We start from the raw sequence: 57,671 nt of genomic DNA, 5'->3' as shown, positions 1-57,671 counted from the left end.
TGTTTACAGTGAAGAAGATATCCGCAATGCAGATCCATACGGTTACATGAGCCGTGACTCAACTTTGTTTGTTGATGATGACGGTACTGCATATTTTGCAAGTTCATATAACGAAAATGCTTACATCCATATCTATCGTCTTACAGATGATTACCTTCACATTGATGAAACTTACTGGCCTACAGACAATGTTCTTAATACATCAAGCCGTGAAGCACCATGTATTTTTAAAGAAGGCGATGTTTATTACTGCGTAACTTCAGGAACTGCAGGATGGACTTCTACAGTTACAACAATTCAGTATGCCTATGACCTTAGGGGACCATGGTCAAGCACCCTTACAATTGGTGATACAGAAAGTGCCGGTCAGCTTACTGAATCAGACCGTTCACAGCCAGCTTTTGTATTCAAGCTGGAAGCAACTGATGGTTCAGGTGATCATGACTGGCTTTATATGGGTGACCGCTGGGGTCCTGCTTTTGGCGGAAGCTCTCCTTATGACAGCCAGTATGTATGGTGCGATATCTATCTTAACTTAGGTTCAAGTCACATGTACTTCTCAGAAGCCCTGATGATTGATATTGAACACGGAAAAATTTCAAGTCCTGCTTACTATCAGCTTAACGATCTGGGTGGTGGATATATTGTAAATCCTTCTACTTCATTCTCAGGACAGAATCCTGAAAGAAGTACTTCTGTAAGCAATTCGGATTATTATAAATCACAGTGGAGATTCTATCCTGTAGGTGATGCCTATATGATTATCAACCGCTGGAGTGGAATGGCTTTGTCATCTGCAGATGATGCCCTTAATTCACTTCTTACAGTTTCTACCCGTAATTCATCTGATACTAAACAGCTCTGGTACATTGATGACTATATGAGTCCTTACTACAAAATCAGGAACAAGTGTTCCGGATATTACATTACTGACAGTCATCCACTTTCCGGATCTGTTGCTCAGACTTCATGGGCATACCGCAATCCTTACTGGACTGCAGATTCAATCATTACGGCTGCTGATTATCAGACCCGTATTAATTACATGGCATTTAAAATCGCACCGTAAGGAGTAGAAAAGTGAAAATTAATAAAAAAACTTTTGCCGTTCTTTCCTTAACAGCGGTATTTGCAGCATCATCTCTTTTTACTTCCTGTAACGATCTTGCTGATGATGTTAAGGTTGAACCTTCAGACTGGAGTGAAGGCAAGATGACAACTTCTGCCTATCTTATGAGTTCAATCGGTCCAAACAAATATATAGAAAGTGATGCCCTTCATCTTTCTTATTCAGAAGATGGTCTTACATGGACAACATTAAATTCCAATGAACCTGTTTTTACATCTACAATTGGAAGCTGTCACTTCAGGGATCCATGTATCTTCCGTCTTAACGATGGATCATTTGTACTTCTTGCTGCTGACTTTACTCAGAGCGGAAAGTACTGGGATCTTGGAAGCCGTTCAGATGTAAACAATTACTGGAATCATCCAAGTAACTGTATTATCGTTGCCTTTTCAGATGACCTTGTTAACTGGAAAAACGAACACAAGCTTCAGATTACAAATGCCACAGGTACAGACGGAGCAACCCGCCATGTATGGACTCCACGTGCAATGTACAACAAACAGTACAAGTGTTACGACATCTACTGGGTTGGAGATAACAATGACGGAACAAACATGGTTTATGTTTCCCAGACTTATGACTTTTACAGTGTAAAGTCTCTTTCTCCTGAATTGATTTATTCACCTGGATATTCAGTTACTGCAGCTTATATTGTTAAGGACAGTGACTATTATCTTTTTGCCCGTGATGCTGACAAAAATTATGCAACTTTCAAGGGTGGTGACATTCAGGTAGCAAGTACTGATTCATGGGGTAATCATTTTAACCGTATTTCAGACCGTTACATTAATCGTGTTTCTGATCAGCTTTCAGTTGAATATGTTGAATATCCATGTGTTTTCAAACTTGAAGATGATGCAACATGGGTAATGATTGTAAATCAGGAAAACAGTCCTACTACCTGGTCAACTTACGCAACAACAGATATTTCTGATAATTCAAGCTGGGTAGAAGCAAGTAGCCTGGGGCTTAGTTTTACATTACCTGACAGCAATATTGATGCATCGGTATGTAGAATTACAGAAGATGAACTTAACACCCTCATTGCGGCATTCTAGGAGTAAACTGATGAAGAAAAATATTATTTTACTTTCCTGTCTTGCAGCAGCCTTGACTTTTGTTTCCTGTAAAAGTGAATCTGATATTTCAACTGGTGTAATTGCTTCTTCTGCAGCAGATACAGTTGATAAGGTAAATAAAAGTGTATGGCAGGATACTTCCGGAGAAGACATTCAGACTCATGACGGAATTATTTACTGGCAGGGAAAATATTACTGGTACGGACTTGATTATTCACAAAATCTTATTAACGGAGGTTCCGGTGGATTTAAAGCTGTAAAATGCTATGAATCAGAAGACCTTGTTAACTGGACTTTTAAGAATAACGTTCTTACTGCAAACTCAAGCGTCGCTCTTAACGAAGCTGACGTAAATAACGTCCGTGTTATTTACAATAAAAACACAAATAAGTTTGTAATGTGGATGGGCTACAACACAACTTACATGTACGGAACTTCTTTAAGTTACTGGACATTAAGAAGCTCTCACAACAAGCTTTATCTTAATGCAAACCTTTGTGCTACAGCAGATACACCATACGAAGCTTTTGAAGTTGCAAACTCATACTTTACTGTAAATGGTGGTGCTGCAATTACAAGTCTCTTTGTTGATGATGATGGCTCAGCTTATTGTCTTGACTGGGCTAACTATAACAACTCATGGAGACTTTACATCAACAAGCTTACAGATGATTATCTGGGAGTAAGTTCAAATGTAGCAATGCTTTTCCCTGAGACCTATGTAGGCCGTTCAGCAATCGTAAAGCACAATGGTTATTACTATCTCATTGGTGCAACTTTCTATGGTGATCTTGATAACGGTGCCAACAGTATGTCTTCTGCAGACGGCTGGCTTGATTATCACTTTACTTATTATGATTTCTATAGAGGAACAAGTGTCAGCACGCCTAAGGCTTATACCGGTGTAATGTACTGTTCAGCCCAGAGCCTTGACGGACCATGGAGCGGACTTTCTACATTCGGGCCTGATTATGAAGATTATGAATTCTCTGACTGCTTTAAAATTCAGGGCAGTGAAGGTATAAGTTACATGCTTACTTTTAACCAGTGGGATTCATCTGATCTAAGTCAGAGTGCTTACGTATGGCAGCCACTTTTCTTTAACAAGGTTACCCAAACATTTGATGAACCGTATTTTGATGATTATGACACAATTACAATTGATGCCGCTAAGGGCACAGTAAGTGCAGAGTAGGAGGATATGATGAAAAAATTATTAAAGTCAGCATCACTTTTACTTGCAGCTGCATTTGTCTTTGCTTCCTGTGATGTTTCAGAAACAGAATTAACCGTTCAGTCTGACAGGGGTCTTGTAATACAGGCTCTGGAACTAAGTCAGGATAATATTTATCTTTACGGCAATAAGGGTGTAGATACAGTAGACATTACTGCTACATATTATCCGGAAGCCGCACAGGATACTTACATTAAATGGACATCTTCTGATGAAGACATTGTTACTGTTTCAGAAGATACAACTTCGACATGTACAATTACACTTCAGGGTGAAGGTAGTGCTGTAGTTACAGCTACAACATACAGCGGAAAAGTTTCTGCCAGCTGTACTGTTACAACAAGTCTTTCTTCTACTGTTCCTTTTGCTCCCACTGCAATCAGCCTTACTCCATATTCAAACAATATTGAAGTTGAATGGACAAATGCTAGCGTAAATGCTGATGCTCTTGAAGGTATTCTTGTTTATGTGTATGAAGGAAGCGACAACACCGGAACAAAGGTTCTTGAAGATATTCTTGAAGGTAGTGGTTCCGGTGCAAGCTGCAGCGGAAGAATCAACCAGCTTTCTTCTTCTACTGAATATTATGTAGAAGCCTATGCTAAAACTGTAAACGGTTATATTTCTGATGATTGTATAACAGCCACAACAACAACTGCTGCTGCTGATATTACTGCACCGGATGCCGTAACAGATCTTGCTGTTGTTTCGATTACATCTTCTACAGCTACCATTTCATGGACAGCTTCTGCAAGCAGTGACCTTCAGTATTACCTTATTTATGCTTATGACTCAGATGGTAATAAACTTTCATCTGTAACAGCTGATGCTTCTGCTACTACAGCAGTTCTATCAGATGTTGCTGCAGAGGACATTGTCTTTACCGTAAAAGTTTATTCTGTTGATGATAACTATAACATTTCTGCTCCGGCAAGTATTGAATATGAAAATGGAGAACATGTAAGTGATCTTACTGTAAGCCACAGTACTTCTTATTCAGGTATCCTCAATATGACATGGACTGACCCTGAAAGTGACTTTGACCATATTAAAGTTACTGTAGTTGCAGATGGTGAAGATCCTGTCAGCGTAGATAATATTGCTGCCGGAACTGAATCCTGCTCTATAAGCGGACTTACTCCTGATGCCCTTTATACTGTATGCGTTGCCCTTGTGGATTCAGAAGGTCAAAATATTGGTATTTCTTCTACTGAGGCTCATGCTTCTAAAATTGAAATCAGGTTCTATAGTTCAAACTCTTCAGGCTTTATGGTTGTAACAAGTGCTTATGCATTAAAGACACAGAGCGGCTCAACTGCAGCTTATAAATATAAGTGGCTCAAGATGCCTGCCCTTGATGGAAGTACAACTTATGATTTCTCAGGAACTTATGATGAAACAGGTTCAACCTATTCCATTATGGCACAGACTGTAAATGAAGAAGCTTCTGGTCTTTATCTTTATATGACTGAAGCAGATTCTTCAAATGGAAGTGGAGCTGAAGCCCCTGTAACAATTGCAGATGAATCAACAATTACTTCTGCTGATAAGATTTCTTTTGCTACTTTCTTTAATGCTAAATCTAATGCAAGTGGAACTTATGCCCTTCGCTTTGTAGAAGATTATTATCAGCTTGGATCAGCTTCTTCGGTAATCCGGTATCGTTATTCAAGCGGAAGTCCTGGATATGCTGAATGGCAGTGGACTGTCACAGAAGAAGATTCAACAACTGAGGACTAAGGAGGAGTAAACAGATGAAAAAACAGAATTTATTTTCAAGAATATTTTTGACCTTATCTGCAGCAGCTCTTCTTGCTTCCTGTACAGAAATTGCAAGCCCTGATTCCAGTGCATCAATTGCCTTTAACAAATCAAGCCTTGCAATTACAGATGCACTTTCCAATGTTACCTCTGCTCAGCTTTCTGTAAGCCTTACAGGTAACTCCAGTGACATATGCTTTAAAAGTTATGACACTGATGTTGTTACTGTAGAAAAACTTTCTTCAAATACAGTTTCTGTAATTGCAGCCGGTGATGGAAGTACTAAAATCAGCGCTTATACAGAAGATAATGCCCTTATTGCTTACTGTACTGTAACAGTAACTTTGGGAACCATTGCCTGTGGAAACCTTTCTGATTTTGCCGTTACATCAACAACTGTAGAAAGTGCCAGCCTTACATGGACTGCTCCTTCAAGTGCAGGTTCAGTAGAGGTTACTGCTACTTCAACAGCAGATGATACAGATACTGTAAGTCAGTATTTTACAGCTTCTGATAATGCCGGAGTTCTGGAAGGTCTTTCACCTTCTACAGAATACAGTTTTACAGCAAGGGCAGTTAACAATCCTGGAAGTACAAAAGAATATGCTTCTGACTATACGGATGCAGTAACAGCAACAACTCAGGCAGATATTACAGCTCCGGCTTCTGTTACAGTTACAAGTACAGTTACAGATCATACAATCAAACTTACCTGGACAGAACCTTCAGATTCTGATTATGCAGGAGTAAACATTACACCTGCTGACGGAAGTCAGACTTATGATGGTACAGCCCTTGAAGCAGTTGAATATGAAAAAGGCCAGAAGACAATTACCTATTCAAAGGTTATGGCTTCTACTGAATATGTCTTTACTTTTGCAACAAAAGATAAGTATGGAAATATTCAGGGAGATTCTAATAATGCTGATGCTTCTCTGACAGTTACTGTTACGACGGCTGATGATGAAACTTCACCTGATGCTGTTACTGATGTTTACATAACTGTTAATGATCTGAATGCAGAAATTACATATGCAGTTCCTGATAATGAAGATGCCAGAACGGTCGTTGTTGAATGCAACAGTATAAAAGTTGTTGAAAATTCAATTGACCTTACATCAGGTTCCTTTACTCTCAGTTCAGGTGATAATGAAGTTTCAGTTTATGTACTTGATTATGACAGCAATAAATCTCAGGTTGTAACGGCAGTTTTCCAAACTTCAGGAGGAGAATCTCCTTATGTAAGTACACCTGTGCTGGATGCAATGACAGGTCAGTATTCATTTACTGTTAACAGTTGTTCTGATGGAGTTTCTTATCAGCTTATTGCAACAAACACTTCAGATGCTTCAGATAAGGTTTACTCTGATACGTTCGTTGGTATGGTCGATTCCATTAAACTTACAGAATTAAAATCTGATGCTTCTTATTCTGTAGAAATTGCAGGAAGCAGTGTCATTAACGGCGTAACCATTCTGTATAAATCTACATCACTGGATATTGTTGAGGTTACCACTCCTAAAACTGAATTGTGGGCAATTATTCAGCCGTGGAGCAAGCAGCGGGTCGTTCCTTTTAAGACGTCAGAGGTTGAATACGCAAATGTAATAATTAATGCTTCTCCGGATAATTTTGTTTATCCTTACTGGATAATGCATCCGGCTTCTTCTGATGACAGTTCTAAATTCTATCTTGAAGCCGCAGACAGTGAAGGTAATGGTTCTGGACTATACCTGTATTTTGCCACGACATTAATCGGTACTGCTAATTATAACAGCGGTAATAATTCATGGGGTTATACAGACAGTGCACATACATATAAGAGTATGTATGTGTCTGCAGATATAATTGGTGATAATACAAACTTTGCCATGTTCCAGCTTGGTACTAAGACTATGGATATATCCGGTTCTTATGCTCAGCCTTCTGCAACTGCCGGTTATGAAGATTATTGTGACTGGACAAACATGAACCTTGTTGGAGCTCCAGATTATAATCTGTATTCCAATAACTACAATGTAAGTATGGATTCAGATATTGGTACGACAAATGGTGATTGGGCCGTTTCTTATAAAGTTATTGAATAAAAAAGAGAGGAGATATAAAATGAAAAAGATTATAAAAACAGCGGCAGCTTTAACATGTGCTTCCCTTTTAACAGGTGCAGCATTTGCTCAGGATGCAGAAACTGCAGCAGCTTCAGAAGAAAGAAGACCTGCAGTAACTTCATCATCTTCATCAGCTAAAAAACTTTCAATGAATGTTTCTACAAAAGAAGTTTCCCTTAATCAGTCTGACTGGGATAATTCAATTCCTGAACTTTCTGTTCCGGGATACAACAGCCGTGACCTTAAGTGGTCATCAAGTGACATGAAAGTTGTAAAGGTAGACCAGAGGGGACGTCTTTTCCCTAAGGGACTTGGTAAGGCAACAATTACTGCAAAAGCTGCAGATGGTTCTACAGCAGAATGTGAAGTAGAAATCACAAAGTATGGACCAAAACCAGCAAGTGCAGGACTTAATCTTTCTACAGGTCTTACTGGTGATGCAAGTGTTACCTGGGGATTTGACCTTGATACAGGTAAGTCAGGATTTACTACAGACCAGAATGTAAAACTTAAGCTTGATGTTCTTAACCTCGGTGAAGTATGGGCTGGAGAAAACAAAGATGGTATCCCTATCTGGGGAGAAATCCGTATTTATACAAAAGGTGATCCTCTCCGCTACATGGTAGACTCAGACAGTGATACAGACCTTTATACAAATGATGGAGATTTTGCAATTCTTGTAGACCGCGCAAAGATTCACGTTGGAAATGCTTACCTTACTTTGTTTGATAAGGAATACTCCGACATGGGTTACATCAACTACACAACAGGAAGTGATGTAGCATTCAGCTTTATGGCTGCAGATCCTGATTACCGCTATGGTCATCTTACAAAGCGCAACCTTCATACCTATCTTTCTTCTTTTGATGAAGATGCAACAGTATTTGGTCTTAGTGCAGGATACGAAATGCCTGGAATCTTTAAGGTAGAAGGAGATATTGCTTCTACAAGTGAATGGTCTGCAGGTAATTCAGATACAACTCTTGATTCAGCAGATCTTTCTCAGAATGCAACTGATTATCTTTATAAGCTGTCAGGTGAATTCAATATGATCGACAATCTCAGCATTCAGGCTGGTTTCTCTAATGGTTTCCTTGGAAAGGATTCTCAGGTTAAGGAAGACCTTCGTCTTGGTGCTCAGGCTGATTATCAGTGGGATTTCTATGACATCTATTACCTTAAGCCTTCAGCAGGATTCACAATGATTCAGAAAGAATCTATGGGAGATTTCTATCCACTTGTTTCTGCCGGTGTAATGCTGGGCTGGGAAGACAAGCAGAGTGCATTTGATTACTGGGGATGCAAATACTCTAAAGATGATTATGGTCCATATCCTGGTCTTGCATTTGCAGTTCAGTATGCAGATGAAAAACTTGCAGAAAACTCAACAATCTTTACAGGTACAAACACTCTTGATACTTTCAATGATGATATGCTTATCCTTCACGCTTCTTTCAACACAGGAAACAATCTTTTTGTAAAGAATCTTGAAGCTGTTGGTGCCCTTGATCTTGTTAACCTTCTTTCTGACCGTTGCGTTATGGGTTGTACTCTTGGAGCAGCTTACTGGCTTCCACTTGGAGATCACGGATTCGGACTTAAGCCTAAGGCTCTTCTTACCCGCTACCACGATACTTACAATGACGAAAATGACTACTGCTACCTTAAGGGCGGTATCGAAGTATGCTATGAAAGAATTACCCTTAAGTTTGAATATGAATCAAACGACCTTCTTACTGGATTTAACAACGGTGAAGAATATACAAAACTTGGAAAATTCGAAACAACTGTAAAAGTTAGTTTCTAATTGTGACATTTTTTATTGGAGAGCAAATTGAAAATTTTCAGTATGAAAAAGATTGTATCTTCTGTCCTTGCAGCGGCTGCATTTTCTCTTCTTGTAATGTCATGTGAAACAGACCAGGCTTATGAGGGAAATTACGCCACCATAACTTTTACTCAGGGAACAGATGATACTGTGTATGAATTTACACTGCCATACGAAGAAGATGACATCTATGCTGATACTACAACAGCAGCAGACAATGCTTCTTTAACGGCATATAAGATTCAGGCAAAGAACGGTTATAACGATCCTTTTCAGTCAATAGAAGTGCTTTTTGTTCCTGCACAAAGTGGTAACGAAAGCCCATATCTGACTGTAGTATTCTATGACCGCCTTGAGCAGAACGGAAATACTTCTGATATTTATCAGCAGCGTACCTTTACTCTTGATTCTTCTGCAGGACTTACAACAGGTAACTACAAAAAATCAATTATAAAGGGAGGAAAACTTTTCCTCAGCTGGCAGGTTGGAGACGAGAACTCTGTAGAATGTGATTCAGCATATACAAGTTCAACTGTCAATCATTACAACATCAAGGGACTTTCTTTCCTTGCAACAATCAGATAGGAGAACGGAATGAAAAAATTACTTTCAATTATTACCGCAGCAGCTTCCGTTATCCTTTCTGCATCCTTCCTTGCTTCCTGCAGTGAAGATGTTGAAAACTACAAGGTATACACTGGTCCTCTTGTACAGAGACGTTCAGAACCAGGAGTATACCTGCATTCTGACGGAAACTATTACTGTGCCCTTGCCTACGAATACGGAACCTGGGCCAGTATAGAGTTAAGGAGAACAGACTGCATCAATAATTTTAGAATTACTGATGACCAGGCAGCTGTAATTTCTGCTTCTACAACATCAGAGGGAGATGCAAACTATGCATACTTCTTTGGACCGGAGATCCGCTTTATTGATGGAAGCTGGTACATGTTCTATTCAGCAAGTACATCATCGACTTCATCATGGACACAGAGACCCTTTGTTGCCAGGTGTGATGAAGAAGACCCTGTTTCTACTTCTGCCTGGACAGTTTTAGGAAAGGTAGAAGCCGTAACGGATTCAGAGTTTAATACTTATGATGACATTATTGATTCCTATTCCCTTGGAACAACTGTCTTTGAATATGATGATCAGTGGTACATGATGTGGAGCCAGAGAATTGCCAATGGTTCTGACTGGGATCTTGACGATGATGACACAACCCTTACCCTGGAAATCGATGGTGAAAACAAAACCTATGAGGATCTTGCTCATTCAACTTTGACTTCTTATAACGAAACAAACCCAAATACCGACACAAATATTTACTGGGATTGTATCTTTATAGGTAAGACTTCTCCTGATGACTTTACCCAGGTAACAGATGCAAAGATTATTTCTGTTCCGGAATATGACTGGGAATGCGGAATCTATTCAGAACATTCAGACACAAGTTTTGGAAACACCAATAACGCACCACAGGCCCTTATTCACGGAAATGACCTCTTTGTAGTATTCTCTGCCAGTGATATGGATGAAAGCTACTGTATGGGAATCATGAAGTGTAATAATACTTCTGACCTAACCAGCATGGCTAACTGGACAAAATCTTCTTCCCCTGTATTTGAATCTGACACTTCCTACCAGACTTATGGACCTGGTCACTGCAGCTTTACCACTGATGACGGATATGACGTTATGTTCTACAGTGCCCGCCTTCAGTACGGCTTAAGCCTTACAAGTACAGGTTCTACAGGTACAGATTCCTACAGTGATAAAAACAGGGCCCTTTATGCCAAGTCCTTTACCTGGAAATCCAATGGATATCCTGATTTTGGCCGGGCAGGGGGCAGGGATTAATCTTTTTAAGGTTATTAACTACCCTTTGAACTGAAGGAATAAAAGAGATTTTATGACGGCGGATATTTATGGAAAGTTTTCTTCTATATAATATCCGCCGTTTTTTGTTATTGAATAAATGCGGTATGGATATTATGATACTACAAAAAAAAACATAATTTTTTTTCTTTTTCTTGAAAACGTTTTCAAAAATGTTATACTTTTAATATAACAATAAAAAGGATATGTATATGGTAGAAATTAACGAAAAAGTAAGCATCGACGGAAAAGAAACTGGCATTATCTCTGGTTCCATACATTATTTCCGTGTAGTACCAGAATACTGGCAGGATCGCCTGGAAAAGCTTAAGAATATGGGCTGTAATACTGTAGAAACCTATATTCCATGGAATTTCCATGAAGAAAAAAAAGGACAGTTTAACTGGAAGGGTGGTCATGATGTATTTAAGTTTATAGAACTTGCTTCTAAACTTGGTCTTTACGTTATTATCAGACCATCACCATATATTTGTGCAGAATGGGAATTTGGCGGTCTTCCTTACTGGCTCCTTAAAGAAAGGGGAATGAGACTCCGCTGTTCATATAAACCTTATCTTGATGCAATAAAATCTTATTACGAAGAACTTATTCCAAGACTTGTACCTTATCAGCATGATAAGGGTGGTAATATAATCCTTTTCCAGATAGAAAATGAATACGGCTACTATGGAACAGACCATGCATACATGAATTTCCTTGCAGATACTATGCGTTCCCTTGGTGTAACCCAGCCTTTTGTAACTTCAGATGGTCCATGGGTAGAAGCATCCTTTAAAAACGGAAGGGTAGAAGGCGCCTGGTCTACAGGAAACTTTGGTTCACAGGTAGAAACTCAGTTTAAGGCTATGGAAAACTATGTAGGTGGCAATAAGGCCAAAATGTGCATGGAATTCTGGTGCGGATGGTTTGATGCCTGGGGTGAACCTCACCATACTTCAGATCTTGAACAGAATAAAAAGGACCTTGCTGATGTAATTAAGACAGGTCATGTTAATTTCTATATGTTTGAAGGCGGTACAAACTTTGGTTTTACAGCCGGACGTAACTTTGGTGTAAAAAATGCCGACATTACTTCTTATGATTACGATGCAATCCTTACAGAAGACGGTCAGATTACACCAAAATATGAAGCCTTTAAAAAGATTATTTCAGAAAGCCGTAAGATAGAAGAAGTTCCTCTTTCTACAAAAATCAGCCGTAAGGCCTACGGACAGCTTAAATGCACTGCTAAAACAGACCTTTTTGCCGTTCTTGATGACATCAGTAAAAAAACATCATCTCCATATCCTCTTACAATGGAAGATCTGGACCAGAGCGGTGGTTTTATCCTTTACAGAACCCGTCTCCCTGAATACGAAAAGGCCCTGAGCATTAAATTTGACCGTGCTGGTGACAGGGTGAATGTATACGAAAACCAGAAACAGCTTTTTGCAACTGCTATAGAAGACATGAAGGAAGCCTTTAAGCGTGAAGATGCTCCTGCAGGTTCAGTAATCGACATGCTTTTTGAAAACTATGGCCGCGTAAACTTCGGTCCTGCCTTAGAGACTCAGCGTAAGGGTATTGAAGGTTACATGATTTTAAATGACCACCTTCAGCATGGTTATGATATTTACAACCTTCCTCTTGATGAAGAACAGCTTGCTAAAATTGACTTTACAAAGGGCTATACTCAGGGTCGTCCTGCTTTCTATAAGTATGAATTTGACGCTGATGAACTTTGCGACACCTTCCTTGAGACAAAGGGCTTTGAAAAGGGCGTAGCATTCGTTAACGGCTTTAATCTTGGCCGCTACTGGAATATCGGACCTCAGAAGCGTCTTTATATTCCGGCACCTGTCCTTAAAAAAGGTAAAAATACTGTAATTATCTTTGATACAGAGGGAAAAGAAGGCAGCCTTTCTCTTGAAGACTCCCTTGTCTGGTAAATAAGTTTTAATAAAAGCCGGTAAATAAAAAAGGACTGGCTTCCTTTTACTTAAGGAATCAGTCCCTTTGCTTAAGGCGGCCCTTTAACCGGGGCTGCTTTTTTTATACCTCAATAGCTATTCTTGTTCCTGCAGAAGCAGAGTTTCTTGCATAAACAGAAGCTGCATTTCTGTATGGATTTTTAAAGCTGTCAATCTGCTGCCTTATCTGGCTTAAATGGCTTTTAAGCAGGTTTCTGTTTCTTTCATTCTGGGCAATAACCTTCTGCTGCAGGGAATCAAGTTCCTTTTGAATTGTTTCTACCGGTACGGCATCTTCAGGACTGTAGAAACTTCTTTCTTTTTCATACATGGTCCTGATAGGAATGATTACTTTCTGAAGGGAAGAAATACTGGAAACAATCTGACCTTCCAGTTCTGTGTGATTCATCAGGGACTGGGTGTCTTCCTGACTGATTTTAGCTTCCTGGCATTCAAGTACATTAAGATATTCAGCAAATTTAGCCCTCTGCTGTTCAAGAAGGGTCCTGAAGCGCCTTAAAACTGCAATTCTTTCGTTAAGTTCTTCCTGACTAAGATTTTCCATGGTTTTTCTCCCCAGGGGACTTTTTTAGCCCTGTATGTTAAGTGATGAGTGCTGGGGTCCTGCATTCTGAGTGTTTGCAGTAGAAGCAGCAGCACTTTCCCATGATGAGTGAAGATCAGAAAGCATTTTTCTAACTGAACTGAGTTTTTCCTTGTTATGAGAAATGCTGGCATCAAGTATTTCCTTGTTAAAGTAAATGTAAAGTGCCATAAGGTTTTTAGCAATTTCTCCGCCTTTTTCCATATCAAGGCTGACTTCCAGTTCCGTAATAATATCCATTACCTTCTGAAGATGGTTTCCGAAGTTTTCTATCTGCTTTGCCTGAATTTTATCTCCGGATTCAATAAGGGCAATGGCTTTATCCAGGTGCGAAACAGCGCCTTCGTAGAGCATTACAACAAGTTTGCCCTGACTGGCAGTTCTTACGCCTACTGATTTATATGCATTGTACCCGCTGTATGGATTGTTATAAGCCATGATTCACCTCTGTTTTATTCAGTTTTTAAGATTATCGGAATTAAATTATTACAGTTTAGCTTTTTTAGCTGAATTCTTGTATAAAATTAATCCCCACACAAGACAAAAAAATGCTTATATTGTATATTGATGATACTTTGTTAATGTAGGTGTGTATGAGCGAAAACAACAAAAAAAACAATGACAACCGCAATGAAAACGATCCATATGATTTTTTTAAGCTGGATCCTGGTACTGGCGGCAATAATAATGATAAAAAGACTCCTGACGGCAAAAAAAAGATGCCTTTCTGGGGCCTTCTCCTCATTATTTTAGGTATTCTTGTTGCAGTTAACCTTCTTTTTACAGACAAAGATGAAGGAAAAGAGATTCCTTTTTCTGAATTCCGCAGTAAGATTCTTTCCAATGAAATTGTAGAAATTGAACTTGGAGAAAACGTATTTACCGGATATACAGCAGATGGTGTTTCTTCCAGATCTTCCGGGGGACTTTTTTCTTCTGCCTCAAACAGAGGTGTATATAGAACAAGGGGTTATTTGAGGGAATCCTTCCTTGATCAGCTTGATCAGCTGGGAGTTAAATATTCCTTTATAAAGCCTCAGAACAATTACTTCCTTCAGCTCCTTCTTAATCTTGCAGTTCCTGTAGCCTTCCTTCTTCTTATGTATTTCTTTATTTTCAGAAAAATGGGCGGCGGCGGAGTAGGCGGAATGTCTATTTTCGGTAATGGCAGTAAAACAAAGGCTGTAGATGAAGGTAAGGTAAAGACCCGTTTTGCAGATGTAGCCGGTGTTGACGAAGCTAAGGAAGAACTTATTGAAGTTGTAGATTTCCTTAAGGAACCAAAAAAATATACAGACATTGGTGGTAAAATTCCTAAGGGTGTTCTTCTTGTAGGACCTCCTGGAACAGGTAAAACCCTTCTTGCCCGTGCAGTTGCAGGAGAAGCAGGGGTTCCTTTCTTCAGAATCAGTGGTTCTGACTTTGTAGAAATGTTTGTAGGTGTGGGTGCTTCCAGAGTACGTGATCTTTTCCGTGCTGCAAGGGAAAAGGCTCCATGTATTATTTTTATAGACGAACTTGATGCTATTGGTAAGAGCCGTGTAAATAATCTTGGCGGTAATGATGAACGTGAACAGACATTAAACCAGCTTCTGGTAGAAATGGATGGTTTTGATAACGAAAAGGGACTTATTCTTCTTGCAGCTACAAACCGTGCAGATGTTCTTGATCCTGCCCTTTTAAGGCCTGGCCGTTTTGACAGACAGGTTCCTGTTGAACGTCCTGACGTAAAGGGTCGTGAAGAAATCCTTAAGATTCATGCCAAGAACGTAAAACTGGATGATGATGTTGACTTTACATCCATTGCTCATGGTACAAGCGGCTTTGCAGGAGCAGATCTTGCCAACGTTATTAATGAAGCTGCCCTTCTTGCAGTACGTAACGGCCGTAAAAAGGTATGCATGGTAGACCTTAATGAAGCAATTGATAAGGTAAGTATCGGTCTTAAGAAAAAGACCCGCCGTGATAATATGAAGGAACGCAGGCTTGTTGCCTTCCATGAGACAGGACATGCCCTTGTAGGAGCCTTTACACCAGATTATCCTCCGGTAAACAAGATTACTGTTGTACCTCGTTCAAGGGGAGTTGGTGGCTTTACCCAGTACAGGGAAGAAGAAGAAAGATTCTTCCGTACAAAGAAGGATATGCTTAACGAAATCGACACCTGTCTTGGCGGCCGTGCTGCAGAACAGATTATGCTGGGAGAGATTTCTACCGGTGCTTCAAATGATATTCAGAGGGCAACAGATATCATTCACGACATGATTACTGTCTACGGAATGAGTGACCGCTTTAAGAATGTTACCCTGGGTAAGCGTGGCGGTGGATATGCTGCAGAACCTACTCTTGTAAGGGAATTTTCTGAAGAAACACAGAAATATATTGATGATGAAATTGCTTCCATGATGGATGAACGCTATAACTACGTCCTTAATCTTCTTGGAAAACATAAGGATCTCCTGCAGTATGTTGCAGACCGTCTTCTTGAAATCGAAACAATGGATGGTAAAGAGTTCTATGAAATCGTCAATGCAGAAAAAAACTGCGTAAAGGCAGATGATGAGGGAGAAGAAAAATCTTCGGATAAAAAGTCTCCCCGCGTAAAAAAGGCAGCAGCAGAAAAAACTACTGACTCAGGTAAGAAAACTGTGCGCCGTACAAGAAAAGCTAAGACTGAAGAATAATTGTGAGCACTTACGGGCTTTGTGTCTGTAAGTGCTTTTTTTTTATTCATTTGCAAAAACTGTAGAAATCGCCGGATTATTTCAGTATAATACAGCGAAAATTATATAATTTTCATAAGGGGTCCATAAAATGGCTTACTTCTACGAAGAACCTTCACACACTTTTGGTGAGTATCTCCTGGTTCCAGGTTATACTTCTGCAGACTGTATTCCGGATAATGTTTCCTTAAAAACACCGGTTGTCCGCTTTAATAAAAAAGCCGGCGAACAGTCACCTCTCTCAATGAACATCCCGCTTACAAGTGCCGTAATGCAGTCAGTTTCTGATGACAGAATGGCAATTTCCCTTGCTAAAGAGGGTGGTATCAGTTTTATTTACGGTTCCCAGACAATTCAGGACCAGGCAGCTATGGTTGCCCGTGTTAAGTCTTACAAGGCTGGATTTGTAACCTCTGATTCTAACATCCGCCCTGATCAGACTCTTGAAGAAGTTGTTGCCCTTATAGAAAAAACAGGTCATTCAACAATTGCAGTAACAGAAGACGGTTCTGCTCACGGCAAACTTGCCGGTATTATTACAGAACGTGACTTCCGCATTGATCATGTTCCTGCAAATTCCAAAGTAAGTGAATACATGACTCCTTTTAAGGATCTTATTACAGGTCAGGATGGTATTTCTTTAAGTGATGCCAACGACCTTATCTGGGCTCATAAAGTAAATCAGCTTCCTGTTATTGATGCAAATGGCTGCCTGGTTTCTATGGTATTCAGAAAGGATTTTGACAGCCATCAATCTTATCCAAAGGAACTTCTTGACAGCCAGCACCGTTATATCGTAGGTGCAGGAATTAACACCCGTGATTATATGGAACGTGTACCAGCCCTTCTTGAAGCAGGGGTTGATATTATGACTCTTGATTCATCAGAAGGTTTCTCCGAATGGCAGAGAAGAGCCCTTCATGATATTCATGAAAAGTGGCCTCAGGCAAAGGTTGGCGCCGGAAACGTTGTAGATGCAGAAGGATTCCGCTTTCTTGCAGAAGCAGGTGCAGACTTTGTAAAGATTGGTATTGGCGGCGGTTCAATTTGTATTACCCGTGAACAGAAAGGTATTGGCCGAGGACAGGCTACTGCAACAATCGAAGTAGCTAAGGCCCGTGACGAATATTATAAAGAAACAGGTATTTATGTACCTATCTGCTCAGACGGCGGTATTGTACATGATTATCATATGACTTTAGCCCTTGCCATGGGTGCTGACTTTATAATGCTGGGTCGTTATTTTGCCCGCTTTGAAGAATCTCCTACAAACAAACTTATCGTAAACGGTAACTATGTTAAGGAGTACTGGGGAGAAGGCAGTAACCGTGCCCGCAACTGGCAGCGCTATGATCTTGGTGGTAAAAAAGGAATGGCATTTGAAGAAGGTGTAGATTCCTATGTTCCTTATGCAGGACATCTTCATGACGGCGTAAGCATGAGTATGAATAAAGTAATTCATACTATGTGTAACTGTGGTGCCCTTACAATTCCTGAACTTCAGGAAAAGGCAAAAATTACCCTGGTAAGTTCAACTACAATCAGTGAAGGTAGTGCACACGACGTTCTTGTAAAGAATACAAGCATTAATTCGTAATGCTTTATGAAATATATTTTTAAAACTGCTGCGGTTTGTGCCGTGGCAGAATTTCTGAACTTTCTTTCAGTTTTTATTTTTTACGAGACTTTGCATCTTCCTCTTTTTATGGACACAATTTTTACAGTTGCAGTTGTGTTTTATGCAGGACTTGTTCCGGGCCTGATCGTTGCAGCAGGATATAATATTTTTGATTCATTCATAGCAGTTTTATACGGATATCCGTTCAGCGCTTTTACGATGCTTTTTTCTTTGTGCGGAATTTCAATCGCATTTATTACATGGCTTTTTGCCCGTAACAAAAGTGAATTTAAAATTTCACCGGCCATTACGTTTTTGTATCTTCTGCTGATTGTATTTATTACTTCGTTCTGTTCGGTTTTTATAAGCGGAATTATTGATTACTATAAATATATGTATTTTAATCTTCCGGATATGGTTGCGCCTGTTAAAAATTTTACGATGAGTTTTCTTTCTCAGAAGTTCAGTCTTTTTGCAAGCTGCATTTTGGGTCAGGTTCCGGTTTCGTTTTCAGACAGATTTATTACAACTTTTGCAGGCTTTGGAGTTTATAAACTTGCAGTCCGCTTTTTTGGAGAGATCAATAACTGATGAAAGAAGTTTATAATATTGCCCGCTCGTATGCATCTGTTGAAGAAGAAGTTGAATGGCTTCGTTCGATTCTTCAAGGTTACACGACATTTTTTCTGATTTTTGATTTTGTGTTTTTTGCTGTAGCCGTTACTGCGATTATTCTTGCAATCAATTTTTTAAAATCGCGTGAGCAGTTTAAAAAAAGTCACAGCTATCTGCGTTATGCAATTCAGGGGCAGGAAGAAGAACGAAGCCGTATTGCACGTGAACTTCATGATACGGTTGCACAGGATTTGCGCTGGTGTAAAAATGTTCTTGAAAAACAGAATACAGATGAATTAAAAAAAATTTCAGAAGTCGTTTCAAAAACTTTGAAAATGGTAAGAAGTTTGAGCTTGAATCTTGCACCTCCAGATATTATAAAAAATGATTTTCATGCAAATGTTTTAAATTTGTGCCAGAATTTTTCGGAATTGAATAAAGTTGAATTCCGTCTTACCGTTATGCCTGAGCTTGATACAAAATTTCTTTCTGCCGATGAAAATCTTAATCTTTATAGAATCGTTCAGGAAGCGCTTACAAATATTCAAAAGCATGCAGAGGCTTCTGAAGTTACGGTTTTAATCCGTAATGAACTTGACTATGAAGCAGAAGGGCTTTATGTTTTCATAACTGATGGTGGAAAAGGATTTGATGTTTCTAAAGTAGAAGGCCGCGGTTCAGACTGCACTCACTTTGGAATAACCGGCATGAAAGAAAGAGCCGAACTGATTGGTGCACAATTAGAAATCAGTAGCGTTGCAGGGGAAGGTACCTGTATTCAGATTGTAAAACTGAAGGAATCTTTGTGATGGAAAAAATAAATTATTTTGTAACGGAAGATCACTCCCTTACAAATCTTGGAATAAGACAGTTCTTTATTAACTTTAAGGAATTTGAATGTGCGGGATTTGCTTCTACAAAAAAAGAGACGTTTTCAAAACTTGAAAGCTTAAAAGGAAACCTTCAGCTTTTGATTCTTGATTTGAATCTTGGAAATGAAAGCGGACTTGATGTTTTGAAGGAAGTAAAAAAAATTATTCCCGGATTAAAAGTTCTCGTGTATTCAATGTTTACAAATCCCGGAATTGTTTCGCTTGCACTGGAATACGGTGCTGATGGTTTTGTCTGTAAGGACGGTTCTGAAGATGAACTTATAAAAGCAGCACGTGAAATTATAAACGGAAAACTTTTTATTCATCAGAATCTTGCAGCTTCACTTTACACATATTCAAATCTTTTGCAGAGTCTTACAAAACAGGAACAGACAATCTTTAAAAAAATCATTGAGCGTAAAAATAATTTTCAGATTTCAGAAGAATTAAATCTTTCCATCCGCAGTGTAGAAAATTATATGAGCCGCATTTATTCTAAACTCGGCTGCCGTGGTCACGAAGAAATAATCTCTCACTTTGGATAATTTCCTGCCATATCTCTAAAAATCTGTTTGTGAAATTTTCACAACTTTTAAGTGTGTTGATACTGACTACAAATAAGAAATTGTCTTATATAATTCTCCGTATAAAAATTATGTTTTTTTTTATAAGGAGATTTTATGAAACATTTAAAAAAGGCAGTAAACTTTTTTTTATTGTTTTTAACTGCAGTTTTTATTTCATTTTTTGTGTCATGTTCGTCAGATGGAGACGGTAAAGGTTCGTCTGAACCTTATATTGAGTATAAATGCCGGGTAACTTTTTACCCTGATGACGGTTCTGAGTCTTTTGAACAGGAAGTTGTGCAAGGTGACTATGTTGTAGAACCAGAGTATGTGCCGCATAAAGCCGGTTATGTTTTTTTAGGCTGGGCTGAATGGGATATGGAAAAACAGTGTGTCAGTGATACGCTTTTTGATTTTAAGAATACTCCTGCTAAAGACTTTTTTTTAACTTTGTATGCAAAATGGAGAGAAAAGGATGGTACTTATAGAATAACTTTTGATTATAATGGCGGAACTAAGTATGATGAAACAAGTAAAGTTGTATCAGTTAAAGAAGATTATGCGTTACAGTATCTGCCTGATGAACCTGTAAAAAATTATTATTCTTTTGGCGGATGGTTTTTAAATCTTGGTGAAGAAAATGAATGTGAATTTACACTTGAAACAGTTATTTCTGGTGATATCACTGTAAAGGCAAAATGGATTGTAAAGGAATATGTTCTTGAATTTCTTTCTGACGGCACAGAAAATGCAGAAAAGGAAGATATTATTTTTACTGTAGAAAAGCCTGTTATAATTCCAGAATGTACATTCGAAGTTCCTGATAATCATTATTTTGCAGGCTGGTCTACAAGTGATTCAGGAACTAGAAGCAGTATAGGGTTTGGAGCTGGAAAAGAAGTAAAAGAACTTAGTGATCTAGACTGCTGGGGAAATTATGACTGCACTTTAATAAAAATTTATGCGGTGTTCCTTCCGTATGTAAGTCATAATATTATTTATAACGATATTCCTTCTGATTCTGCTGCACCGTCCAGAACATCTTTCTTTGAAAATGAAGATGTTGAACTCGAATCAATTGAACGTTACGGTTATATTTTTATAGGATGGAGTGGGGGAATTGAAGGCTGGAAGGCTTATGAACAGACAGAAGATATTGTTCTTTCTCCAGTCTGGAAACTTAAAAGTGAATATGAAGTAACAGTAGAAGACGCATTTGATGTAATTAAAAAATTGCCGGAGTGTAGTATTTATACAATTAAAATTTCTGGTGAAATTACAGAAGACTTTCTGACAGAGTTTTCAAAAGCTGTAGTAGACAGTTCGAAGGTGGAAGAATTAAATCTTGATTTAAGTAAGGCAACCGGTTTAACAGTAATGGATCCTTCTATTTCAGATAATGTTATGCTTCAGAAAAACAAAAAATTAGGCTCTCTTGTTCTTCCGGATGTACTTGAAGAGTTAGGCGATTTTGCTCTTTATAACTGTTCAAATTTAAAAAGTATAACAGTTCCTGAAAACTACAGGGGCAGTTTTATTCTTGCATTAAGCTGTTCTCATTCTCATGTTCTTTCTAACATCATTGTTGATGAAAAAAATACAAAGTATGCTAGTGTTGATGGAGTTATTTATTCAAAAGATTTGAAAATTCTTTATTTATGGCCTGCTGCAAAAGCAAAGTTTGAAATTGAGATTCCGGAAGGTGTTGAAGAAATAGACTATTATGCATTCCGTAACTGTGTTGACCTTTGTGATGTAATTATTCCTTTTTCAGTTAAAAAGATTTCTAGAAATGTTTTTGAAGATTGCTGTAGCCTTTATAAAGTTACTTTTAAAGATCCTTACAGCTGGTTTGAAACTGAAAACTTTAGCTATGATTATTATAACCAATGGAAATCTAGCGATTGTCTGACAAAAGAAGAACTGGAAAAAGCTGATAATTATCATGCAAAAAGTGATTTGGATTTATCTTTCCGCTTTTATCGAAAATATCTTTATAAACATCAGATTGACGTAACTGCAGAAAATGCACTTTCTGAAATTACAAAGGATAAACTTGTTGCGACTGTAACCATAAAAGTAAGCGGACCTATAACAACAGATTTCCTTAATGATTTAACGGCTTTAATTAGAGATTTTAACTTATCTAGTGATAGTGTAAAAATTAATCTTGATTTAAGTGCAACAACCGGTATTACTGAATTAGAAGCTGTTTCGGGTAAAAGTCTGTTTGCCGGATGGAATATTACAGACGTAGTATTGCCTGCTGGACTAAAAACAATTAGTAAACATGCTTTTTATCAATGCTGGAGACTTGAGCGAGTTGTTATTCCGTCGGAACTTGAAAGTATAGGGGAATTTGCATTCTGCGAGTGTAGGTCACTTAAAAATATTGAAATTCCTGACAGTGTAAAAGTTATAGAACAGGGAGCTTTTAAAGAAACTGGCCTGACTTTTCTTAACCTGCCGGCTTCTCTTGAAACTTTTTCGGGTAGTGCCTTGTATTCCATGGATAAACTTGAATCGGTTTCTATCAGCCCTTCAGCAAAAAATTTTATTGTTAAGAATAATGCCGTTTATTCAAAGGATGAAAAAACTCTTGTTGCGTATCCGGTAACTGGAACTGAATTTACCATACCAAATGGAACTCAGATAATCGGTGAATATGCTTTTACAGATTCAAAAATTACTTCTATTGTTATTCCTTCAACTGTAAAAACTATAGGCCATGCAGCATTTTCTAGCTGCAAGTCTCTTACAAAAATTTTAATTCCAGCTTCTGTAACAGAAATTGGAGATTTCGCTTTTAGCTCTTCAGGTCTTACTGAAATTTCTTTCGAAGATCCTGAAAACTGGTATAAGCAAATGAATTTTGGGTCAGGTAGTGGTGATGGTACTCTGTCTGGCTGGCAAAACTTCGGAGATGTATCACCGGAAGATATTGTTAAAGCTGAAAAGTGGGATCAAGCTGGTCTAGATGGTTTAAAACCGTACCGTCTTCGAAAACATGAAGTTGAATACTGATTTTTATAATGCATGATGCATTTTGCGTTATATAACTTTTTTATAAGGAGCGTTTAAATGAAAATGAGTAAATCTGTAAAACTTTTTGCAATGTTGTTTGCCGCAGTTTTTTCAATGTCAAGTTGTAAAGGTAAAGAATCAGCCGGAAGTAAACCTGATTTTTCTAAACCGAATCCTGAATCAGATTTTGAATTTAGTCTGGTAAGAAACGGTACCGCTATACGCATTGATTACTATAGTGGAAAATCAAAAAATGTTGTTGTTCCGTCTGAAATACAGGGCTGCCCTGTTGTGAATTTTAGTCCGGATGAATGGCCTGAAATAGAAAACCTTGTAATTTCAGAAGGTGTTGAAGTCGTTAATGTTCGTTCTGAAATATTGAAATATATAAAACTTCCTTCGTCGTTAAAGTTTATCAGTCTTCACTCTAATGTTCTTGAGTCTGTTGATATTCCTGAAGGCGTTTTGTTTGTTGATTTTGGACGTACACCTCTTAAATCAGTTAAACTCCCTAAAAGCCTTGTTGGTATAGCTGATCGTGCTTTTGAAAAGTCAAATCTTAAATCTATTACAATGCCTGAAGGATTAAAATATTTAGGAAATATGGCCTTTGAGGATTGTGATAAACTTGAAGAAATAAATGTTCCAGAAGGATTCAATCCGTTCTTTGTATGTACTGATTCTTCCTGGTTTGGAATACACAGCGAAAAAACTTTTGAAGATGTCTTTACAGGTGAAAAAATAAAAAAGACAGTTGCACTTCAAAAACTGTTAAAACATGAATTCAGGGATTATGAAAGCTCTGATAATGCTGAGTTTAAAAAATTTTATTATTCTTTTTGGGCTGACTAGATAATTTAATTGAATTGCAAAAGGCTGCCTGTAAAATTCAGCATATATGGAGGTTTTGACAGATTTAACCGCCATGTACTGAATTTTTCAGACAGTCTTTTTTTTTAACGTCAGCGAATGACTGTATTTTATAAACTGCCTCTATGGTCAAATTGAGCGAAAAGTGGTAGGATTTGTCAAGTTGCAATTACCGGATAATAAGGTATCAAACGCATACTGGGAGTAAAAAAATGAAAGTTGTAATTATCGGTGCACAATGGGGCGATGAAGGAAAAGGTAAGATTGTTGATTACCTTGCAGAAGATGCAAAGTACGTTGTACGTTATTCAGGCGGACCAAATGCCGGTCATACTATTGTTGTAGATGGCAAACAGTTTGCTTTGCATCAGGTTCCAAGTGGAATCCTTTACAGCGATAAAAAGGTTTACCTTGGAGCAGGTATGGTTATTGATCCGGAAAAGCTTTTCAAGGAACTTGACATGCTTAAGGAAAACGGAATCAACTGGGAAGGTCGTGTATTTATTTCTGACCGTGCTCAGCTTATTCTTCCTAAATACCGCCAGATGGATAAAGACCGTGATGCTCAGAGAAAGCGTCCTATCGGAACAACAGGAAGTGGTATTGGTATTGCTTATTCAGAAAAATCACACCGTGACGGACTCCGCCTTGCTGACCTTGACTGGGCAGAAAAAATGGCTGAGTTTGATGGAGAAGACAAGGAATATCTTGATAAATATAAGGACAAGCTTATTGAAATGCGTGTTGACCTTACAAAGGTAATGTGGGAAGTACGCAAAGATAATATTCTTTTTGAAGGTGCTCAGGGTGCCATGCTTGATATTGATTCCGGAACATATCCATATGTTTCTTCAGGTGCAAGCTGTGCTGCCGGTGCTGCTACAGGTTGTGGAATCGGCCCTCATGACCTTGATAAGATTCTTGGTGTATTTAAGGCTTATCAGACTCGTGTTGGTAACGGTCCAATGCCTACAGAATTCAACAACGAAAGCGAAGGTGAACTTTGTCAGTACGTTCGTGATACAGGACGTGAATATGGTGTTACAACCGGTCGTGCCCGCCGCTGTGGATACCTTGATCTTGTAGCCCTCCGCTATGCCTGCCGCGTAAACAGCCTTGATGGTCTTGTTCTTACACATCTTGATATTTACGATGCAATGGAACAGATTGAAGCCTGTGTTGCTTATGACATTGATGGTAAAATCGTTACAGACTTCCCTGCAAACGTTGATCAGATGAATAAGGCTAAACCAATTCTTGAAAAGTTTAAGGGATGGAAAACACCTCTTAAAGAAGTAAAGAGCTATAAAAAACTTCCTAAGGAAGCCAGGGAATATGTAGAATATATCGAAGAATACACTGGTGTTCCAGTAACAATTATTTCTGTAGGTTATGAACGTGATGAAACATTCATCCGTGCTAATCCATGGAAAAAATAAGTATAAGTCTGCTTTTAGGATTGGCTTTGTAAACAGGGCCTGTCTCGGATAAAAGAATTTTCTATACTAAATAAGCTGCTGCCTGCATTTTAATATGTCCGGGTGGCAGCTTTTTTTTTGTTCAGGTGGAGCTTTACATAAAGGGGGAGGGCTTTACGTAACCGCGCCCTGCTATACGTAACAGTGCCCGGCTTTACGTAACAGAGGCCTGCTTTACATAAGTGGCGCTCAGGGCAAAAAAAAACAGGCTCTCAGCCTAAGCCGGAACCTGTTATTCAAAAAGATGTATCAATAAAAAATTAGTGATCTTTTCTTTCTGACTGACGTCTCTTGTTCAAAAGTTTGCGCTCAAGAGTAGTCTTTTTCTGGTGATTAGTAGCAGAAGGTTTAACGAAGTATTCGCGCTTTTTGTATTCGCGGATAATGCCTTCCTTTTCAACCATGCGCTTAAAACGTTTGATTGCCTTTTCAAGGTTTTCATTGTCGTCAACACTGATTGTAGCCATGTATATTCACCTCCTCTTTCCGGTAGTTCCGTTGAAAGTATGGTCATTTTATAGAAAAATAAATAAAATTCCAATAGATTATGGGGAAAATTCTTCAGTTTTGCCCCTCTTTTTACGGAAAATTTGCCTTTACTTAATAAAAATAGCTTGTTTACAAAATAAAATGGATATAAACTTATAGAATGAAAAAGATAAAAGGACAGAGGATCCCTGTATTTCTGGCATCCGATGATAATTACGCACCATTTCTTGCGGTTACTTTAAAGTCGATTTTTGACCACGCATCAGCTGACAATTTCTATGAAATAATAATTCTTTCTACAGATCTTTCCAAAGATAATGAAGAAAAAATAAATGCCCTTAAGACAGAAAATTCTTCAATTAAGTTTGTCTCTATGAAAGATCAGATAGAAAAGATTAAGTCACTTTTTCCTATCAGGGATTATTATTCAATAGAAACTTATTACCGTATTTTTATTGCAGATCTCTTCCCTCAGTATGACAAGGTTATTTACCTGGACTGTGATGTAGTTACAGTAACTGATATTGCAGAGCTTTATAACGTAAATCTCGGCAATAATCTTGTAGCTGCAGCTCACGAAGATGTTGCAGACATTCTTGAAGTTTACCGCAGGTATATAAGATATGCCCTGGATTGTAATCCAAGAAAGTATTTTTCTGCCGGTATTCTTCTTATGAATACTAAACTTTTCAGAAAGGAAGCTTTTTCAAGAAAGTTCCTTAACCTTATGTCAAAGTATACTTTCCGTATTACTCAGGATGAGGATTACCTTAATGTACTTTGTAAGGGCAGAACCCGTCTTCTTAATCTGGGATGGAACAGGGGAGCTTTCCCCCTTAAATCCTTTAAGGAAAAGAACCTTAAGATTATTCACTATAAGCTTAACTGGAAGCCATGGAAGGTTGATGATGCCCTTTATGAAGATCACTTCTGGAATTATGCATCTAAGACACCTTATGGTCAGATTATTGCCGACAGAAAGGCTTCTTATTCAGATGAACGTAAGCGCAAGGATGTAGAGGACTTCCACCGCCTTCTCAGCTGGATAGAAGAAGATGTTGTAGACCCTTATAACTACCGCAATGCAGAAGTAATGAAGGGCTTTACAAAAATACGCCGCAACGTTTTACATGCTATGGGTAAAGTTACTTATGTAGGCCGCTTTGTAATGTATGTAGGCCGTTCACTTTTCCGTACGGCATAAGGATTTAATAAATGGAAGCAGTTATAGAAAAAGATAAGGGACGTCTTGAAGTTATAGAAAAAATTAAGGTACTGGAAAGGGAAGGCCGCTTTACAGAAGATGTAGAGCCTGATCCTCCAACAGTTCCCCTTACTCCTGATAAGGTTGATTATCTTGGCAAAAAGCTTTCGTCTAAGATAAAGACTTTTATTGTTAACGGCATAGCCCTTCATTTTATTAACAAAATGATTAAGCAGGGCTGGCTTGTTATTAAGGAAGTTAAGGGTCTTGAAAATTTCCGTAAGATTAAGGCCTCCGGTGCCGTTTTAACCTGCAACCATTTTAATGCCTTTGATAATTTTGCAGTTCTTAAGGCTTTGGAATATGAGCTTAAACATAAAATCATGTACAAGGTAATTCGTGAAGGCAACTTTACTTCTTTTCCTGGTCTTTATGGTCTTATGTTCAGAAACTGCAATACTCTTCCTTTAAGTCAGAATCCAAGCACAATGAAGAAATTTCTTGAAAGTGTAGATATTCTTCTTAAGAGGGGAGAAAAAATACTTATTTACGCTGAACAGGGTATGTGGTGGAATTACCGCAAGCCCCGTCCCCTTACAAACGGAGCCTTCCGTTTTGCCGTTAAGAATAAGGTGCCTGTTTTACCGATTTTTATTACCATGACAGATTCTGATAAAATCGGTCCAGACGGCTTTCCTGTACAGGAATATACTATAAACATAGAAGAAGCCATATATCCTGATGAATCAAAGACTTCCAAAGAAAATGTAGAGTTTATGAAAGATAAAAACTACCAGGTCTGGAAGAAGGTATATGAAGACTTTTATGGAATACCTTTAACTTACGAAAAATAAGTAATTTTAGCCACTTTAAATGCCGATATTTGAAGAGTATGAAAATCGGCAAAATTAATTTTAATTATAAAAAACTCATTTTATCTCTGGCAATGGGCGTCAGTCTTCTTTTTGCCCTTGACCATAAAGTTGCAAAGGGTGAGACCTTTTATTCAATAAGTAAAAAATACGGAATTACAGTAGATGAACTTTGTAAGGCCAATGGTATTACAAAAAACGATGTGTTAAAAACCGGGCAGACCCTTAAGATTCCTTCAAAAGAGGGGCAGTCTGATACATCGGCTGCAAGAAAATACGACCTGTACACAGTTCAGAAGGGAGATACCCTTTACAGAATCGCAAAGATTAACGGCATTACTGTAGACGAATTAAAAAAACTTAACGGCCTTGAAGATGCTTCTGCATTAAAGGTTGGGGCTAAGCTTAAGATTCCTTCATCAGCTGCAGACGTTAAAGAAACTACCCTTCCTGATCTTACTTCCAGTGATCCAAGAAAGTATTCCAGTAAAAAAGGTGACTCAAGTCTTGTTTGGCCGGTAAAAAATCCACAGGTTACTTATATTAAAGGCAAGGTAAGTGGTGTTCAGCTTAGTGCTGCAAAAAACGAAAGCGTAACAGCCATTCGTGCCGGAACTGTAATGTATGTAGGTAATTACAGGGGTTACGGTCAGGTTGTCTTTATTCAGTCTAAAACAGGCCATATTTATTCATATTCAGGTCTTGGTTCAATAAAAGTAAAGAAAGGCGACTATGTTGTCTTTGGTGATGTTATTGGAACAGCCGGTGTTGATTCAATTAAACAGACATCACAGATCTGCCTTATGGTATTCCTTAAGTCCCAGCCTGTAGATCCTGCAAAGGCTCCTAGAGGCTAGGTCAGGGCTGCTTTTAAAAAAGACTGAGCTGATTTTTTTCTTCTATAGCCTTTTTATAATCCTTCTGCAGGGGAAGGGTGTCTTGAATTATCTTTTTTAGAAGTTCCATACAGACTCTTGCATCATCATGGGCCCTGTGGGCAGCTGTAACTTTAATTGAAAAGCGCTCTGCCAGTGACTGAAGCTTAAAGGTTCCCTTTATATTCATAGCCTGAAGACTTGGATAAGCCCATCTTGAAAGGGGCAGGGTGTCTATACAGAGGTTTCCAAGAGATGAACCGTCCAGTCTGTCTAAAGCTGCATTTATAAAGTAAAGGTCAAAAGGTGCATTATGAGCTATAAGCATGGTGTCCTTGTTTTCTATATATTCCATAAAAGCCTTTACTGCCACATCTTCTGCCGGGCAGTTTTCCAGCATCTGGTTTGTAATATGGGTAAGCTCTGTAAGCATTGGGGGAACAGGTACCGGAGGCTTAATAAGCATGTTAAAAGGCTCTCCTATAAGGCCGTCACAGTTAAATTTAACGGCACCTATTTCCATCATAAAGTCCTGGGATGCCTTTAAGCCTGTTGTTTCTGTATCAAAGGCTACAAAAGTCCTTCCTGAATAGTATTCCTTTGCAACGTTATTGAATTTTGTGTACAGATGAATTGCTGCCCTGTCTTCCATTAAAATCTTCCTCCCTAAAAAAAATATCCCGTGTCCTAAAACAGCCACGGGATATTGTATGTGGATAACCGCCTTTATAAGGGCAGTTGTCTGTCAGTATTTAATAGATACTGAAAATTACTGTGCAGCGTCAAGTACAGCCTTGATTTCTGCAGAGATTTTACCGCAAAGATCATCAGCTTCTTTTTTAGCTGCTGCAAGTGCTGCATCTGTCTTTTCTGCAACTGGTACAGTAGAGTTGATGTAGAACTTGATTTTTGGTTCAGTTCCTGATGGACGGGCACTTACAACTGTACCGCCTTCAAGGAAGAACTGAAGAACATTGCTCTTTGGAAGTTTAACTGCTTCTTTGACAGATGGGTTAAGTGGATCAAAAGAAACGCTTTCCTGAATATCACGAATCTTGAGAACTTTCTTTCCGCCAAGAGTCTTAAGTCCTTCTGAACGGAGCTTAGTCATAATACCCTTCATAATGCCAGGACCAGAGATTCCAGGGAAGTACTGGTTGATTGAAACATCCTGGTAAAGACCGTATTCCTTGTACATTTCGTTAAGGCGTTCAAGAAGTGATTTTCCCTTGCTTGCCCAGTAAAGTGTCATTTCTGCACACATTGCAGCTGCACTTACACCGTCTTTATCACGGATCTGTGTCTCGATAAGGTAACCATAGCTTTCTTCAAAACCGAATACATAGTTTCCTGTACCATTCTTTTCCATCTGACCTTCGTCATATGCAATCCACTTAAATCCTGTAAGACATTCCTGGCTCTTTACACCATAATGTGCTGCAATTTTGTCAGCAAATGGTGAAGTTACGATTGAGCGGATAAGTACAGGATTAGCAGGCATTTTGTTGAATTCTTTTTTAGAAAGAAGAACGTAGTCTGCAAGAAGGGCACCCATCTGGTTTCCTGTAACAAGAACGTAGTTTCCGTCTTTGTCTGGGAATGCTGAACCGAAGCGGTCTGCATCAGGGTCTGTTGCCATTACAACGTCAGCCTTTTCTTTCTTTGCAAGGTCAAGAGCCATTTTAAGTGCTGGAGCTTCTTCTGGATTTGGCTTTTCTACAGTTGGGAAGTCACCGTTTCCTTCGCGCTGTTCTGGAACAGTAATAACGTTAAGTCCAAGATCACCAAGAACTTTTTCTACGTGCATTGCACCTGTTCCGTGGAGTGGAGTGTAAACAACTTTTACAGAACTTGCCTTTTCCTTAATAAGTTCAGGACGGAAGAGCTGGCTCTTAATCATAGCCTGGAATTTATCATCAAGTTCCTTGTCTACAAGTACGATTTTTCCTTCTTTAATTGCTTCTTCACGGTCAATAAGTTTTACTTCTTTAACGGCATTTACTTCGTCAATAATACCCTTGTCATGTGGTTCTACAACCTGAGCACCATCATCCCAGTAAGCTTTGTATCCGTTGTACTGTGGTGGGTTATGGCTTGCTGTTACAACAACACCTGTTTTACTTCCTGTTTCGCGGATAGCATAAGAAAGTTCAGGAGTTGGTCTCATTCCTGTAAAAAGGTAAGCCTTGATTCCGTTTGCAGCAAATACTCTTGCTGTAATGTCAGAGAACTTGTCATGGTTGTGTCTTGAGTCGTAAGCGATGCAGGCACTGAGAGTTCCATTTTTGTGTTCTTCAGGGAAAGCTTTAATAAGGTAGTTTGCAAGACCCTGTGTTGCTTTTGAAATGTTAAGTGTATTCATGCGGTTTGTACCACCGCCCATAACACCACGGAGACCGCCAGTTCCAAATTCAAGTGACTGATAGAAACGGTCTTCAAGTTCCTTCATGTCTTTTTTAGCAAGGAGCTCTTCTACCTGAGAGCGGAATGCTTCATCTTTTTCTTCTGCAATGTACTGCTGTGCTTTAGAGATGATTTCCTGTTCGTTCATGTTTATCCTCTTTTGTTGTAAAAATGTATACAAACGTAACGGATGTCTGAAAACCGTAAGATATTCAGACATCCGTCTAAAATATATCAGAATAAGTTAGTTTCTGCTACCACTTTTTGTCAAGTACTTATCAGCGGCTTCCCTTGTCATAAGGAATACCTTCTGCCTTAGGTGCCCTTGATTTCTTTGATGTAAGGGCAAGTACGATAAGGGAGATAATGTAAGGCAGCATCTGGAATGATTCACTTGGAAGGTGGAGTACATCCAGGGCCTTAAGAAGGAAGTCAAAGGCTGAATAAGTAAATGACAGGGCATAGAAGAAACCAAAGAGAAGGGCAGAGCCTGCAATGTAAAGAGGTTTCCACTGACCAAAAATCATTACAGCCAGGGCAAGAAATCCTGCCCCTGTTACACCGTTGGAGAATTTCCATTCAGCAGAAGCAGAAGAAATATAAGTAATACCTCCGATTCCACCAAGAATACCGGAAATGATTACACCTGCATAACGCATTTTGTAAACGTTAATACCTACTGAATCAGCTGCCTGTGGATGTTCACCGCAGGACCAGAGCCTTAAACCGAATCTTGTACGGTAAAGAATAATTGTAGCGGCAATAAGTACAAGAATGGCAATGACAATAAACCAGTTAAGCTTAAGGGAACCAATGTTTATAAGCAGTGATTCACGGGTTTCATTGTATTTAAGGATGTCAGAGAAGTCCTGCTGGGCTGCCTTTGCAGTACGGGCTGTATTAAATGAAGTAACGATTACTGTTGCAGCTGCAGTTGCAAGCATGTTGATTGCAGTACCTACAAGAGTCTGATCTGCCTTAAAGTTAATGGCTGCTACTGCCAGTAAAAGAGAAGAAATCATTCCGCAGATTGCACTTACAAGAATTGTCAGAAGTACAATAACAAAGGCATTTGTTCCAGGAGGAATCTGAGAAAGTACAAAGGCTCCTCCCAGGGCACCAAATACCATAATTCCTTCAAGACCGATGTTTATGATACCGGAACGTTCAGAAAACATACCGCCTAAAGCTACCAGTACAAGTACTGAAGCAAAAATCAATGTGTACTGTATGATAAGGGCCATTATTCACCCTCCTTTGTAGATTCTGTTTTTTTCTTAAGGGAAATCTTTGCAATAATTGTCTTAAAGATAAGTACAAATGAGCAGAGATAAATAATAGTAGAAGAAATCAGGTCAGCAATATGAGGATTGTAGTAGGTAGTATCCAGGGCTGCACCGCCTGAAGTAATATGCTGAATAAAGAATCCTGCAAAAACAACTCCAATAGGGTTAAGTCCGCCAAGGAAGGCTACTGCAATACCGTTAAATCCCATACCAGGAACTGCTGAACTTGTTTCCCATTGCTGCATGTCAGTAAGGTAGTAAAGACCTGCTGCCATACCTGCCAGGGCTCCGGCAATTGCCATAGTAATGATGATGTTGGTCTTAGCCTTCATACCTGCATATTTAGCTGCATTTTTGTTAAAGCCTGTTGCCCTGAGTTCGTAACCAAAAGTAGTTTTGGTAAGAATGATATAGATGATTACTGCAACTACTATAGCCAGTGGAATGGCGATTGTTGCGTAACTGCATTTTAAAAGCTTGTCCAGACCAATGTTTGGAAGCAGGGAATCCGGAGAAACAGTAGTAATGTTGTAGGTAAGGGATTTTGAGCTGTTCATTACAACAGGGTTTTTAAGTACTGTATTTGTAATGTAAAGACCAATCCAGTTAAGCATGATGCAGGCAATTACTTCATTTACGTTAAACAAAGCCTTGAACATACCGGCCAGGGCTCCCCATGCTGCACCTGAAAGCATTGCAAAAATAACGCAGAGGTACCAGGGCATGTGGAATCTGATGGCACAGGTAAGGGTTACTGCAATGGAAATACAGTACTGACCGCCGGCACCAATATTAAAGAGTCCGGCCTTGTAGGCAAAGAGAACTGAAAGTCCGCAGAGAATCAGTGGAACTGCCTGAACCAGTGTGTTTCCCAGATTTTCCAGAATCAGTTCTGTTGTAGGAAAGTTAAGGAAGTTAAGGAGAATGGTCTGAATACCTTCACCTGCATGTTCAGCATTTATAAAGAGAAGCACTATAAAACCTGCAATGATTCCAAGAAGTGCACAGAAAACTGCTGAAACAATTGATTTTACGCTTTCTTTTTCTAATAAGTTTTTGTTCATTTATCCTTCCCCTGTCTTTTTGCACCTGACATGTAAAGTCCAAGTTCCTTAAAGGTAATTTCTTCAGGCTTGAATTCTCCGTTGATTTCTCCTTCGTACATAACGAGGATTCTGTCTGCAAGGGCAAATACTTCTGAAAGTTCATAGGAAACAAGAAGTACACCTGCACCCCTGTCTCTGTCTGCAACAATCTGTTTGTGAATGTATTCGATTGCACCTACATCAAGACCGCGGGTAGGCTGAACTGCAATAAGAAGCTTATGTTCCTTATCAAGTTCACGGGCAATAATGGCCTTCTGCTGGTTTCCTCCGGACATGGCACGTACAGTTGTTTTACATCCCTGTCCTGATCTTACGTCATACTGATCAATGAGTTTTTCTGCATAAGAAGTAACTGCATCAGGTTTAATAAAGCCTTTATTCTGAAAGTCCTTCTGCCAGTAACGCTGAAGGACAATATTCTGTTCAAGATTATAGTCCAGTACAAGACCATGCTTATGACGGTCTTCAGGAATATGGCTCATTCCGTCTATAGAACGTTGTCTGATGGATTCTTTTGTAATGTCTTTTCCTGCAAGAATGATTTTTGTATCTGCAGATGCAAGAGCTTCAAGACCTGTTAATCCGTGAATAAACTCTGACTGTCCGTTTCCGTCAATACCTGCAATACATACGATTTCTCCTGCATGTACTGTAAGGCTTACGTTTTTAACGGCCAGGGCATCATGGATACGGCTTTTTACACAGAGATTTTCTACTTCAAGAACAGCTTCTCCTGCTTTTGCCGGAGTCTTGTCTACCTGAAGCTGAACGTCCCTTCCTACCATCATGTGGCTTAATTCGTTTTCATTAGTATCTTTTATATTTACGGTGCCGATGTACTTTCCCTTTCTTAAAACGGAACATCTGTCGGCTACCTGCATGATTTCTGCAAGTTTATGGGTTATAAAGAGAATTGATTTTCCTTCTGCTGCAAGATTTTTCATAATCTGCATGAGTTCCGTAATTTCCTGAGGAGTAAGTACGGCTGTAGGTTCATCAAAAATAAGGATTTCGTTGTTCCTGTAGAGCATTTTAAGGATTTCTACACGCTGCTGCATTCCTACAGGTATGTCTTCTATTACGGCATCAGGATCTACTGAAAGACCGTATCTGTTACTAAGTTCAAGGATTTTGTTTTTAGCTTCTTTGCGGTTAAGAAAACCATGATTTGCCGGTTCAGAACCAAGAATAATGTTGTCAAGAACAGTAAATGTTTCTACAAGTTTAAAGTGCTGGTGAACCATACCGATTCCCAGTGCGGTGGCATCATTTGGATTATTGATTTTTACTTCCGTACCGTCTTTTTTTATCAGTCCTTCTTCCGGCTGGTAAAGACCGAAGAGAACGCTCATAAGGGTGGATTTTCCGGCTCCGTTTTCACCAAGCAGGGCATGGATTTCACCTTTCTTTAACTGAAGCGTAATGTTGTCATTTGCAATGATTCCGGGGAATCTTTTTGTAATGTTGAGCATTTCGATAATGAATTCACTCATGTTGCAGTCCTTTTTAGAAAAAAAATGTCACCACCCGGGTGCTTAGCCCGAATGATGACCCGCCATTAGATTTTAGCTTTTATTATTTGATGTTTGCGTATGTGTTGAATTTAACGGCAACTGCAGGTGCTTTGTCTGTATCTGCAGAAACTTTAAGTTCTCCAGTGCAAAGTTTAGCAACAAGAGCCTTATATTCATCAACAGAGAAGTTCTTCATAGACCATGTGTCTGTAGGAAGCTGAACGTAGTTAAGGTCAAGGTTTGTAGAAGATACAAGACCAAGGCTGTTAATCTGTCCGCCGTATACATCATCCCATGTTCCGTCTACGATTGCAGCAAGGTTAGATTTTACTGTTGCTGCGAGACCCTTCATTGCAGAAGTTACACACATTCCGTCAACGTATGTAGAGTTGATAAGTGCGCTCTGGTCTGTATCAACACCGATAACCTTTCCGCCAACATCTTTTGCAGCTTCACATGCAGAAGTAAAGATACCGCCACCGCAGGCAAATACAACTTCAACACCGCGTCCTGTGTACCATGAATCCATAACACCCTTAATCTGAGCGTCACCGTAGAACTGTCCGCCGTAAACATATTCGATTGTTACTTTGTCAGTCTTTTTCATTTCTACAGCAGCCTGGTTAGCACCCTGTACGTATCCGTATCCGTAGCGGATTACAGCAGGAACAGCCATTCCACCAAGGAATCCAAGGTGTTCAAAACCTTCTTTTACTGCAGCATATCCTGCCATGTAGCCAGGAATCTGTTCATCATATACAGCACAGAATACGTTCTTTGGAAGTATGTAACCTTTCTTCTGTTTTGCTTCAGCAGCACTCATAACGTCAAATTCAGAAACGTCAAGGGCGATGAATTTAATGTGAGGATATTTTTCTGCTCTTTCTACGATTGCTTCTGCAAAGAGGAAGCCAGGAAGAACAATAGCCTTAACTTTCTTTTCTTTAGCAGCAAGGTCAATTGATGCTACGCGGGCAGCAGTTGTGTTTGCTGTTGGCTTAAAGTACTTGAAGTTAAGCTTGTTGTCTTTTGCAAATTCTTTACAAGCTTCATAAGTTGTCTGGTTAAAAGACTGGTCAGTAATATCTCCTGAGTCTGTTACCATACAGATATCAGCACTGTCTTTAGAAGAGCAAGATGCTAATCCGGCAAATGCAGTAATTGCTACTAAAGCAGCTGCAATAAGTCTTTTCATGTGATTTCTCCTTCTCTAAATGCGTTTATTTTTTAGATCCACGGTTTTTCCAAACCGCGTACCGAACATTATAAATCTAAGGGGTATAAAAGACAAGGAAAATATTAGTCTTTGATAAAAAAAAGCCGTTTCTTACAAAGTACTAAAAAAGAAAGACCGGTATTTTACGCCGGCCTTTTCCTTATTTTTATACCTTAAACTGGTCAATTTCCTTTCCGATTCTTGCAATTGAAGAATTCATTTCTGAAGATATACCTGTAAGGGCATTTCCTGTTTCTTCTATTTTTGTAGCACTGCCTGTAATTGTTTCTACCGAGCTGTTAAGGTTGCCTGAGTTGTCCTTTAGTCTTGCAACTTCAGAAAGAATCTGCTTGCTTCCGATACTCATTTCTGATGCAGAAGCCCTTACCCTGGAAGTACTGTCGCTCATTATCTGCAGGGCATCCAGAACCTGTTTTGAACCTTCTGCCTGTTCTTCCATAGCGGACTTAATCTGGCGGACAAGCTGGTCTGTTTCCTGAATGCTTGTAGATACTGCAATAAAGGCATCGCTTGATTCATTTGAAGAAGTTACTACAGTGTCAATTGATGTCATGATTTTCTGCAGCTGGTCTCCAATTGTCTTTGACTGGGCAGAAGATGTTTCTGAAAGCTTTCTGATTTCGTCAGCTACAACGGCAAATCCCTTTCCTGCATCCCCTGCATGGGCAGCTTCAATTGCCGCATTCATGGCAAGAAGGTTAGTCTGTTCAGCAATGGCAGAAATAGCCACGTTTGCTTCCTGAAGCATGGCTGACTGGGTTTCTATTTCGCTGATCTGTTCATTTACGGTCTGCTGTTTTGAAGAACCCATATTTGCCTTTTGCTGCAGGGAATTAAATTCAACTGCCATTTTTTCTATAGAAGAATTAATTGCATTTATGTTGCCTATCATCTCTTCCGTTGCTGCAGAAGCCTGGTTTACACCGGAAGACTGGGACAGAATCATATGCTCAAGGGACTGAATATTTGAAGTAATCTCTGCAACTGCAGTAGCTGTTCCGTCTACGCTCTGGTTTTGTTCCCCGATAAGGTTTTTAAGCTCCTGAATACATTGAAGTATTTCCTTAATGGAAGTTTCTGTATCCTGAATACTTGCCTGAAGATTTTCGTCTACATCTACAAGGGCTGTTTTAGATTCCTTTACCTGACCGATAATTTCCTGCAGCTTCATAATAAACTTGTTGAATCCCAGACCTACAGAACCAATTTCATCTGCATTCTTTATTTCTATACGCTGGGTAAGGTCTGCATTACCGCTGGCTATTCCGGAAATACTGCGGACAACAAGCTTAAGTGGCCTGAAGGCAATTACCATAAGGGTTACGATAATAAGAATAATAACTAATCCAATAATAATGTTTGAAACTATAAGTATATGGCGGATTTTTAATGAAGATGCATCCAGCTGAGGTTTAGGAATACTGATACCAACAGACCAGTTTGTCTTTTCTACAGGTGCATAGAAAATAACATCCTTTTCTCCCGGCATGATAAAGCTGTTTACAGTAGCTTCACCCCTTTGTCCTGCAGCCATTTTTTCTGCAGTTTTCTTAATATCAGCATGACCTTCAATATTATCAGTAATAAAGTTTGCCGTCATCTGAAGTTCTGTATCAGGGTGGCACATGGCAGTACCGTTTCCTGACAGCATAAAGGCGTAACCCTTTTCTCCCAATGTAAAGGCATGAATTTCTGCCTGAATCTTGTCTATGGTTTTAACACCTACAAACATACCAACTTTTTTGCCGGTAGAAGTGTATGCTGCCTTAACAACCATAATGGAAACCTTTCCTGTTGCTTTTGCCAGGGTAGGGTCAGTTATATAAAAGTCAGCTCCGGTCATAATTGCCTTGTAATAGGCACGGTCAGAGTTGTTTCCTCTTTTTCCGGAATCGTAGTAGGAATTTCCCTGGGCATCAATAAAGAGAACATAGTCGATTTCTTTGCTGCGGCGGGGTGGAGTAGTTGCAAGCCACTTAGCAATTTCATCCGGTGACTTGTAATTGTAAACGGCATCTGCCTGAGTGTAAAACTCCATGTGATTGAGGTTTTCGTCCAGCCAGGAAGTTACATAGTTTGCATAGGAAGAAGCAATCATGCTTATGTCGTTTTCTGCAGTTTCCCTTGAGGATTTGTTTACGACATAAACAGAAAGTTCTATAAGCAGTAAGAAGAGCAGGACTATGGCAAGTCCTGTTACAATAACAATCTTTTTTATAAGGCTTTTTTTCTTAGGTTCCATATATCCAGTATTCCCCCTTTTTTTCTTCCCTTTAAAGTATAATTCAATAAATGGAAGTTTAAAGCTTATAATAATTTTATTGTGGAATACTGGATTTTGCAAAAAAAATTATCAGGCTTTCAGGCTGTCTGCCTTAGTCAGCATGGCTCTTTCCCAGTCAAGAAGGCTGGCACTCATCTGAGGCTTTTTGCCCTTTACGTCACAGAGAACCCTGAATACTTTTTCCGTACCACTTGGGCGCATCCATATGTAAGCCAGTGAAGTTCCATTCTGGTTTTTAAAAAGAACCTTAAGTCCTCCGTTACCATTGTTCCAGTCACTGGCATTCCTTACTTCTTTTGTTCCGTTTGTAGTAATGCATTCGTAATCTGCAATACCGTATTTTTCAAGAAGTTCTGCCTTTCTTTCTTCCCATTCCTGCATGAAAATCTTCTGGAATCTGAGTTTAAGGTGTCCCTTGTCTTCTGTTTTAACATCAAGAACAGCCCTGCTTTCGCTTACACCTGTAGTAACATATTCAGGAAGGGTTTCAAGAATATCAGAGAGGGTAAAATCCTGTTTATACCTGTCTTCATTTCCGGAAAGCCTGCACCAGAGATGGAATATTCCTTCGTGAACTTTGCCCTTTTTATCCAGGGTATCCCTGATTGAAAGAAGTTTTACTGCTGCAAAGACTGTAGCAACAGGATCCCTTACACAGGAAGGATAGGTAATGTTACCTCCGTTGGAACCTTCACCAAGAATACGGACATTATAGCCTTCAGCTCTTTTTTCCCTGGCAAGGTTAACTATATTGGCTTCTCCAACCTCTCCCCTGAATACTTCTGCCTTAAAGACTTTGCAGATTTCTTCTATTCTCATGGAAGTAGGGCAGTTAACGGCAACAGCAAGTTTTTTTGCCTTAGGATTTTTCCAGTATTCAAAGGCCAGTTCTGCCATAACACAAAGGGCAAATACAGTCTGGGCTTCTATAGGAAAAGCCTTTTCCTTTTTTTCGTCCCAGTAAACCATGTTACCCCTGTCACCGTCACAGTCAGGCATGTAACCTAAAAGTACTGTATTATCTCCTGCCTGGTGGAGTTCATTCATTTTGCCTGCACACCATACAAGGTTTTCCGGCTCCGGAATAATTTCGTGGGCTATTTCTCCAGGAGTATTATTCATGGCAATAAAATTCAATTTACAGCTTTTTATAAATCTTTCATCGATAGAACGGCATCTTGCACTGCCATTCATGTCGCATACTATGGAAAGGGGATTCTGTGCTGTACATTCAGCAAGAAGGTTAAAGAAGTCTTCTTCTTCACTTTTTTTATTGCTGCCGGTAATTACTTCCTTAATAAAGTTCTCGTAGTAATCCAGGGCCTTAATCTTATAATCCCTGCCTTTTGTAAGGAGTTTAGAGTATTCTTTTTCTCCTGCAGCCTTAAGAATGCTTTCTGCATGAGTCTGGCAGTTTACGGTAAGAAGCTTAGCTTTAAAATCATCAGCAAGTATTTTAGACTGGGAAGCTTCAAGAACACCTCCGTCATTTAAACCGAACTTTATTCCGTTATGACCTACAGGATTGTGGCTGGCACTTATGTAAAGAAAACCGTCAGCAGTTTTTGAGTAGGCCATGATTTCCGGGGCAGCAGTAACGCCAAGATATTCTACCTTTATTTTATAGTAGAGCATGGTTTTTAATACTGCTTCTGCAATCTTTATGCCTGTAGGTCTGGTGTCCCTTCCTACAACAATTACAGGTCTTTTTTTATGACATTTATCCTGAAGGTAATTTATAAAGCTTTCTGCTATAAGAACAGAAAGACAGCTGTTTGTATTTCCAATATTTTCACTGGTATCATGCTGATCTCCTGATTCAACAAATACCTTACGCCAGCCCGAAGCTGATAAAATCATGTTGTGTTCCATAATTAAAGGATTATATCGTTTTATCTCCTTATATTCCATTACGCATTTTAATTCCTGCCATTAATCAGCTGAATCTTTTCTTTACATATTTAACAAAGTTGAGTTTTCCTATAGATTGTTTTTATATGAAGTATGAAGAACTTGAACAGCCTTCAGCAGGCGATGTAGTAGTTGTAGGTCTTAGCGGAGGTGTTGATTCCTCTGTTACAGCAAAGCTTCTGAAAGAAAGAGGTTGCACCGTTATTGGTGTTACAATGGCTTTGTGGAAAAACGATATGCCCCAGCTTCCGGAAGAAGTAAAGCTTCATGACAGCTGTTATGGTCCTGGGGAAGAAAACGATATAGAAGAATGCAGGGCTTTCTGTAAGGAGCAGGGTATTGAATATCATGTTATTGATGTTAAGGATGCCTATCAGAAAGAAGTACTGGATTATTTTAAATCAGAATACCGGGCAGGAAGAACCCCAAATCCCTGTATCCGCTGTAACCGTTTTATAAAATTCGGAGCCCTTTTAGCAGGAATCTCAAAACTTGGCATTGACTATGATTATTTTTGTACGGGGCATTATGCAAAATCCCTTCGTCCTATGGAAGATATCCGCAATATTTACGGACCGGAGGCAGCAGATAGTCCTCAGGGACACAGCCGTCCTGTACAGGTAGCAGTAGCCATGGATATTTCCAAGGATCAGGCATATTTTCTCCATAGAATACCTGCTTCTGTCTTAGAAAAGGTTCGCTTTCCTTTAAGTTCTTACAGTAAAAAGGAAGTATTTAAAATGGCCAGGGAATGGAATCTTAAAGCTGCTCAAAGGGCAGAAAGCCAGGATTTTATGCCTGCTCCTTTTATAGAAGTTCTCTTTTCTGATAAGCCTTCCATTCCCGGTGATTTTATAGACAGGGACGGCCATGTTTTAGGAAAGCACAGGGGAATTGAACATTATACTATTGGTCAGAGAAAGGGCCTTGGAATCAGTTCAACCCGTCCCCTTTACGTTGCAGAAATCGACGAAAAGGAAAACAAAATTGTCCTTGGTCATGATGATGAACTTTTCTCTTCTGAACTTATAGCAGATGATCTGGTGTGGGCAGGAGACTATAACCCTGAGTGTGCCTTTGATGCCATGGTAAAAATCCGTCTGGCTTCAAGACCGGTAAAGGCCAGGGTTGAACCTTATATTCCTGCAGAAGGGGAGTCCTTTAAAGAACCTTGCTGCAGGGTTATATTTGAAGAAAAACAAAGGGCAGTTGCTCCCGGTCAGTCTGTAGTCTTTTACAGTGAAGGAGTTACCCTGGGCGGCGGTATAATCAGCCGGGCTGTCAGGGTAATGGAAGATCAGAATTAATGATTAATAAATGTCCAGTGTAAAATAGTAGGATTTACTTTCTTTAAGAATATTGGAGATTGTAATTCCTATGGAATTTTTTCCTGGTGTAAGGGGAATACGGGCTAAAAGCTCCTTCTTATCATCAGGATAAAGTTCTTCTACGGAATAGCTTTTATCACCGGAAGTACAAAGTTTACCGTTTATTTCGTTAAGGGTTTCAAACTGAATGTGTTCAACTGCAGCTCCATTAACAGAAACTGTGGTTTTTGCAGGAACAGCTGTTTTCTGCCTGTCTTTATAAATGCTGTAGGTACCTGAAGGCAGTCTTTTTTCTGTAAGGGGATTATGGTAAATGCCCTTTTCATCCTGAATTGTTATGTTTGTTGCATAAAGAGGAAGTTCTGTTCCTGTGCGGGGCATTGGAATGCGGGGATTTACTGCAGAAGAGTTCTTTATATCCAGAACCTGAAACTCAAGACAGCTTAAACCGTCCTGCCAGCCTGAATTTCCGCTTTTTCCAAGATAAGTTCCGCTTTCTATTGTATCAGGAAGATTTTTTTCCAGAGTATCTTCATCAAGATTTCCGTATATTCCCATTAAAGAATCCTCATGGGAAATAAGCAGGGCATTTCCTAAAGTAGATTCAAAGCGGCCAAAGTCGTTTGAATGTTCCCTCATGGTAAGAAGGATTTTTCCCTTTTGAACGGATTTAATGTCAGAAATATCATTAAAGATAAGGGAAGTACTGATTGTTCCCCCTCTAAGCTGTCCGAAATATGAATAAAAAGAGTCTGCTGCTGTTTCCTTCTGAGGCCAGTCAAATGATGAAAACTCTCCAAAAACACAAGCTGCTGCTGTAAGTCCTGCCGTTAATGCTGCAATAGCTATAATCTTTTTCATATTCCCTTCCTATTTTTTAGAAACTGTCAGTCTGGAAATCTTACTGTTCCTTCCTACAAAGAAATTGTCCCCTCTTGCCTGAATAAAGGCACATTCAGCATCAAAACTGAACTTTGCTGCAATATGGTTAAATTTCTCAAGTACTGTAACCGTATATTTTGAATCTTCCCTGCTTAATACAAAAACAAGGCCGCTGCTGTCAGATTCTTCAATCTGAACTACATTTCCCTTCATAGGAATATGGAAGGATTTTTCGTCCTTAAAGCTGTATATGCCAAGATTATCCTTGTAACTGTAGTAAATTGCCCTGTCATTAAGGGAGTATTTTACAAGTTCCTGCTCAGAGGATTCTTCATTAAGGTATTCATGAAAAACAATCCTGCTGTGACCCTTTTCTTTTCTGGCAACAACAAATCTCTGTCTGTCCCTGCCGCTTATACAGGCAACAGATGAACCGTCAGAAGAAATGCCTGCTCCAAAGATAATTTCATATTTGCTTCCTTTTGGTGAAAAACGGTGGTTAATGCTGCCGTCGTTGTTAAAGGAAATAAGGGTTCCGTCTGCATAACCTGCAATTGTTCCCCCTTTACTTGAACTGAATGCCGTAATTGGAGCGTAGTTTTCAAATTTCCACTGGGCTTTACCTGTTTCATCGCATTTTATAAAGGAATTTCCCCCCGGTAAAAAGAGGTAAACCCTGTCTCCGTCAAAATAAGGAAAGCCGGAAAGTTCTATAGTGCCGGCCTTGCTTCCGTCACACTTATAAAAATCTGCACTGGTATTGTTTGCACCAAAAATAGTGTAGTAGCTGTCAGAAATAGATGCTTTGTATGGGAAAGGTATGTTTTTTGTTATTCTGCCATCTTCTGTAAAGTAACCGATGTTCTGTCCCAGTTTGAATGGTATAAGGTCTTCTTCTGTTTCTCTGCTTTCTTCTACGTGGAATATGTCCTGGGTCCATTCAGGTATAAAGTGTAGTTCTTTTCCAAGAGGTCTCATGGCCAGAATTATATAAAGCAGACAGAAGGCTGCTACTCCTATTGCTATTTTGTGTTTAGATGTTAATTTCATGTTTCTGATATTAGTTTATAATTGTAAAAAAGAAAAGTTCTATGTGCCTCCCTGTAATTTTTTTATGAAGTCCTGTTTGTAAACATTGACAAAAAAACGTAAAGTTTGCAAAATACGACAAAAGAAAAATGTTTTGAGGTTTAAAAAATGGAAGATGATATCCTTACAATAGAAGAAGTTGCAAAGTATCTCCGCGTAAGTGAACGTACTGTATATGACTGGGCTCAGAAGGGTGAAATTCCCAGCGGAAAGATTGGCACAGTATGGCGTTTTAAGAAGGATGAAATTGAACACTGGGTTAATCAGCGTCTCTCAGGATCTTCCAGAAATGATGGCGAAATCAAAGTTAAGAATATTATTTCTCCGGAACGTATCATTTTCCTTAATCACGTTACAAAACATGATGCACTTGTAGAACTTTCTGATAATCTGGCAACAGCTCCTCAGATTAAGGATGCCAAGGAACTTCAGGAAGAAATCCTTAAAAGGGAAGAACTTGTTTCTACAGCTATTGGCCGTGGAATTGCAATTCCTCATGTAAGGCTCTCAAGTATTACTGACCTTGTAGTTAGTCTTGGTATTTCCAAGTGTGATATTATGGATTTTTCATCCCTGGATGATGTTCCTGTACGCATTGTTCTTATGATTGGTGCCGCTTACAACCAGCATAACTATTATCTTCAGACTCTTGCTTACTTTACTGCAAAACTTAAGGATCAGGCTTTAAGGGATGCTCTTTTAAAGTCAGAAGATCCTGTAGAAGTTTATAATCTTCTGACTAAATAATTCATTTTAATAAAAAAGAACAGGAATCCACTGTGACTGGTCTGTCATGTCGGAAGCTATTTTTCCCCAGGACAGGCCTTTTGCTGTGGTTTCTCCTGTAAGATAAGCCTTTTCTCCCAAAGTAAAAGCAAATCCCGGGTGTTCAGAAACCAGACCTGCTATTGCGTGTCCGTAAGATGCACTTACAAAAAGACAGCTGTTCATATTCATTCCGTTAAGCATTACACATAAAAGCATGGATCTTGTATCACAGTCACAGCCTTCTCCGCAGACCGCTGCCGGAAGGGAAACAAAGTCAGACTCCCTGCTTTCCCTTGTATATTCAAAGTTCTGGGTCCAGTTAAGGAGTTTTGTGGCTAAATCCGTGTTGTCTTCACAGTTGGGAGCCAGGCTTTTATAAGCATCGTAGGTAAACTGCAGCAGCCTTGAGCAGGAATCCCTGTAAATCATCCTGTAGTAACGCTGCCAGGCAAGCTGCCATACAGGACTTTTCTGATAATTAAGGAGGGTGTTGTATTCTCTTTTTACCAGATAATCTGCGGCTTCTACATCTACCGGGTTTATCCAGCTTTTTACTTCTGTTCCTTCAATATTTACGGTAATTTCTTCCTTTTCACTTTCTTTAGGGTAGGCAAAGGCAGTCATGGCTCCGCATTCAAGACTGTTGTCCGGACTCAGGTAAAGACTGTCCATAAAACTTCCCATAAAGGCGGCGCAATCTTCAAAGTTTTCTGATGAAGACCATATCATGTAAAGAAAAGTTCCCTGGTTGTCAGGAAGACTGGTGCTGGCTGCAAAACCGGAAGACTGAATACCCAGCATATTACCTTCAAAGATGCTTATGGCAGAAAGACACTGCCCCCATTCAAATTCTCCGGTCTGGGCAGAAAGTGAAAATTTTGACATAACGTCATCAAGGGCTTCTTTATTGGAATTAAAACGGCCCTGGGGGTAAATCCTTATAATGGCAGTAACCGGCAGTATCGAAGAAGACAGCATGTAGTACCTGCCGTTTTCTCCGGTTTCCTTTACTCCAAAGCCTTCCGGTAAATCCATGTATACAGAAGGTTTTAAGCTGTTAAAATAAGTTTTTCCGCAGAAAGCCGGTAATGTAAACAATGTCACAATCAGGCAGATAATTATTCTTTTTATACTTGTCATTCTTGTCATCAATAAACCTCTTTTTATATAATATCGGCACATGAAAGATTTTCCAATAATTTTTGAAAACGACGAAATCCTTGTAATAAATAAGCCTTGTGGTACTCCGGTTCAGGGGGGTAAGGGAATAGCACATCCCCTTGATGAGGAACTTTCTGCCCGTTTAGGTTACAGAATTCACCTTGTTCACCGTCTTGATAAAGAAACATCAGGCCTCCTTATAGTTGCAAAAAATCCTGCTGCAGCTTCAAAATGGACTACATTAATAGGAACAAAGGAAGTTAAAAAAGAATACATGTGCGTTTGCTGCGGTGAGGTAATCTGCAACGGAAAGCCTTCCCGAAAAGGAAAACTTGTTTCTAAGGTTGAAGCTCACGGCCGTGTTCAGGATGCAGAATTGTTCTTTGATGTCGTTAAGTCTGTTGAAGCTGAAATTCCGGAAACTGAAAGCCGCGTAAAGCTGAATCTGGTTCACATTGTTCTTGGTACCGGACGAATGCATCAGATCAGGATTCAGATGGCAAAAAACGGTGCTCCTCTTGCTGCCGATGACCAGCATGGAAACTTTAAACTTAACAAGCTTTTGAGGAAGCTGGGAATAAAAAAACTCCAGCTTGCCTGCGTTCGCCTTACGATTCCTGTTAATGGAAAAGAAAAGGTTCTTCAGGTTGATTTGCCGGAGCATTTCTATAAGTTTTCAGACTGAATGTTATGTCACTTTTTTTATGGATTCCCCACTGATTTTCTCCGGAGCTTTTCATGGAGTTGACAGAATCTGTTCTAAATGTTAATGTAAGTAACATTTTAATAAACTTTAAAGTGGAGCCCGGACAACGGCTCCTTTTTTTTAGTTTAATCGTTAAAGGCATTACAGAGGTAAAGATTGGAGTTTAATTCACCTGAAAATAATCCTTATTTTAAGGAAAGCGCAGAGAGTGTTCTGTCTGCTGGTTTTGTTCTTGTTGAACTTCAGGTTGCGCCAAAAAACGGCGATTTTTATGTAACGGCAGTAATTTCACCAGCTGATATAAAAAAGGATATTGGTGTTGCTGACTGCTCCAAAGTTCACCATCTTTTAGGGCCTAAAATTCTTGAACTTCTGCAGAGAAAGTATTCCTCACTTACAGAAGATAATCTTTATATGGAAGTTTGTTCTCCTGGTGTTGACCGTAATATAAAGAACGCCTGGGAATTTACAGTTTTTACCGGCAGAAAAATTCGTGTCTGGGATAAGACTGTAAGTGACTGGGTTGCAGGTGTACTTATTGAGGCAGACGATAATCATTTAACTTTGGAATCAGAGGACGGAAGTAAAAAATCCGTTTCCTATGTAGATATTGCTAAGGCAAAATTTTTTAATTTATAAGGGGGCTTGATATGTCAGAAATGGCAGATGCAATCCGGGCACTGGCTGCAGAAAAGGGGCTTAGTGAGGATTCAATCAGGCAGACAGTAGAAAACACAATTAAAGCGGCTTACAAAAAGACATTCGGTACTTCCGACAACTGTATCGTAAAATTTGCAGATGATATGTCTGACGTTATGGTTTATTCCCGCAAGACTATTGTTGACGGTGTTTATGATCCTTCTCAGGAAATTGAGCTTGAAGAAGCACTTAAGCTCAGCTCTGAATGTGAAATCGGAGATGAAATTGATATTCTTGTAGATCCTCATAATTTTGAACGTTCAGCAGTAACAACCGGTAAGCAGATGGCTCATCAGGGTTTTAACGAACGCTATAAGGATAATCTTTACAATGAATATAAAGATAAGATAGGACAGATTATAATCGGTTACTATCAGCGTGAACGCAATGGAAATATTTTTGTTGACCTTGGAAAAGTAGAAGGTATGCTTCCTCAGAAATTTCAGAGTCCAAGGGAATCTTATGGTAAGGGAGACCGCATTAAGGCTCTTATCGTAGATATTAAAAAGACAAATACCGGTATTCAGATTGTTCTCAGCCGTTCAGATCCTAAGTTTGTTCAGGATACAATCGAAAATGAAGTTCCTGAAATCTCAGAAGGAATTGTAAGCGTTTACAAAGTTGTACGTGAAGCCGGTTATCGTTCAAAGATTGCAGTTTATTCAAACAAGATTGACGTAGATCCTGTTGGTGCCTGTGTAGGTCCTAAGGGTGTGCGCATTCAGGCTGTAATCCGTGAACTTGAAGGTGAAAAAATTGATATCCTTAAATATGATGAAGATCCTCATGTATTCATCAAAAACGCCCTTTCTCCTGCAGAAGTAACACAGGTTGTTATTCGTGATGCAGAAAAGAAGGAAGCTCTTGCAATCGTACCTGAGAGCTCTTTCTCTCTTGCAATTGGTAAGCAGGGACAGAATGTTCGTCTTGCAAACCGTCTTTGTGACTGGCTCATTGATGTTAAGACAGAAGAACAGGCTGCAGAACTTGACCTTACAGAAACAGATACACGTAAGGCTGCTGAATCCCTCTTTAATGAATCTGCTGAAGAATCATATGAAGAGATTACAACAGTTTCTCAGCTTCCAGGTGTTAATCAGGATATTGCTGCTCTCCTTAAGGAAGCAGGAATCGATGATATTGAACAGTTTATGGCTGCTGTAGAAGACGGTACTGCCATTAAGGTTCAGGGTGTTAATGCAGACGATATCGAAGCTATTAACAAAATCATCAATGAAAATGTTGAATTTGAAGATGAATCTGAAGAAGAAGCAGTAGCTGAAGAAACAGAATCATCTGAAGAAGTTCAGGATGATGAAGATTGTTACTATTGTCCTGAATGTGGAGAAAAAATCACTTTGGATATGACACATTGTCCTAAGTGCGGTGCTGAATTTGTTTTTGAAGAGGAATAATAGAGAAACATGGCGGATGAATCAGAAAAAAAGCCAGAATTTGTGGTAATCAAAAAAGAAAAGAAACCGGAAACTCAGTCTGAAAAAAAGGTTGTCGTAGTTAAACGAAAGCCTGCTGCTTCTGATAAACAGAAAAAAGTAGCAGTAAGGGTCGTTACTAAGAAGCCTGCTGAGTCATCCCCTAAGCCGGAAGAAAAGCCGGCCTCTGAAAAGGCAGCAGAGACTCCTGTACAGCAGTCAGCACAGACTGCTAAACCTGCAGCAGTAAAACCTGCTTCAGCTCAGGAAAAATCAGCTGACCGTAAGGGAGATTCTTCATACGAACGTCCTCAGCAGAACAGACCACAGCGTCAGTCATTTGAACTTAATACAACCCGTCCTAATGTAAGGGCCGGAAACTTAAGCGGTTCCGGTAACAGGGGCGGTTATGGCAACCGTTACAATAACAATTACGGAAATAACCGTGGTTCAGGCTTTACAGGTGCTCAGGCCCGTGAAGGCTATCAGAACCGTGAACGCAGCGGCGGCTATAACAATAATCGTCAGGGCGGATTTAATAATAATGGAAACCGTCAGGGCGGATTTAATAATAATGGAAATCGCCAGGGTGGATTTAACAATAACCGTCAGGGCGGATTCAATAACAACGGAAATCGCCAGGGTGGATTTAACAATAACCGTCCGGGCGGATTCAATAACAACGGAAACCGCCAGGGTGGATTTGGAGGAAACCGTCCTTCTTTTGGTGGCGGCGGATTTTCAGCTCCTTCAGCAATTCCACAGGGCAAAACTCCTGCTAAGAAACAGTTTAAGGGAAAGAAGCAGGATTATTCACAGCGCAAGGATAAAGAAGAATTCTTCGACGAGGAAGAACTTTACAAGAAAAAGAAGGAAGCTACTCCTGCAAATGTAGTACCTTCAACAATCGATATTATGGAAACAATTTCTGTTTCTGACCTTGCCCGCAAGATGAACCTTAAGGCTGGAGAAATCATCGGTAAGCTCATGTCGATGGGTATGATGGTAACAATCAACCAGTCAATCGATTCTGATACAGCAACAATTCTTGCAGAAGAATATAACTGTAAGGTACACCTTATCAGTCTTTACGATGAAACAGTTATTGAAAGTGATAAGGGTAATGCAGAAGGTGAACGTACACGTCCTCCGATCGTTACTGTTATGGGTCACGTAGACCATGGTAAGACAAAGACTCTTGATGCTATTCGTGATGCAAACGTTGCAGCAGGAGAAGCCGGTGGTATTACTCAGAAAATCGGTGCTTACAGGGTTTCTACTCCTAAGGGAGACATTACTTTCCTTGATACTCCTGGACATGAAGCATTTACAATGATGCGTGCCCGTGGAGCCCAGATTACAGATATCGTTATTCTTGTAGTTGCAGCTGATGACGGTGTAATGCCTCAGACTCTTGAAGCCATTCACCATGCAAAAGATGCAAAGGTTCCTATTATTGTTGCCGTTAACAAGATGGATAAACCTGATGCTAATCCGGAACGTGTTATGACTCAGCTTTCTGAACAGGGACTTACTCCTGAAGCCTGGGGTGGAGATACTCAGTATGTAAATATTTCTGCCCTTAAGCGTGAAGGTATTGATGATCTTCTTGATGCAGTTCTTATTCAGGCAGAAATGCTTGAACTTAAGGCACAGTATGACTGTCGTGCAGAAGGTAAGGTAATTGAATCCCGCATTGATCAGGGTCGTGGTGTTGTAGCATCTGTTATCGTAGAACGTGGTACCCTTAAGACTGGAGATCCTTTTGTTGCTGGTATTTATTCAGGCCGTGTACGTGCCATGTTTAATGATAAGGGACAGAAGATTTCAGAAGCAGGTCCTTGTACCCCTGTTGAAGTTCTTGGTATTGAAAGCATGCCTAATGCCGGCGATCCATTCCAGGTAACAGAAAGCGAAAAGGATGCCCGTGCATTTGCAGCTAAACGTCAGGAACTTAAGCGCTTTGAAGATGCAAAGGCTGTTAAGAAAGTTACTCTTGATAATCTTTACTCTACAATCGAAGCCAGTGAAGTTAAGGAATTCAAGGTTATTATTAAGGCTGACCTTCAGGGTTCTGCAGAAGCACTTAAATCTTCCCTTGAAAAACTTTCTACTAAAGAAATCCGCCTTTCTGTAATTCATTCAAGCGCAGGTGCAATTAACGAAAGTGACGTTACCCTTGCAGCTGCTGACTCAAATGCAATTATTATCGGATTTAATGTACGTCCTACTCCAAAAGCCAAGGCTCTTGCTGAACAGGAAAAGGTAGAAATCCGCAAATACAATATTATCTACAAGTGTGTTGAAGAGATTCAGCAGGCTATGGAAGGTATGCTTCAGCCGGATACAAAAGAAGAAGTTACAGGTACTATCGAAGTTCTTAATACATTCAAGGTTCCAAAGGTTGGACTTATTGCAGGATGTATGGTTCGCGACGGTATTGTTAAGAGATCAAGCTTCGTAAATGTTATCCGTGATGGTGTAGTAGTTTGTTCTGCAGCTAAGGTTTCTTCCCTCAAGCGTTTCAAGGATGATGCAAAAGAAGTTCGTGAAGGCTTTGAGTGTGGTCTTGGTATTGAAAACTGGCAGGATATTCAGGTTGGCGATACAATCGAAGCCTTTGAATATATTGAAGTTAAACGTAAGCTTGGCCAGACTCTTGCAGAAGAGCAGGCAGAAGCAGAAAAGAAACAGGCTGCTTCAGAAAGTCAGGAAAACTAAATGGGACAGTACAGATTGTTACGTCTGGGTGAACAGCTCAGACAGGAAATTTCACTTATGCTCCTCCGTCATGAGATTAAGGATCCCCGCGTAAGTGAATTCCTTTCCATTGACAGAGTAGAAGTAGCAGGCGACCTTGCCTATGCAAAAGTATTTGTATCATCATTTATGGACGATGCCTCTGTAAAAAGAGGTGTTGCCGGACTTCAGAGTGCAGCTGGTTTTATTCAGTGTTCAATAGCAAAAAAACTTTCTGTTTTCCGTTTTCCACGTCTTACTTTCGTAGCAGATTTCAGCATGAAGGAAGGCTATAAAATGGTTCAGAAGCTTAATGCCCTTGAAGCTGAATCAAAAGCCCGTGAATCTCAGGCAGATGAAAACGAAAACGAAGATTCAGACGATAAAGAGTAAATTAAAATAAATGAAAAAAAATAAAAGGACTTCTGTAAGGGACGGGATTCTTCTTTATGCAAAGACTCCCGGTATTACCAGCTTTTCTTCACTATGGGATATAAAGCACGCCCTGAATACTGACAAAATCGGTCATACAGGAACGCTGGATTCTTTTGCAGAAGGACTTCTTGTTGTCCTTAGCGGACATCTTACCCACCTTGTACCTCATATAACAGGATTTACAAAAACATATCAGGCTGTAGTTTGTTTAGGAAAAGAAACAGATACTCTTGATCCTTCAGGACAGATTATAAAAACAGCTCCTGCTGTAAGCCGGGAAGATTTTGAAAAAATTATACCCCAGTTTACAGGAGTTCAGCTTCAGGTTCCGCCTGTTTATTCAGCCCTTCATTCAGGTGGTAAAAGAGCCAGTGACATTATCCGCAGTGGTGGTCAGGTTAAGCTTGAAAGCCGCCAGGTCTTTATATATAAAAATCAGCTTCTTGATTTTAAGGAAGCAGGTGATGACGGACTTTCCTATGCCCTTCTTGAAATTACCTGTTCAAAGGGTACCTATATCAGGGCACTTGCAAGGGATATGGCTAAGGCAGCAGGCAGCTGTGCTTACCTTTGTGCTTTAAGACGTACCCAGGTTGGACCATTTTTACTTAAAGATGCCTCCTGCTATTCTTCCTTTAAAGACTTTACTATTGAATATGGTATAAATAATGCTAAGGAATTTTCAGGCTTAAATACAGGAAGACGCCTTACTCCTGAATCTGTATTTACGGACATAAGAAGTCATTTTCTGGATTTTACTCCTGAACTTGCCCAGACCTGCGGCTTTGAAATAAGTGAACTTAAAAAGGATGCAGAAAAATCTTATCTTAACGGAAGGCCTTTATCCGGAAGTATGTTTAACAGAATAACTACCGGCGTTAACGAAGCTCCCTGTACGATTAAAGATAAGGAAATAGCTGTATTTTATTCAGATAAAACTTTTGCAGGGATGATAAGGCTTAATCCTGAACACAGGCTTTTTTATGGATTTGTTGTTCCTAAACAGAAAAAAAAGCTTAAGGTCTTTACCTGGGAAGAACTGGTAAGGGGAGAGTTTCCTTTAATCTGGAAGAATATGGGAACTGCCCTGACTGTAGGTAATTTTGACGGAATGCACAGGGGGCACAGGGCTTTAATTGACAGGGTAAAGGAAAGTTCCTGTTCTGTTAAGGGGCTTGTTACTTTTACCCGCCCTGGTGATCTGATAAAAAACAGGACCGGTCATTACGAAGGTGATGTAATGACTTTAAAACAGAAACTTGCTTCTGTAGAAGAAGCCGGCCTTGATTTTGCCGTGCTCATTGACTTTTCTGAGGATTTCAGTAAAATTGACGGCGAGTCTTTTGTCTCTGCACTGGTAACATCAGCAGGAATGAAAATGATGGCTGAAGGTTCAGATTTCAGGTGCGGCTATAAGGGGCTTACTGATTCACAGGCTTTACAGGAACTTTCTGAAAAGCTGGGATTTCTTTTCTGTAAGGTAGAAAAGGTTTGTGCAGAAGGGCAGAGTATCAGTTCTTCCTTAATAAGGCAGGCTGTTAAAAAAGGTGATTTTGCTTCTGTTCAGAAAATGCTTGCCGGAGTTTTTACTCTGGATTGCAGTCAGATGGAAATGACTTTGTCAGAGAGAAAATCTTCTGATCCTATGATGGAATGGTTTGCTTCTGATGTAAAAAGCGGTCAGCTTCTTCCACAGAACGGTACTTATGATGTAGTTGCCGGTCTTGGAGAAAACATTCTCCATACAAGTCTTTTTGTTACCGGTACAAGGGTAGAAGTTCTTTTACCTACACTGGACACTGCAAGGCGTCTTACAGAGATAAAGTTTGTTTACAAACCTAATGTTACTTTGTGAAGAAAAAGCTAGGTAACATGGTAATTTATATTAAAGGAGTAAGTTATGGCACTTACAAAAGAAACATCTGCTTCAATCGTAAGCAAATTCGGTGCAAATGCAAATGACACCGGAAACACAAAAGTTCAGATTGCACTTATGACTGAACGTATCAAGCAGCTCACAGAGCACTGCAAGGCATTCCCTAAGGATACAAGCGCATCACGTGGTCTTCTTAAGGTAGTTGGTGCACGCAGAAAGCTTCTTAAGTATTTCCAGCGTACAAACCTTGAAGGTTACAGAGCTCTTATTAAGGAACTTGGTATCCGTAAGTAAATTCTCAAGAGAAGGCGGCATTATGATTAGGTTTTAATCGTGCCGCCTTTTTAGTTTCTGTGATTTTGCTTCCATACTGAAGAAAAACGGTGATTCCGGCTGTTCAAACGGAATATACCTTGCAGTGATTTAGGTAATCTGAGTGCTGCAGAAAAAAAAAGAACAAAAAAGAATTAAGGAAAATTTTATGGTACAGAGAGTAACCCGTAAGATCGGAGACCAGGAACTCATTCTTGAGACTGGTAAAATCGGAAAACAGGCAAACGGATGTGTTTATGCTCAGATTGGCGGAACATCAGTAATTGCTACAGTTTGTGCATCAAGTGAAGTTAAGGAAGGCCTTGACTTTGTTCCAGTAACAGTAGAATACAACGAAAAATTCTATGCTGCCGGAAAAATCCCTGGAGGATTTGTTAAGAGAGAAGGACGTCCAAAGGATAAGGAAATTCTTGTAAGCCGCCTTATTGACCGTCCTATGCGTCCTCTTTTTGAAACAGCTTTTGGTCGTGAAATTCAGATTGTACCAACTTGTGTTTCAGTTGATGGTGTAAATCCACCTGATATTCTTGCAGTTATTGCTGCATCTGCTGCAGTTTCTATTTCGGACATTCCTTTCCACGGTCCTGTTGCAGGATGTCGTGTTGGATATATTGATGGTGAATATGTAATCAATCCTACATATGAACAGATGGAAAAAGTTCAGCTTGAAATCGTTGTTGCCGGAACAAAAGACGGCTTTACAATGGTAGAAGGTGGTGCTAACGAAGTTTCTGAAGAAGTAATGCTTGGTGCTCTTGAAAAGGCTCAGGGCTTTATTACAGATATGTGTCTTCTTCAGGAAGAACTTGTTAAGCTTGCCGGAAAAGAAAAGCTTCCACTTGCACCTCTTAATGTTGAACTTGCAAATGCTGATGCAATTAAGGCAGAAGCTCTTCCACTTATGCAGACAGCATGCTTCCTTAAAGGAAAGCAGGCTCGTGGTGAAGCAGTTAAGGCTGTAAAGAACCAGATTGCAGAAAAATACGCTGAACAGCTTGAAGATCCTGTACAGGCTAAGCTTTTCGGTACACTTTTTGACGACATGCAGTACGACCTTCTTCGTTCAAGCATTCTTGAAAAGGGTCTTCGTATTGACGGTCGTGGAACAGAAGATATTCGTCCTATTACATGTGAAGTTAACGTTCTTCCACGTCCACATGGATCAGCACTCTTTACCCGTGGTGAAACTCAGTCTCTTGCTGTTACAACTCTTGGTACAGCAATGGATGAACAGGTATATGATGATATTGAAGGAGACAGAAGTGAAAACTTTATCCTTCACTATAACTTCCCTCCATATTCAGTAGGTGAAGTTGGTAAGCTTACAACTGGCCGCCGTGAAATCGGTCACGGAAATCTTGCCCGCCGTTCACTTGCTCCAATGATTCCTAGCCGTGCAGAATTCCCTTATACAATTCGTGTTGTATCAGAAATCATGGAATCAAACGGTTCTTCTTCACAGGCTTCTACTTGTGGTGGCTGTCTTTCCCTTCTTGCAGCTGGTGTTCCATTAAAGAAGATGGTTGCCGGTATTGCCATGGGTCTTATTACAGACGGACCTCAGTACAAGAAGTATGCAATCCTTTCTGATATTCTTGGAGAAGAAGATCACCTTGGAGACATGGACTTTAAGGTAGCCGGAACACATGACGGTATTACCGGATTCCAGATGGATATTAAAATTGCCGGTGTTTCTATGGATATTATGCGCAAGGCTCTTGCTCAGGCAAAGCGTGGTCGTGAACATATCCTTGGCATCATGGAAAAATGCATTAACAAGCCACAGCCAATCAGTCCTTATGCACCAAAAATTGACACAATGAAAATTGCTGTTGATAAGATTGGTGCCCTTATTGGACCAGGCGGAAAGAATGTTAAGGCTCTCTGCCAGCAGTATGGTGTAACAATCAATACTGAAGATGATGGTACTGTAACAATTTACGGTAAGACTGGTAATGCTACTGATGCAGCTAAAAAAGCAATCAAGGGTATTTGTGAAGATCCAGAAGTTGGAACAATTTACCAGGGAACTGTAAAGCGCATCATGGACTTTGGAGCATTCATTGAGATTCTTCCAGGAAAAGAAGGTCTCTGTCATATTTCAAAGCTCAGCCGTCAGCGTGTAGAAAAAGTAACTGACGTACTTAAGGAAGGTCAGAGCGTTCCTGTTAAACTTCTTGAAGTTGACAAGATGGGCCGTCTTAACCTTTCTTACATTGATGCTGTAGAAGAACAGTCAAAGTAAGATAAATAAATAAAGGCTCCATGAAGGTTTCTTTTAGATTTTCATGGAGCCTTATTTTTTTTGCAGGAGAATATTTATGGGTGAAGCAATTGGAATTGGATTAAAAGTCTTAAGGGACTGGCATGTAATTTTTATCCTTATCCTCATGATTGTTTTTATTTCCCTTGCAAATTATGTAATAAAGTATAAGAAAAAGCCCCGTCTTCCAAAGGCAAAAGCAGCTCCAGCTCCAGCTCCTGCACCTGAAGGTGAGAATAAAGAAGCGACCGATGCAGCTGCAGAAAAGCAGAATAAATAAATAAAAATTCAACCCTTAAAAGTATTCCATAGTCAGGCCTTTTTCTGATATAGTTAGCTTTGATTAACTTTAGTTAGCAAACGCTATCAGACTGTGGAGGTTTATTTAAATTGGATTTAGCAGAAATTGATGAACAGGGCAGGGGTATTTTATTTTACGGTGAAACTTCTGTAGAAAAATGTTATGGAATCAAAGGTCAGCCTAACATTTATTTTTTACAGACCACTATTGTACAGCAGCATGAAAATCAGGTAGGCCCTAAACCGGGACAGTTCTATCTTATAAAGGGTCAGAAATCAGATGTTCAGTATAACAGGCCTATAAGCGTTTATCGTTGTGAAGAAAAGATAAATAAAACTACAGGTAAAAGTGAATTTACAGTTCAGTTTATGATAATGGAAAAAGGAAGGGGAACTCAGGAACTTTGTCATCTTGAAGCCGGAGAAAAAATAAAGGTTATCGGCCCTCTTGGGACTCCCTGGCCGGAAGCAAAAGATGTTGATTTAAGTAAAAACGAAATCTGTATCATTGGTGGAGGAATTGGTGTTGCTCCTGTTGCAAACCTTGCCTCTTCTTTACCAGACGGCTCTTATGACTTTTATGCCTGTTTTAAAAGCGGATACTATGGTCTTGAGCACGTAAAACCTGCAAATCTTGTTATTACCACTGATGACGGCAGTGCCGGTATAAAGGGGATGCTTTCCGTTGCCTTTACCAAAGAAGCTGTAGAAAAAGCCGGATATAAATTAATTTATGCCTGCGGTCCTACTCCGGCCCTTGCTTATGTTAAATCCATAGCTGATGAACTTGGTATTCAGTGTTATATAAGTATGGAACACAGAATGCTTTGTGGTCTTGGTGCCTGTCTTGGCTGTACAATCGATACTACTTTAGGTAAAAAAAGAGTTTGTAAAGATGGACCTGTGTTTGATTCAAAAATTATTTCCTTTGCAAAACCTTCACCAAGAAGAAAGCCTCTTAAAAAAGATGAAGAGCCTGATTTAAGCGTAACTCTTGCCGGTGTTGAACTTAAAAATCCTACTATAGCTACCGCCGGAACTTTTGCTTATGGTCAGAATTATCGTGGTGTGTCTGATGTAAATTACTGGGGTGCCATTACTTCCAAGGGAATCACCTATGA

Annotated in this window: 46 protein-coding genes (1 of these 46 running past the window's edge); 32 read left to right on the top strand and 14 right to left on the bottom strand. The window is 39.6% G+C overall.

The window, feature by feature from the left end; genetic code table 11:
- The 9 genes from K6D58_RS11820 to K6D58_RS11780 form a co-directional block, all read left to right on the top strand.
- Positions 1-1,069, top strand: partial view of a family 43 glycosylhydrolase gene (locus tag K6D58_RS11820; RefSeq protein WP_296830949.1) — the 3' portion only. Its footprint begins 587 nt before the window's first position; only the last 1,069 of its 1,656 coding nucleotides appear in the window; the start codon falls outside the window, past its left edge; it ends in the stop codon at positions 1,067-1,069.
- An 11-nt stretch (positions 1,070-1,080) separates the two neighbouring features.
- Positions 1,081-2,187, top strand: coding sequence for a glycoside hydrolase family protein (locus tag K6D58_RS11815; RefSeq protein WP_296830946.1), 1,107 nt, complete (start codon positions 1,081-1,083; stop codon positions 2,185-2,187).
- 10 nt (positions 2,188-2,197) lie between these two features.
- Positions 2,198-3,403, top strand: coding sequence for a family 43 glycosylhydrolase (locus K6D58_RS11810; protein ID WP_296830944.1), 1,206 nt, complete (start codon positions 2,198-2,200; stop codon positions 3,401-3,403).
- A 9-nt stretch (positions 3,404-3,412) separates the two neighbouring features.
- A complete protein-coding gene (locus K6D58_RS11805; RefSeq protein ID WP_296830940.1) occupies positions 3,413-5,182 on the top strand; it encodes a fibronectin type III domain-containing protein in 1,770 nt (589 codons plus the stop codon).
- Positions 5,183-5,196: 14 nt separating this feature from the next.
- Positions 5,197-7,290, top strand: a complete 2,094-nt coding sequence (locus K6D58_RS11800) for a phage tail protein (RefSeq protein ID WP_296830938.1) — start codon at positions 5,197-5,199, stop codon at positions 7,288-7,290.
- A gap of 19 nt (positions 7,291-7,309) precedes the next feature.
- Positions 7,310-9,118 (top strand): Ig-like domain-containing protein, encoded by a 1,809-nt coding sequence (locus K6D58_RS11795; protein ID WP_296830935.1) that lies wholly within the window; start codon positions 7,310-7,312, stop codon positions 9,116-9,118.
- 42 nt (positions 9,119-9,160) lie between these two features.
- Positions 9,161-9,724, top strand: a complete 564-nt coding sequence (locus K6D58_RS11790) for a hypothetical protein (protein ID WP_296830932.1) — start codon at positions 9,161-9,163, stop codon at positions 9,722-9,724.
- A 9-nt stretch (positions 9,725-9,733) separates the two neighbouring features.
- A complete protein-coding gene (locus K6D58_RS11785; protein ID WP_296830930.1) occupies positions 9,734-10,999 on the top strand; it encodes a family 43 glycosylhydrolase in 1,266 nt (421 codons plus the stop codon).
- 230 nt (positions 11,000-11,229) lie between these two features.
- Positions 11,230-12,966 (top strand): glycoside hydrolase family 35 protein, encoded by a 1,737-nt coding sequence (locus tag K6D58_RS11780; protein ID WP_296830927.1) that lies wholly within the window; start codon positions 11,230-11,232, stop codon positions 12,964-12,966.
- A 103-nt stretch (positions 12,967-13,069) separates the two neighbouring features.
- Here K6D58_RS11780 and flgN read toward each other — a convergent pair whose 3' ends face one another.
- Together flgN and fliS are read right to left on the bottom strand one after the other, a co-directional pair.
- Positions 13,070-13,552 carry a flagellar export chaperone FlgN gene (gene flgN, locus K6D58_RS11775; RefSeq protein ID WP_296830924.1) on the bottom strand — a complete coding sequence of 161 codons (483 nt, stop codon included), beginning with the start codon at positions 13,550-13,552 and terminating at the stop codon, positions 13,070-13,072.
- Positions 13,553-13,576: 24 nt separating this feature from the next.
- Positions 13,577-14,029 (bottom strand): flagellar export chaperone FliS, encoded by a 453-nt coding sequence (fliS, locus tag K6D58_RS11770; RefSeq protein ID WP_296830921.1) that lies wholly within the window; start codon positions 14,027-14,029, stop codon positions 13,577-13,579.
- Between the two features lie 155 nt (positions 14,030-14,184).
- Here fliS and ftsH point away from each other — a divergent pair, with 155 nt between their 5' ends.
- The 8 genes from ftsH to purA all read left to right on the top strand — a co-directional run bounded on the left by ftsH (position 14,185) and on the right by purA (position 25,318).
- Complete coding sequence (gene ftsH, locus K6D58_RS11765; RefSeq protein WP_296830918.1) at positions 14,185-16,275, top strand: ATP-dependent zinc metalloprotease FtsH; 2,091 nt, start codon at positions 14,185-14,187, stop codon at positions 16,273-16,275.
- Positions 16,276-16,405: 130 nt separating this feature from the next.
- The gene (locus K6D58_RS11760; RefSeq protein WP_296830914.1) at positions 16,406-17,911 is read left to right on the top strand and encodes an IMP dehydrogenase; all 1,506 of its coding nucleotides are present in this window, start codon (positions 16,406-16,408) and stop codon (positions 17,909-17,911) included.
- Between the two features lie 42 nt (positions 17,912-17,953).
- Entirely contained in the window at positions 17,954-18,523 is a 570-nt protein-coding gene (locus K6D58_RS11755) for a hypothetical protein (RefSeq protein WP_296830911.1), read from the top strand.
- Complete coding sequence (locus K6D58_RS11750; protein WP_296830907.1) at positions 18,523-19,356, top strand: sensor histidine kinase; 834 nt, start codon at positions 18,523-18,525, stop codon at positions 19,354-19,356. Before K6D58_RS11755 ends, K6D58_RS11750 begins: the two co-directional genes overlap by 1 nt.
- Complete coding sequence (locus K6D58_RS11745) at positions 19,356-19,964, top strand: response regulator transcription factor (RefSeq protein ID WP_296830904.1); 609 nt, start codon at positions 19,356-19,358, stop codon at positions 19,962-19,964. The genes K6D58_RS11750 and K6D58_RS11745 overlap by 1 nt, the downstream gene beginning before the upstream one ends.
- A gap of 135 nt (positions 19,965-20,099) precedes the next feature.
- On the top strand, positions 20,100-23,009 hold the full coding sequence (locus tag K6D58_RS11740) for a leucine-rich repeat protein (protein WP_296830901.1): 2,910 nt from the start codon (positions 20,100-20,102) through the stop codon (positions 23,007-23,009).
- 57 nt (positions 23,010-23,066) lie between these two features.
- On the top strand, positions 23,067-23,861 hold the full coding sequence (locus tag K6D58_RS11735; RefSeq protein ID WP_296830898.1) for a leucine-rich repeat domain-containing protein: 795 nt from the start codon (positions 23,067-23,069) through the stop codon (positions 23,859-23,861).
- 230 nt (positions 23,862-24,091) lie between these two features.
- Positions 24,092-25,318 carry an adenylosuccinate synthase gene (gene purA / locus K6D58_RS11730; RefSeq protein ID WP_296830895.1) on the top strand — a complete coding sequence of 409 codons (1,227 nt, stop codon included), beginning with the start codon at positions 24,092-24,094 and terminating at the stop codon, positions 25,316-25,318.
- 299 nt (positions 25,319-25,617) lie between these two features.
- Here purA and rpsU read toward each other — a convergent pair whose 3' ends face one another.
- Complete coding sequence (gene rpsU, locus K6D58_RS11725) at positions 25,618-25,824, bottom strand: 30S ribosomal protein S21 (protein ID WP_184653002.1); 207 nt, start codon at positions 25,822-25,824, stop codon at positions 25,618-25,620.
- 182 nt (positions 25,825-26,006) lie between these two features.
- On the opposite strand from rpsU, the gene K6D58_RS11720 reads away from it, so the two are divergent.
- The 3 genes from K6D58_RS11720 to K6D58_RS11710 are packed head-to-tail and all read left to right on the top strand — an operon-like array spanning position 26,007 to position 28,779.
- Positions 26,007-27,050, top strand: a complete 1,044-nt coding sequence (locus K6D58_RS11720) for a glycosyltransferase family 8 protein (RefSeq protein ID WP_296830887.1) — start codon at positions 26,007-26,009, stop codon at positions 27,048-27,050.
- An 11-nt stretch (positions 27,051-27,061) separates the two neighbouring features.
- Complete coding sequence (locus tag K6D58_RS11715) at positions 27,062-27,904, top strand: lysophospholipid acyltransferase family protein (protein ID WP_296830884.1); 843 nt, start codon at positions 27,062-27,064, stop codon at positions 27,902-27,904.
- Between the two features lie 38 nt (positions 27,905-27,942).
- A complete protein-coding gene (locus K6D58_RS11710; protein ID WP_296830882.1) occupies positions 27,943-28,779 on the top strand; it encodes a M23 family metallopeptidase in 837 nt (278 codons plus the stop codon).
- A gap of 13 nt (positions 28,780-28,792) precedes the next feature.
- Here K6D58_RS11710 and K6D58_RS11705 read toward each other — a convergent pair whose 3' ends face one another.
- From K6D58_RS11705 to K6D58_RS11670, 8 genes are all read right to left on the bottom strand, one after another.
- Positions 28,793-29,449, bottom strand: coding sequence for a 3'-5' exonuclease (locus tag K6D58_RS11705; RefSeq protein WP_296830880.1), 657 nt, complete (start codon positions 29,447-29,449; stop codon positions 28,793-28,795).
- A 117-nt stretch (positions 29,450-29,566) separates the two neighbouring features.
- Positions 29,567-31,348: a phospho-sugar mutase gene (locus K6D58_RS11700; protein ID WP_296830878.1), complete on the bottom strand. Its 1,782-nt coding sequence runs from the start codon at positions 31,346-31,348 to the stop codon at positions 29,567-29,569.
- A gap of 130 nt (positions 31,349-31,478) precedes the next feature.
- Positions 31,479-32,444: an ABC transporter permease gene (locus K6D58_RS11695; protein ID WP_296830875.1), complete on the bottom strand. Its 966-nt coding sequence runs from the start codon at positions 32,442-32,444 to the stop codon at positions 31,479-31,481.
- Positions 32,444-33,550: an ABC transporter permease gene (locus tag K6D58_RS11690; RefSeq protein WP_296830872.1), complete on the bottom strand. Its 1,107-nt coding sequence runs from the start codon at positions 33,548-33,550 to the stop codon at positions 32,444-32,446. Before K6D58_RS11690 ends, K6D58_RS11695 begins: the two co-directional genes overlap by 1 nt.
- Positions 33,547-35,085 carry an ABC transporter ATP-binding protein gene (locus tag K6D58_RS11685; RefSeq protein WP_296830869.1) on the bottom strand — a complete coding sequence of 513 codons (1,539 nt, stop codon included), beginning with the start codon at positions 35,083-35,085 and terminating at the stop codon, positions 33,547-33,549. Before K6D58_RS11685 ends, K6D58_RS11690 begins: the two co-directional genes overlap by 4 nt.
- 82 nt (positions 35,086-35,167) lie before the next feature.
- The gene (locus tag K6D58_RS11680; RefSeq protein ID WP_296830866.1) at positions 35,168-36,301 is read right to left on the bottom strand and encodes a BMP family lipoprotein; all 1,134 of its coding nucleotides are present in this window, start codon (positions 36,299-36,301) and stop codon (positions 35,168-35,170) included.
- Positions 36,302-36,488: 187 nt separating this feature from the next.
- Complete coding sequence (locus K6D58_RS11675; RefSeq protein ID WP_296830864.1) at positions 36,489-38,585, bottom strand: methyl-accepting chemotaxis protein; 2,097 nt, start codon at positions 38,583-38,585, stop codon at positions 36,489-36,491.
- A gap of 111 nt (positions 38,586-38,696) precedes the next feature.
- Positions 38,697-40,499, bottom strand: a complete 1,803-nt coding sequence (locus tag K6D58_RS11670; protein ID WP_296830862.1) for a phosphoglucomutase — start codon at positions 40,497-40,499, stop codon at positions 38,697-38,699.
- Between the two features lie 125 nt (positions 40,500-40,624).
- On the opposite strand from K6D58_RS11670, the gene mnmA reads away from it, so the two are divergent.
- On the top strand, positions 40,625-41,845 hold the full coding sequence (gene mnmA / locus K6D58_RS11665) for a tRNA 2-thiouridine(34) synthase MnmA (protein ID WP_296830860.1): 1,221 nt from the start codon (positions 40,625-40,627) through the stop codon (positions 41,843-41,845).
- Positions 41,846-41,848: 3 nt separating this feature from the next.
- Here the strand turns inward: mnmA and K6D58_RS11660 are convergent, their stop codons facing one another.
- Together K6D58_RS11660 and K6D58_RS11655 are read right to left on the bottom strand one after the other, a co-directional pair.
- Positions 41,849-42,727, bottom strand: coding sequence for a M23 family metallopeptidase (locus tag K6D58_RS11660; protein WP_296830858.1), 879 nt, complete (start codon positions 42,725-42,727; stop codon positions 41,849-41,851).
- Between the two features lie 9 nt (positions 42,728-42,736).
- Positions 42,737-43,798 (bottom strand): hypothetical protein, encoded by a 1,062-nt coding sequence (locus tag K6D58_RS11655; protein ID WP_296830856.1) that lies wholly within the window; start codon positions 43,796-43,798, stop codon positions 42,737-42,739.
- Positions 43,799-43,945: 147 nt separating this feature from the next.
- Between K6D58_RS11655 and K6D58_RS11650 the strand changes: the two genes are divergently transcribed.
- On the top strand, positions 43,946-44,584 hold the full coding sequence (locus K6D58_RS11650; RefSeq protein ID WP_296830854.1) for a PTS sugar transporter subunit IIA: 639 nt from the start codon (positions 43,946-43,948) through the stop codon (positions 44,582-44,584).
- A 6-nt stretch (positions 44,585-44,590) separates the two neighbouring features.
- Here the strand turns inward: K6D58_RS11650 and K6D58_RS11645 are convergent, their stop codons facing one another.
- Positions 44,591-45,754, bottom strand: a complete 1,164-nt coding sequence (locus tag K6D58_RS11645) for a hypothetical protein (protein WP_296830853.1) — start codon at positions 45,752-45,754, stop codon at positions 44,591-44,593.
- Positions 45,755-45,785: 31 nt separating this feature from the next.
- Here K6D58_RS11645 and K6D58_RS11640 point away from each other — a divergent pair, with 31 nt between their 5' ends.
- The 10 genes from K6D58_RS11640 to K6D58_RS11595 all read left to right on the top strand — a co-directional run.
- A complete protein-coding gene (locus K6D58_RS11640) occupies positions 45,786-46,451 on the top strand; it encodes an RluA family pseudouridine synthase (RefSeq protein ID WP_296830851.1) in 666 nt (221 codons plus the stop codon).
- Positions 46,452-46,628: 177 nt separating this feature from the next.
- On the top strand, positions 46,629-47,111 hold the full coding sequence (locus tag K6D58_RS11635; RefSeq protein ID WP_296830849.1) for an LSm family protein: 483 nt from the start codon (positions 46,629-46,631) through the stop codon (positions 47,109-47,111).
- Between the two features lie 11 nt (positions 47,112-47,122).
- A complete protein-coding gene (gene nusA / locus K6D58_RS11630; protein WP_296830847.1) occupies positions 47,123-48,586 on the top strand; it encodes a transcription termination factor NusA in 1,464 nt (487 codons plus the stop codon).
- Between the two features lie 9 nt (positions 48,587-48,595).
- Positions 48,596-51,325 carry a translation initiation factor IF-2 gene (gene infB / locus K6D58_RS11625; RefSeq protein WP_296830845.1) on the top strand — a complete coding sequence of 910 codons (2,730 nt, stop codon included), beginning with the start codon at positions 48,596-48,598 and terminating at the stop codon, positions 51,323-51,325.
- Positions 51,326-51,736: a 30S ribosome-binding factor RbfA gene (gene rbfA / locus K6D58_RS11620; RefSeq protein WP_296830844.1), complete on the top strand. Its 411-nt coding sequence runs from the start codon at positions 51,326-51,328 to the stop codon at positions 51,734-51,736. It begins immediately after the preceding gene.
- 10 nt (positions 51,737-51,746) lie between these two features.
- Complete coding sequence (gene truB, locus K6D58_RS11615) at positions 51,747-53,633, top strand: tRNA pseudouridine(55) synthase TruB (RefSeq protein WP_296830842.1); 1,887 nt, start codon at positions 51,747-51,749, stop codon at positions 53,631-53,633.
- A gap of 45 nt (positions 53,634-53,678) precedes the next feature.
- Positions 53,679-53,948 carry a 30S ribosomal protein S15 gene (gene rpsO / locus K6D58_RS11610; RefSeq protein ID WP_296830838.1) on the top strand — a complete coding sequence of 90 codons (270 nt, stop codon included), beginning with the start codon at positions 53,679-53,681 and terminating at the stop codon, positions 53,946-53,948.
- A gap of 187 nt (positions 53,949-54,135) precedes the next feature.
- Complete coding sequence (pnp, locus tag K6D58_RS11605) at positions 54,136-56,232, top strand: polyribonucleotide nucleotidyltransferase (protein WP_296830836.1); 2,097 nt, start codon at positions 54,136-54,138, stop codon at positions 56,230-56,232.
- Positions 56,233-56,308: 76 nt separating this feature from the next.
- Positions 56,309-56,530, top strand: a complete 222-nt coding sequence (locus K6D58_RS11600; RefSeq protein ID WP_296830834.1) for an OadG family transporter subunit — start codon at positions 56,309-56,311, stop codon at positions 56,528-56,530.
- Between the two features lie 110 nt (positions 56,531-56,640).
- The coding region (locus K6D58_RS11595) for an iron-sulfur cluster-binding protein (protein WP_486389768.1) at positions 56,641-57,671 on the top strand (1,031 nt) is incomplete at its 3' end.

The sequence above is a fragment of the Treponema sp. genome (genome assembly GCF_024696245.1).
Taxonomy (GTDB): domain Bacteria; phylum Spirochaetota; class Spirochaetia; order Treponematales; family Treponemataceae; genus Treponema_D.
Note: the sequence above shows the minus strand (reverse complement) of the source record. Positions and strands in the feature narration are given on the sequence as shown.

Bases quoted from the DNA above. Each gene is read 5' to 3' on its own strand.
- K6D58_RS11670 (WP_296830862.1), bottom strand. From the start codon at position 40,499: ATGGAACACAACATGATTTTATCAGCTTCGGGCTGGCGTAAGGTATTT.
- K6D58_RS11715 (WP_296830884.1), top strand. From the start codon at position 27,062: ATGGAAGCAGTTATAGAAAAAGATAAGGGACGTCTTGAAGTTATAGAA.
- K6D58_RS11690 (WP_296830872.1), bottom strand. From the start codon at position 33,550: ATGAACAAAAACTTATTAGAAAAAGAAAGCGTAAAATCAATTGTTTCA.
- K6D58_RS11685 (WP_296830869.1), bottom strand. From the start codon at position 35,085: ATGAGTGAATTCATTATCGAAATGCTCAACATTACAAAAAGATTCCCC.
- K6D58_RS11760 (WP_296830914.1), top strand. From the start codon at position 16,406: ATGGCTTACTTCTACGAAGAACCTTCACACACTTTTGGTGAGTATCTC.
- flgN (WP_296830924.1), bottom strand. From the start codon at position 13,552: ATGGAAAATCTTAGTCAGGAAGAACTTAACGAAAGAATTGCAGTTTTA.
- nusA (WP_296830847.1), top strand. From the start codon at position 47,123: ATGTCAGAAATGGCAGATGCAATCCGGGCACTGGCTGCAGAAAAGGGG.
- rpsO (WP_296830838.1), top strand. From the start codon at position 53,679: ATGGCACTTACAAAAGAAACATCTGCTTCAATCGTAAGCAAATTCGGT.
- K6D58_RS11735 (WP_296830898.1), top strand. From the start codon at position 23,067: ATGAAAATGAGTAAATCTGTAAAACTTTTTGCAATGTTGTTTGCCGCA.
- K6D58_RS11655 (WP_296830856.1), bottom strand. From the start codon at position 43,798: ATGAAATTAACATCTAAACACAAAATAGCAATAGGAGTAGCAGCCTTC.
- infB (WP_296830845.1), top strand. From the start codon at position 48,596: ATGGCGGATGAATCAGAAAAAAAGCCAGAATTTGTGGTAATCAAAAAA.
- K6D58_RS11720 (WP_296830887.1), top strand. From the start codon at position 26,007: ATGAAAAAGATAAAAGGACAGAGGATCCCTGTATTTCTGGCATCCGAT.
- K6D58_RS11710 (WP_296830882.1), top strand. From the start codon at position 27,943: ATGAAAATCGGCAAAATTAATTTTAATTATAAAAAACTCATTTTATCT.
- K6D58_RS11805 (WP_296830940.1), top strand. From the start codon at position 3,413: ATGAAAAAATTATTAAAGTCAGCATCACTTTTACTTGCAGCTGCATTT.
- rpsU (WP_184653002.1), bottom strand. From the start codon at position 25,824: ATGGCTACAATCAGTGTTGACGACAATGAAAACCTTGAAAAGGCAATC.
- K6D58_RS11745 (WP_296830904.1), top strand. From the start codon at position 19,356: ATGGAAAAAATAAATTATTTTGTAACGGAAGATCACTCCCTTACAAAT.
- K6D58_RS11795 (WP_296830935.1), top strand. From the start codon at position 7,310: ATGAAAAAGATTATAAAAACAGCGGCAGCTTTAACATGTGCTTCCCTT.
- K6D58_RS11700 (WP_296830878.1), bottom strand. From the start codon at position 31,348: ATGAACGAACAGGAAATCATCTCTAAAGCACAGCAGTACATTGCAGAA.
- ftsH (WP_296830918.1), top strand. From the start codon at position 14,185: ATGAGCGAAAACAACAAAAAAAACAATGACAACCGCAATGAAAACGAT.
- K6D58_RS11790 (WP_296830932.1), top strand. From the start codon at position 9,161: ATGAAAAAGATTGTATCTTCTGTCCTTGCAGCGGCTGCATTTTCTCTT.
- K6D58_RS11680 (WP_296830866.1), bottom strand. From the start codon at position 36,301: ATGAAAAGACTTATTGCAGCTGCTTTAGTAGCAATTACTGCATTTGCC.
- K6D58_RS11695 (WP_296830875.1), bottom strand. From the start codon at position 32,444: ATGGCCCTTATCATACAGTACACATTGATTTTTGCTTCAGTACTTGTA.
- pnp (WP_296830836.1), top strand. From the start codon at position 54,136: ATGGTACAGAGAGTAACCCGTAAGATCGGAGACCAGGAACTCATTCTT.
- K6D58_RS11705 (WP_296830880.1), bottom strand. From the start codon at position 29,449: ATGGAAGACAGGGCAGCAATTCATCTGTACACAAAATTCAATAACGTT.
- K6D58_RS11810 (WP_296830944.1), top strand. From the start codon at position 2,198: ATGAAGAAAAATATTATTTTACTTTCCTGTCTTGCAGCAGCCTTGACT.
- K6D58_RS11650 (WP_296830854.1), top strand. From the start codon at position 43,946: ATGGAAGATGATATCCTTACAATAGAAGAAGTTGCAAAGTATCTCCGC.
- K6D58_RS11785 (WP_296830930.1), top strand. From the start codon at position 9,734: ATGAAAAAATTACTTTCAATTATTACCGCAGCAGCTTCCGTTATCCTT.
- K6D58_RS11675 (WP_296830864.1), bottom strand. From the start codon at position 38,585: ATGGAACCTAAGAAAAAAAGCCTTATAAAAAAGATTGTTATTGTAACA.
- K6D58_RS11660 (WP_296830858.1), bottom strand. From the start codon at position 42,727: ATGAAAAAGATTATAGCTATTGCAGCATTAACGGCAGGACTTACAGCA.
- K6D58_RS11600 (WP_296830834.1), top strand. From the start codon at position 56,309: ATGGGTGAAGCAATTGGAATTGGATTAAAAGTCTTAAGGGACTGGCAT.
- K6D58_RS11645 (WP_296830853.1), bottom strand. From the start codon at position 45,754: ATGACAAGAATGACAAGTATAAAAAGAATAATTATCTGCCTGATTGTG.
- rbfA (WP_296830844.1), top strand. From the start codon at position 51,326: ATGGGACAGTACAGATTGTTACGTCTGGGTGAACAGCTCAGACAGGAA.
- K6D58_RS11750 (WP_296830907.1), top strand. From the start codon at position 18,523: ATGAAAGAAGTTTATAATATTGCCCGCTCGTATGCATCTGTTGAAGAA.
- K6D58_RS11780 (WP_296830927.1), top strand. From the start codon at position 11,230: ATGGTAGAAATTAACGAAAAAGTAAGCATCGACGGAAAAGAAACTGGC.
- purA (WP_296830895.1), top strand. From the start codon at position 24,092: ATGAAAGTTGTAATTATCGGTGCACAATGGGGCGATGAAGGAAAAGGT.
- K6D58_RS11740 (WP_296830901.1), top strand. From the start codon at position 20,100: ATGAAACATTTAAAAAAGGCAGTAAACTTTTTTTTATTGTTTTTAACT.
- mnmA (WP_296830860.1), top strand. From the start codon at position 40,625: ATGAAGTATGAAGAACTTGAACAGCCTTCAGCAGGCGATGTAGTAGTT.
- truB (WP_296830842.1), top strand. From the start codon at position 51,747: ATGAAAAAAAATAAAAGGACTTCTGTAAGGGACGGGATTCTTCTTTAT.
- K6D58_RS11800 (WP_296830938.1), top strand. From the start codon at position 5,197: ATGAAAAAACAGAATTTATTTTCAAGAATATTTTTGACCTTATCTGCA.
- K6D58_RS11640 (WP_296830851.1), top strand. From the start codon at position 45,786: ATGAAAGATTTTCCAATAATTTTTGAAAACGACGAAATCCTTGTAATA.
- fliS (WP_296830921.1), bottom strand. From the start codon at position 14,029: ATGGCTTATAACAATCCATACAGCGGGTACAATGCATATAAATCAGTA.